This window comes from Planotetraspora silvatica (assembly GCF_016863315.1).
Classification (GTDB): domain Bacteria; phylum Actinomycetota; class Actinomycetes; order Streptosporangiales; family Streptosporangiaceae; genus Planotetraspora; species Planotetraspora silvatica.
Window position 1 is genome coordinate 1 of record NZ_BOOQ01000050.1, and the last position, 56,057, is coordinate 56,057.

A 56,057-nucleotide genomic window follows, 5' to 3' on the forward strand; every position below is an offset into this window, starting at 1 on the left:
TTGTGCCGTGTTGTTTCTGACACCGGAAACGCTACGTTGCTTTCCAAAGTCATGCAACATCGACGTTGCACAGATTCGACATTCATGCAGGTAGCTGCTGGAAAACTGTTGCAACAGCCTTCGCGGTTAACGCAACATCGAGGATCATTGCGTTGCAACGGATGCAGGTGAACGCTATGTTCGAGGCATCAGGAATGCACGGGCGCGGCCTCGGGAGGGTGTTCCAGCACCCTCCCGGGGGTCCGTCCAACTGGACGGCGCCTACTCGCAGAAGACACGCACTCGGGCATCGGGCTGGTCGACCTCCACGGTCATCTCGTCCAGGTGCTCCACGAGCGCCTCGAGCTGTTCGGGCTTGAGCTGCGTCAGGTCGAACGGCACGCCCGACTTGTTCAGTTCGGCGGTGGCCTTGCCCAGTGCCGGCGGCGGGATCAGGGCCGCCAGCCGTACGCCGGCCCGCAGGAGCTGCAGCGGCACCCGCATGTTGACCCGCGTCGGCTCGCCGTCCTCAAGGGCGTCCACCACCACCCGCAGGTACTTCGCCTTGCCCTTCGGCCGGGCGTCGGGACTCGACGCCGCCGGCGGCTGATCCCGCTCGAGCGCGGCGATGAGCTGCTCCGCCTCCTCTGCGGTGATCTTGCCCTCGGCCAGCATGTCGAGGACGTCCTTGCGCTGTTCGTTCATCGGAACCTCTCCTATCTGATGGTTACGAGCACAGCCGTACGGCTCTGCTCGACGTCGACCCGGGTGCCGGGCAACGCGGAGACGATGCGCCAACCGGTGGCGAGTGCCCGCACCACGCTGACGCCGTACACGAGACAGGCCACGGCCGCCGCCAGCACGGCCAGGACCACGATCGGCGAGAACACGAGCACGACGGGGAGTACCGGGACCCAGATCCGGATGGGACGACCGTCCGGGCGCTCGACCCGTACGGTCACCAGCTGCGGCATCATGTCCGACCGTCCAATTCGGACAATGCCTGCTGTGCGGTGATCTCGCCGCGGCGCAACCGATCGATGATGTCGGTCCGCGACGGCGCCGGATCGGTCTCGACGAAGTCGAGCATCTGCGTGATCCGGTTCAGCCGCGATTTGATCGTCGGGTAGCTCACTCCGAAGATCCGCTCCATCTCCTTGATGGAACCGTGGCAGCGCACGAACGCCGTGACGAAGACCTGGTCCTCGACGTTGAGCTGAGCCAGTTGCGGCAGCTCGAACTCGCCCTCGATCGCGACGCCGCCATCTGCCAGGCGCACCCGCTCGACGACGAACGGCCGGCCCCGGGTCAGGTTCGTGAGTTCCTGCCAGTCCATCGCCTGATCTGTCATATATAAAGTTCTACCGCGCGGCGGAGCATCAACTTTCAAGATGTTGATCTTAATTTTCTTAAACCAGCGCTTCCCTGGGCTCCTCGCTGGTCCGCCCGCCCCGCCCTGCCACCCGCCCCGCCCTGCCACCCGTCACGGCCCGCCGCCGAACCGGTCGACCGAGTGCGGCTCGACCCGCGGCATCCCATGCGGAGTTGGGAGGGGTCGTTACCCCGCGATGACACGGTGCCTGGCCGGGGTCGATAGCCTCGAAAGTGAGTCCGTAGGCATGCCCATCCCATCCATGCCGGGCACGTCGAGGGGCTGGTGAACGCGTTCGGTCCGGTCGCCTCGCTGTATCGGGCCGGTCCGCACACGGCATCCGGGAGTTCTGCGACCTCAAGACCGTGTGGGTGGGCTGATCGGTTGCCGGCACCATCCGGCACACCCCGCCAGGCGGGCAAGCTGAGAAGGGATCCCGTGATGACCGCCGACGCCTACGGCCCGATGGTCGCCGAGCCGCTGCTACGCCGCGCTCTCGCCCCGTACGACGAGAACATCGTCATCGCCACCAAGGCGGGGTTCACCCGGCAGGGCCCCGACAAGTGGACGCCTGTCGGCAGGCCGGCCTACTTGCGCCAGGAGTGCGAGATGAGCCTGCGCATCCTCGGAGTCGACCGGATCGCGCTGCTCCAGCTGCACCGCGTGGACCCCGACGTGCCCCTGGAAGACCAGGTCGGCGAGCTGAAAGCGCTGAAGGACGAAGGAAAGGTCGCGCACATCGGTCTGTCGGAGGTGACCGTCGACCAGATCGAGGAGGCCCGCGCCAGCGCCCCGATCGCCTCGGTGCAGAACCGGTACAACCTGGCTGACCGGGCGGCCGAGGACGTGCTCGACTACTGCGAAAGCCACCAGATCGCCTTCATCCCGTGGTTTCCGCTGGCCACCGGCGGCCTGGCGAAATCGGGCGGGCCCCTCGAGGCCATCGCGTCCCGGCTGTCGCCACGCCGTCGCAGCTCGCTCTCGCGTGGCTGCTCCGCCGCTCACCGGTTCTGCTGCCCATCCCGGGCACCTCGTCGGTGGAGCATCTCGAGCAGAACGTGGCCGCCGCGGGCGTCCAGCTGACCGATGACGACGTCGCCGAGCTGACCGCGGCCGTCTGATCCCAGTCGCGGTCGCGGTGACTGTGCTGGTGGGCATGGGGGCGGGGGTCATGAATCGGGTTGCGCCGAGCTCTCGTCGTCTTCAATCGCCACACGCGGCTCCTCGCCGAGAATCTCTCTGATGTTGTCGGCGAGCTCTTCGAAGATCTCCGTACTTCCGACCGCCTTCAACGGAAGCCCAGCGGCCTTGGCCCTTCGCTCTGCTTCCGCCCCCGCTTGGGGGTCGTCCAAGGACGAGGCGGGGAACCGGACCTTGAGTAGCGAGGCGAACCGTACGGGAAGAACCGGCAGGATGGCCTGGATCCTCTGGACAGCGACTCTCTGCTGGGGCATGTGCGCCAGTGCCGAGTATTCGCTCCAGGCGTCCCCTGCCCGCTGAAGCTGCTCGATCAAGAAGTCTCGGCGGTCACGTTCACGCTGCTGGTCGAGCTGTCTCGCAAGGAGCGCGCCGGCGGCGTTGCGCTCATCGGTGAGGCGCCGGTCCGCGTCCGCGCGGTCTTCCTGCCGCTGCCGCTCGCCCTCTGTGCGGTCGCGATTCGCGGTTCTGATCGTGACGATGAGCGCGGCGACGGCGACGAAGGCCGCGACCAGGGAGCCCCAGCCTTGGAGTTGCTCGCTGACACCAGACCAGTCGATGCTCGATGTGCCGGTGAGCATGGGGATGAGGGTCATTCAGGTGTCTCCTCGAGCGCGGCCCAGTAGGAGGCCCAGGCCGGCTGTGTGGGTTGCAGCGGCCGCGGCAGGCCCGTCAGGTTAGTCTCACGTCTCCCGTCTCTGGGGGGAAGCTCGACCGGCTCTAGAAGCGCCGACGGTCAGGCGGCGCTGCGGGGCGGGGTGGCGGTGCCGTACAGGCGCTTGGCGTAGGAGGCGTAGACCCGGGGGCCGACGAACGGCATCGTCAGACGTGCCATGAACGGCGCGAAGCGGAGGACCTCCTTGATGACCTCGGGGTCGCCCTCGTACATCGCCATGCCGAAAGCCAGCGGCAGCTTCTTCTTCGGCACGTCGTTCATCGCCTGGGTGCCGAGTTCCTGCCATTCCGCGGCGGTGATGTACTTCTCTGCCAGCGGCAGGATGTGCCGCTCCTCCAGCGCGGTGTGCTCCACGAGCACCGAGTTGAGCCGTTCGAGGGCGTCGGCGAGCGCGTCACGGTGGGCGACGTCCGCGTCCGCGCGCCACGGGCCGAGTTCCTTCCGGATCTCCTGGTACGCCGCGTCGATGGTCTCGTGGTGCCCCTCCATGAGGTGCACGACGGTGGCGACCTCGTCGGATCCACGATCCAGGAGTTTCGGCCACAGCAGCGCGTCCTCGGCCGCGTGATGGCCGTGGAGGACGCCGGCGATGAGCGCGATGTGGTCGGCGACCAGTTCGGCCCGGCTCACGTCACCTCCGTCGACCGCGCGGACCACGCCGGCAGCTAGACCGAACTCCCTGCGCATCAGAATGTGCGCCATGTACATGTCCCGGATGTCGGCCATGGGCCCTTGCTCGATCGCCATCTTCGTTCCCCGATGATCGCCGGAGCCGTACAGGTCACTGCGATGTACGGCGCCTTTGCTGAACAAACAAGGGTGAAGAATGACAGGGTGACAATATCGGCGTCAAATGAGAGTCCATGCTGGTCAGGCGCATTGTTTCGATTATGTGAAATCTTTTCGGCGGATGTGATGTCGGCCACTCCGTGTCGAATTCTCGATGTCGACGCCGTGAATGTTCTCTGTATGCAAGGCGAAATCACCGGTCAATCGGGTGCGGCAGGATCATTTGAGCGGCCTTCGGGTGCGTACCAGGGTTTGGCGCCATCGGATACGAATCGCAGGCCCACCCCGGCTTCCAGAGTGATGTCCCCGGCGCCCAGGTCGGCAGCCCAGGTATGGGGCTCAACCACTCCGCGCTCCGACAGGCCATGCCAGCGCTGGAAGGCCTGGACCGCCACCCTCGTGGACGGGCCGAACACCCCATCGATCCGCCCCGGAGTCGTGATCCATCGCCCGGCGGCGTACTCGGTGAGTGCCGCCTGCAGGCGCACGACGATCTCGCCCCCTGTGCCTTCCGACAACACCGGCATGGCCCCGCCCGTAGGCAGTTCGGCCCACGTGTCCGGCCCGCAGACGCCATCGGGCGCGAGACCGTGGGCGCCCTGGAACGCACGCAACGCCTGTTCGGTGTCGCGGCCGAACAGGCCGTCAATGTGCTGGGGCACGTGACCCGCGCGACGCAGGGCCCGCTGCAGATGGCGGACCGCCGGCCCTTGGTCACCGAATCGCAATACGGGTTGCGCCGCGGCCGGGGAAGCCACCCTCGGCGCGGACTGGCCGAGTTTCCCTTGCTGGAGCAGATGAAGCATGCGCAGGTTGAGTACGTACACCTCGGTGCTCAGACGATCCAGTCGGTGGCCCAGTGGCGGCACTTCGAGATCGTCTACCGGTACGGTTCCCACGTCACCTACGAACTGATCGAGTCCCCGTCCGACGGCCGCGTAGTGGTCGTACAGCTCTTCCAGTTGCTCACGTAAGTCACCGCCGAAGTACGCCTCGATCAATGCCATTCCGCGATTGAGGTTGTCGTTCCAGTCGAGCAGCACCTCTCGGTAGCCGTCGAGAGCGGCGGCTAGACCATCGTGGTCGCTCCCTTTGACACGACGCCTGGCCGCCCAATGGACCAGTCGCATGCGGTAGAGCCGCTTGTCGAGCAGGGTGCTGATCTCTTCGAAGATCTTGATGGCCTGCTGGCGTTCCTGTTCTTGAAGCTCGACCACCCGCTGATGCTCGCGCTCCTCGCGCTCGACCTCATGCTGATGCGCCCACGTCCTTCTCTGGAAAAGGTAGGTCAGCACGCCACCGGCCACGCTGGTGAGGAAGAATCCCAGCCCGAGCAGAATGCGCTGGTCCGCCATTCATCTCCCCCGGGGCTCGCGCCGCTCCCAAGAATGCTCCGTGATCGAGTCGCGATCAACAGGACGGGCTCCGCCCCCCCAGGCCCTTCACAGTGGCTCCGTTCGCCGCCCGCACGCCGACCCCGTCCGCGAGCGCCCTGATCGACAAGCTCGTGGCCGAGGCCGGCCAGGTGAACCGCCGGTTCAGGCCCGGTTCGTGAGGACGGGACCGCGTGATCGCGCACCCGTGCGCGGTGTCGGTCACGGTGCGGCCCGGTGGGTCATGCGGTGACCGTGTCAACCGGAGATCTGGACAGGCTGTGCGACCGGCTGTGCGCCGGCGGTCTCGCCGCCTCCCCTATCGGCCACCTGGGCGACCAGGAGAGCGAAAAAGGCCAGCGTCGCCATCGCCGTCCGGGCCGTGTGCAGCGTCCACCAGCGCAGGCGGACATCCGACCAGTCGGCCGGCAACTCGTCGACGTTCCAGGAGTTCGCAAGCTGATTGAGGGGATCCAATTTGGTCAAGGTGAGCACGATCGTGGCCACCAGTAGCAGCGAGGCGGCGATGGTGAGCCAGAAGACGAGCCAGCCACGCTGGTAGGACACGACAGCCGTCGTCACGAGCAGCGCGAGGCAGGTGAGCAGTAACACCGGCATCGCACGGCCGTAATCCACATTGAGCGCCTGCCAGTACCGCACGTACGCGGGTCCGGGCAACGAGCGCAGCGATGGAGCCAGCACGGTGAAGACGAGGCCTCCGGCGAAGAGGCCGAGCAGTAACGTCGCCCCCGTTCGAGCGACCTCCAACAACACGAGACGCATGCTCCACCCCCGGCGAACCAAGTGATTGACTAGATGCACAAAATTTCATTTGAATCGATTAAAGTCAATATGACGGCGGTGATCATCCATGGAGCAGAAGCCCAAGCGGCGATATGTCAGTGAGTTACGACGGGAGAACGCGGAGGCGACCCGGCTGCGGATCGCCGAGGCGGCCCGGGCGCTCATGCTGGAACACGGCTATGCCGCCACGACGATGGCCGACGTCGCGCGGGCCGCGGGCGTCGTCGTGCAGACCCTGTATACGTCCTGCCCCGGCGGCAAGCCGAGCTTGGCGAAGCTCGTCTGGGACGTGACCTTGGCCGGTGACGCGCAGGCCATCCCGCAGAGCGCACGGCCACAGGTACAGACGATCATCGCCGAGCCCGACCCCATGCGGAAGCTGGCCGCCTTCGCGGAGATGGCGTTGGCGATTCATCAACGTGTCGGTCCGGTGCATCGCGTGCTGCGCGCCGCCGCAGCGACCGATGCCGGCTTGGCCCGCCTGTTGTCCGACACGGAACAGCAGCGATTGACAGGCAGCCGCGGACCTGCCGAACACCTTGCGGCCGTGGACGCACTGCGCACCGGACTGAGCGTCGAGCGAGCCGCCGATCAGATCTACGCCCTGACCTCGATCGAGTTGTTCGAGCGTCTGATCGAGGTCTGCGGCTGGACCGTGCGCGACTGCCAGGACTGGCTGGCCCGGACTCTGAGCGAGACCCTGCTCGGACCGACCGGCCATGGACGCCGCTGAGCATGAGGAAACGAGCGCTGCAGCCGGTGATCCCCCTCCGCGGCCGCGGCCACCGCATCTCGCCCGCGCGAACCGCGTCGATCCCTGATCGGATGGCGAGCGCCACCCGTCGTCACCGTTATATCGAGATGGGGCCGAGGTCGGCTGCGGTTTCGGCCAGCGCGCGAATGGCGGGGTTGTCGGCGGTGGAGCGCCACGTCAGGGCCCATTGGACGGTAGGGGCGTCATGGATGGGCAGAAAGACGATGCCGGGGGGCTTGTTGTAGCGGGCGGCGATCTCGCCGAGCGGGTGGACGCAGTGTCCCGCGGCGACCAGGGAGAGGATTTCGTGGAAGGTCCGTGCGGTGGGCCCGCGTGGGATCCGGCGGCCGAGTGGTGTGCGTGTGGGGACCATGGACGCGACCCAGTACTCGGGGGCTTGGGGGCCGAGGTCGACGACGTGGTTGTCGGCGAGGTCTTCCAGGGACGCGGTGCCGCGATCGGCGAGCGGGTGGTCTGCCGACACGGCCAGTACGCGGCCTCCGGTGAGCACAATGGGGCCGACCGTGAGGTCGGGTTCGGCAACGGGCAGCCACAGCACGTTCACGTCATGGTCTCCGGTGCGCAGGGCGGTGAACGGGTCGCTGCCGCTGATTTCGCCGAACTGGACGTCGCTGCCGGGGTAGCGGGTGCGGAACGCGTCGAGGAGAGGGCGTAGTTCGTGTCCGGCATGGCCGAAGACGCCCAGCCGTAGGGTCTGGCCCGTGCCGGCTGCTTGGGCGCGGGCGAGTCCTGCCTGGAGGAGGTCGAGGGCCTGCTGGAGGTCTTCGCGGAGGCGTCGGCCGACAGGGGTCAGGGTTACGCGTCGGCTGGTGCGATCGAACAGGGCCACGCCCAGGAGTCGTTCCTGTTTGCTGATGGCTTGGCTGACGCGGGCCTGGGACACGCGAAGCCGTTCGGCGGTGCGGCCGAAGTGCAGTTCCTCGGCCAATGTCAGGAAGATCTCGATGTCGCGTATCTCCACAAATAACCCCTGCATTATAGATCGCCCCACGAAGCTTACATTGTTCCGCCCCTGACCTGCCTGGATGCTGGACACGTCACCCTTCGAACAGGCGGCACACGCCTGATCGGCACATCGATAAGGCGGGGGAAATCAATGCGGGACATGCAGGCCATCGCCGATCGCTTCGAGATCGAGGCACTGCGCGGAGAGCTCACCGACGCGGCGATGATGCGCGATTACGACCGGGTCGTATCGCTGTTCACGCCCGAGGGCGCAATCCGGTGGCCGCACATCGACAAGGAGTTCGTCGGCCGCGAGGAGATCCGCGCGGGGATCGAGTGGGGGCAGGGGCTGTGGGAGTTCTTCGTGCAGCATGTCCACCCCGGCATCATCCAGTTGGACGGCGACATCGCGGCCGGCCGTGCATACATCCAGGAGTTCGGGCGGATGCGTGACGGCAGCTCGCACTTGAACTACGCGGTGTACCACGACCGCTACCAGCGCACCCCCGGCGGCTGGAAGTTCAGCGAACGCGTCTACGAGGTCAGATACCTCGACGCCACCCCGCTGGCGGGCTCGCCGCCCCACACGGCGCCAGAGCCCCATCGGAGCTGAACGATTCCTCCCGCCCTTTCCCTAGGAGCGACCTGCATGACAACCACGCCCATGCGCGGCGAGCTGACCGGCGACTACGTCCTCGACATCGCCCGCACCCGGATCGGCTTCGCCGCCCGGCACACGATCGGCCCCAAGGTGCACGGACATTTCGAGGAGTTCGAGGGCAGCGCGCACCTGGACGGCGACGACCCGTCCCAATCGAGCGTCAAGCTCACGATCCGGGCCGGCAGCTTCCAAACCCACAACCGGCAACGCGACAACCTGCTGCGCGGCAGGTTCCTGAAGACCGCCGACCACCCGACCATCACCTTCACCTCGACCGGGGCACAGCAGGTCGACGAGACCACCTTCAAGCTCACCGGTGACCTGACCATCCGCGGCGTGACCAAGCCGATCACCGTGGCCTTTGAGCAGACCGGTGCCGAGCACGACCCGCGCGGCGACGTCCGGATTCGATTCAAGGGCGGCGCCACGATCAACCGCAAGGACTGGGGCGTGAACTGGACCGCCGCCGCGGGCCTGGTCGGCAAGAAGGTGGCGCTGGAGATCGACGTCGCCGCGATCCGGCAGACCTGACAAGGCCGACCCCCCTCGACGCAAGTGGCCGACGCTGTACGGCTCGTCCGGGAGCACACCGACCGGCTGGATGTGCTGATCAACAACGCCGACGGGCCGACCGGGACCTTCATCGATCGTCTTGGCCCCGTCGCGTGGTGACCCGGCACGGCCGCATGTCAGACCGCTTCCAGCTCGATCATCTTGAAGCTGAGACTCGTCGGGCTGACCGAGACTCGGCGCCATCCCGAGGCGGCGAACAACGCATCGAATTCGGACAGTTCACGCTCTTGTCCCGGCGACATGGCCAGCATGTGCATGTCGGCGAGCGGTTCGACACCCGGGGCTCCGATCTCACCGATCACGTTCTCCACGACCACGGCACGGGCCCCCGGGCGGGCGGAGGCACGGCAGTTGCGCAGGATCCGCACGCACTGCTCGTCCGACCAGTCGTGCAACACCGCCTTCAGCAGGTACAGGTCGGCTGCCGGAACGGTCTGGAAGAAGTCACCGGCGACGGCCTCGAAACGGTCCGCCACACCATCCTTCTCGGCCTCTTGCCGGGCCGAGGCCGCATTGACCGGCAGGTCGAGGTTCAGGCCGCGCAGCGCCGGGTTCTTCTGAAGGAGGGCGCGTACGAGTGCTCCGGTGGCGCCGCCGACGTCCACCGCGACCGAGACGTTCGTGGTGTCGACCGTCGCGGCCACCAGCCGGTTCAGCTGGTCGGTGACGCCCGCCAGCGCGGTCGAGAACAGCGCGGCCTCCTCGGGCCGTCCGGCCAGGTAGGAGAAGAAATCGGAGCCCAGCACCGCCTCGATCTGAGTACCGCCCTTGCGGACGGCCTCAGGCAACCGCTCCCAGGGCCGCCAGTGGGACGGGCCGGCCCAGACCAAGGCCAGTTCCCGCAGCGTGTTCGGCACTCCCGACCGGAGCAGCTCGCTCATCGGCGTCCCGGAGAACCGGCGATCGCCCTCGTAGGCCACCAGGCCGAGCGACGCACACGCTCGCAGGAGCCGGTATGTGGTCCGCGGGTCGCTGGACTCGCGCTCTGCGATCTCTTCCGGGGTCAGTGACTCCGTGGCGAGATGATCAGGTAGGGAAAGGTCGACCGCCGTGCGGACGATCTGGGTCACCCAGAAGCCACTGATCATCTGCATGAGAGTGCCGACGACGGCCGGGGTGTCGGTTTCGCTCGCCGAAGAGCTCACGGTCTCGGGCATAGGTTGATCACGCACCTTCGTTGTGGGGATTCGCGCGCACCGCGCACGTATGAATCCGGCGATGCTCCGCCGGATCAGCTTCTTCGCCTCGTCTTCGGTGACGGTCGCGCCGAGCGCGCCGAACTCGTGGAGATCACCGAAGACCTCGATGCGGATCGACTGGTCAATTCCGCCGATCGAGACCGGCGTGTATCCGCCGGGCACATCGGACGACCGCGGCAGCCTTACCGGCGATTCGCACACTGATCACGAGTGCTGCGCTTCTTGTTCGTCCGCGACCTGAATGATCGTCTTACCGGGCGTGCGGCGATGGCGGGCGAACGCGGAGGCCGTCTCGGAAAGCGGTCGAACGGCGCCGACGATGGGGTTGAGCCGTCCGGCCCGGACGCGCTGGGCGAGGTCGGTCAGCCGGGCGCGGTCGGGTTCGACGACGAAGAAGACGGCTCGCCCGTCCTTGGGCTGCGTGGCAGGCGGCATGGCGATGGTGACGAGGGTGCCGCCCGGGCGCACCAGTTCGGTCGATCGCTCGAGGATGTCGCCGCCGATGACGTCGAACACCACGTCCACCTCGCCGACGTACTGCAAGCCGTCGGCGTCCAGGTCGAGGAAGGTCTGCGCGCCGAGGCCGAGCGCGACATCACGGTCGTCGGCTCGTCCGGTGCCGATCACGCGGGCGCCCACCTCTCGCGCGAGTTGGACGGCGATCGAGCCGACGCCGCCCGCGGCGCCGTGAATGAGGACGGTCTGGCCGGTCGTGAGGCGGGCGTGGTCGAACAGTCCCTGCCATGCGGTCAGTCCGGAAATGGGCAGCGCGGCGGCCACGGTGTGGTCGATGTCGGCCGCGAGGGGGGCGAGGTTGCGAGCCTCCACCGCGGTGTATTCGGCCAGGGATCCGTTGCGGGTCCAGTCGGTCAGTCCGAACACCCGCTGGCCAACGGTGAGGCCGGTGGTTCCGTAGCCGAGCTCGACCACGGCTCCGGACAGCTCGTGTCCAGGGATGCTGGGTGTCCGGTCGCGGCCGGCACGATCGGACCACGTTCCCGGCCAGTCGAGCTCTCCGGGGGTGAAACCCGCGGCGTGTACGCGCACGATGACGTCGTTTTCCGCCGCGTGGGGGTAAGGCATGTCGGTCAGGGTGAGGCCGCCGACACCCGCGCCACGGTCTCGCACGGTGATCGCTCGCATGCTCGACTCCTTTCAAGAACGTTCGTCGGTATGAGGCGGTTGCGGGGGCTCAGCACGGGTCCGCCCGTCAGGAACTCCAACCCCGCGATGACCTCTGGCATGACCTCTGACCTTCCGGGAGGTATGTCGGGCTGTGGACCGTCTGTCCGACTTCCATACTCCCCACCGATCGGCGTACGGCGCTGCCTTCGTCTGGCCAGGAATCACCTATATCCGGACAGGGCGAAATCGCGCGCACGGCCCGCCCACGAGGCTCCCCCGTGATCTCCGGTAACGGTGTGCTACCAATGAACGGTGTCCATGCCTCCTGCGCCGCCGACCAGACGGCGGTCGACGCCGCCGGGGCCGGCCGGTCACCGGGCGGATCCGGCTCCGGAGGGACCGGCGTGGTGAACGCCGCCCCCCATGGCGTCGCGATCCTCGTCTACGACGGAGTGACGTTGCTGGACGTCGCCGGTCCCGCGGAGGTGTTCAAGGAGGCGAACCGGTTCGGTGCCGACTACCGGATCGTGCTGCTGTCACCGACCGGCGCGGACATCACGTCGAATCTCGGGGTCCGGATCGCGGTCGACGGCGCCGTCTCCTCGCAGCCGGCTTTCGACACGTTACTGGTGGCCGGATCCGACCTCTATCCCCGAGCCCGTGTCCCCGGCGACCTGGCGGAGGCCGCGCGGATACCGGCGGCTGTGGCCGGCCGGGTCGCGTCGATCTGCACCGGGGCGTTCGTCCTCGCCGCCGCCGGCCTCCTCGACGGCAAGCGCGCGACCACGCACTGGAAGGTCACGCACGAGCTCGCCGCCCGGTGTCCGACATGCCGCGTCGAGCCCGACGCGATCTACGTTCGCGATGGCACCACGTACACGTCGGCGGGGGTGACGGCCGGCATCGATCTGGCGCTCGCTCTCGCCGAAGAGGACCACGGGCCCGACCTGGCGCGCGACGTCGCCCGCGCCTTGGTGGTTTACATGCAGCGTGCGGGCGGCCAGTCCCAGTTCTCGGCACCGCTGCAAGGACCGCCGCCCCGCTCGCCGGCTCTCCGCAAAATCACCGACTTGGTGACGGCGAACCCCCGCGGGGATCACTCGCTCGGCGAACTCGCGAAACACCTCAACGTGAGCACCCGGCACATCACCCGGCTTTTCCACGACGAGCTGTCCACGACGCCGGCCCGCTACGTGGAAAACATCCGCTTCGACATGGCCAGGGCGCTGCTCGACCAAGGACACACCGCGACGCAGGCCGCGACCCTCGCCGGGTTCCCCAGTTACGAAAGCCTGCGACGGGTTTTCGCCAGAAAGCTGTCGATCAGCCCCGCCGCCTACCAACGCCGGTTCAGCACGGCCCGCCGCGCCAACGCGGGTTAGCCGCCGACCCTTCAGTGGAGACGCTTGACGAGCCGTAGGTGGCCGATGAATCTTTACCGCGCGAGCAGCGGGAGCGCCGGGAAGGTGTGGTCCTCCCACAGCAGCCGCGAAGCCTCTTCCGGGTAGGCGGTGACCATCGACGGCGTGTCGAAGAGCTGTGCGAGGCGGTGGTCGGAGTCGTACGGAGGCCAGCCCGGGTCGCCGTGAGCGGCGAACGCCGTCCACGCCCTGCGGACCTGCGCGGACAGCTCCTCCGCCTCCGGGGAGGGCGGGTCGCCGATCAGCATGGCGGTCTGTCCGCTGCTCAGGTTGCCGAAGACGAGCGGCACGTCCAGGCCGTGGCAGGCGCCGAGGGCGCCGTCCAATCCCGGGGCGGACCAGGTCAGTTCGTAGAGGTGGGCCTGGCCGCCGCCGGCGATCTGCGCGTCGGCGAGGTGGAGGCTCGGCATGCGGAACAACCAGTCCGCGTTGACCAGCTCGTACAGCTCCTCATCGGCCGCGGCCGGGAATGCCTCCCGATACCGGCGTGCACCGTCCGGGCCCGGGGCGAGCACGTGCAGAGCGGTCTCGGTCTGCTCGGGCGTGACCTGGCCGAGCACGCCGTCGATCAGGCTGAACAACCGGTGCTCGTCGCGAGTGTGCCCGACGAGAAGTCCGACGTCCCGGGCTGCGCCCTCAGCCAGCGCCTGCCAAGGGGTCGTCGGCAGGACGTCACCATCGACGACCGGCGCGAACGGGATCGGCCGGTGTGCGATCTGCCCCCAGCGCTCCCGCCACTGGACCATCTTGGCGAAGATCGCGTCGCCGGCGGTGGGCAGCCGGGCCGGGGCCACCGCCGACAGGCCGGACACCGTGGGCCGTACCCCCAGCTCGGCGGCGCAGGCGGCGGCGATGTCGGCGGCCAGCTCGGAGGAGAAGAACGTCCCCGGCACGCTCTGCGCGACCGCCCGGCGGAAGAGCCCGGCGGCGCGCGGCATGGCGAGCAGCGCGGCGACCGATCCGCCGCCCGCCGACTGCCCGAAGACCGTGACCCGGTCCGGATCGCCGCCGAACATCCGGATGTTGTCCCGCACCCACTGCAAGGCCGCGACCTGGTCGAGCAGTCCCCTGTTGGCCGGGGCTCCGCCGATCTGCGCGAAACCCTCAATACCGAGACGGTAGTTGAGGGTCACGACCACGGCTCCGCTTCCGGCCAGGTGCCCGGCGTCGTATTCCGGGAGGCTGGAGTCGCCCATGGCGTAACCGCCGCCGGGGATCCACACCATCACCGGGAGCGCTGCCGGTGGATCCGGTTCCGGTGTCCAGACGTTGATCGTCAACCAGTCGTCGCCGGCGGTGTCCTGCGACATCCCGAGCACGCTGGACTGCGGGGGCGGCGGGCCGTACGCGACCGCCGGGCGCACACCGTCCCAGCTGCGCACCGGCTGCGGCGCGGCGAAACGGAGGGCGCCGACCGGCGGCTCGGCGAACGGGATGCCGCGGAAGACCGCCAGCCCCGCCTCCCGGCCGCCGCGGAGGACGCCGGCCGCCGTGCGGACTTCCGGCTCGGACTCGGACGGCTTGCTGGATCCGGTGACGGCCACGTTGCGGGTTCCTCTCCGTTCCTGCTTCGAGCATCCCAATCCGCGCCATCAGCGGGCAAACCATTTAGGGGGCAGCCCACATGAGCCTGTAACCCGCGCTGAGTTGATCTTGAATGCTTTCCGCAGACGATCCCCGACCCCTGCTGGACATCGGCGCCAGCCGTCCCTTCTTGTCAGGCGGCGGCAGACGGATACCGCGATGCCGCAAGGTCTTCGGCCAGGTCCTCCAACTTGAGGTCGGCGTTCAGCGCGGTGACCACTTCCTGCGTCAGCGGACGAAGGGCATAGACGTGCCGCACCGCATCGAGATCCACGGGGACGTCGTAGTAGTCCTCAGCGAACCGCTGGAACACCTCCGGCGACGGATCGACGAGCAGTGCGAACAGGTGCGTCGATCCATCGGGGTCGCTCTCGCCGTCCGGGTACTCGATCTCGCCTACCCGCCAACGATCCTCGCCGGCCTCACGCCACAAACAGGCGGTCACGACCGGGAATCGCAGGCAGCAGACGGGCCACATCATGAGCAGTCATGACGCCATCCAATCGGACGCCGACGACATCCTCACGATGCTCATCCACACCATCACTGTCAGTCGGCGACTGTGAGGACGATCTTCCCGCTTGTACGGCCGGCCTCACCGATCTCGTGGGCCTTGGCGGCCTGATCCAGCGGGAGGACCGTGTGAATCTCGGGTGTCAGCCGACCGGAGTCCACGAGCGCGGCGATCTCCCGCATCCCTGACTGGTCAGCCTCGACGATCATGAAGGCTGAGCGGAATCCGAGGGCGCGCGCCTGAGCCGACAGTCGTGCCTCGGCCGGAGACGCGAGCGAGACGACGATGCCTCCCTCGCGCAGGGTACGCAGCGAACGCGGGCCGTACTCGCCGCCGATGGTGTCGACCACGATGTCGATGTCGCCGACCGCCGAGGCGAAGTCGGTGCGGGTGTAGTCGATGACCTCGTCGGCGCCGAGGCGCCGTACGAAGTCGTGCTTGGAGCCACTGGCGGTGCCGATGACATGAGCGCCGAGCGCCTTGGCGATCTGTACCGTGACATGGCCGACTCCGCCCGCCGCGGCATGGACCAGCACTCGGTGGCCGGGGCGCACGTGGGCGGTATCGACCAGCGCCTGCCATCCGGTGAGCGCGACCAACGGCAGCGCGGCGGCCTGAACGTGGGACAGTGAGGCCGGCTTGCGGACCAGATGCCGCGACGGGGAGACCACGTATTCGGCATAGGTGCCGGCGGGCCGTGGCTGCAACGGCATGCCGAACACCTCCTCGCCGGGCTCGAACAACGTCACGCCCAGCCCTACCTGCTCGACCACGCCGGAGACATCCCACCCCAGCCGAATCGGCCCGGCATCCCCCGCCAGCCCACCGGTGGCCCTGTGCCAGAAGTCGGTCGGGTTGACCGACGTCGCATGAACCCGGACGAGCACCTCGCCGGGGCCCGGCTCCGGACGTTCCACCTCGACGATCTTCAACACTTCCGGACCGCCGAACGAGTCCTGACCGATCGCGCGCATGCTCATGTTCCTCTGCTCTCGAGGGCCTCCCCCTCGTGGGCTGCCCGCGTACGGCCAGGCTGCCAGCGCCGAGGCATCCCCGACGATTGGCCAGACTGCCAATATTTGCAAGAATCTGGCCATGCATCGCGTCGTCGTCCTGGCGCTCGACGGGGTCTACCCCTTCGAGCTGAGCATTCCCGTACGGATCTTCGGCACCGCTGCCGGCCCCGATCAGGCGCCGCTGTACGAAGTGCTCACCTGCAGCGTCGACGGCGGGCCGGTCAGGACCGGTGCCGACTTCAGCGTCATGGTGGAGAACGACAGCGAGATCATCGCGACGGCGGACACGCTGGTGGTCCCCCCGTTCTCCTGTGGCCCGCAGGAGGACGGAGTCTGGCTTCCCGATGAGGTCGCCGGGATATTCGACCGTCTCCGGCCCGGCGCTCGCATCGTGTCGATCTGCACCGCCTCCTACGTCCTGGCGGCCGCCGGCCTGCTCGACGGGCGACCGGCGACGACGCACTGGAACGAAGCGGAGCGTTTCCAGCGGATGTTCCCCAACGTCAAGGTCAACCCTGACGTGCTGTTCGTGGATGACGGTGAGGTGCTCACCGCGGCCGGCGTCGCGTCCGGAGTCGACCTGTGCCTGTATCTGGTGCGTCGCGACCACGGCAGCGAGGTGGCCAACCGTGTCGCCCGGCTCTGCGTCGTCCCGCCCTGGCGGGACGGCGGCCAAGCGCAGTTCATCGAGCGTCCGGTGCCCGAGCCCTCAGCGGCCACCACCTCCGAGACCCGCGCCTGGGCGCTGGAGCGACTCCATCGGCCCATCGCGCTGACCGAGATGGCCGGGCGCGCGAGGATGAGTGTCCGCACCTTCACCCGGCGCTTCCGCGACGAGGTCGGGACGACTCCCGGCAAATGGCTGATCCAGCAGCGCGTCGAGCGCGCACGTCACCTGCTCGAAACCACGGACCTCCCCGTGGACCGCGTCGCCGAGGAGGCCGGCTTCGGGACCGGCGCGTCCATGCGCAAGCACCTGACCACCATGATCGGCGTGTCCCCCACGGCTTATCGGCACACGTTCCGCGCCGACGCCTCCCTCCGCTGACCGAACACGCACTCGGCGGTGCCGGAGCCCTGAGACCGCTGCTTCCCGCGTACGCCGGACCTTCTTGATCACGCAGAGTCGGCCGCCACACCCGGCGCGAGTCCGCGAGATCAAGCCTCACCCGGCGTTCAGGCCCAGGTCATCCGGGGGCCATCGCCTGCGTGAAGGGTGGAACGCGTCCGCCTCTCTCTCCGAGGCAGGACGTCCCTACCCAACAGACGGAGAAAGTACATGCGCATCCGCGCACTGTTCGCTACCGCCGCCGCGGGCGCGCTCGTCCTCATAGGCGCCACGAGCCCCGCTCTCGCAACCTCCGGTGCGGCAGGCAACGCTCAGACCGAGAAGGCCGCGGTCGTCACGACAACCAACACCGGTTCGCCTCGCGAGCTCATCGGCGCGCTGCACGAGCACAGCGGCTACTCCGACGGATGGCCCGGCTCCCGACCCGCCGACTACTTCGCGTCTGGGCGTGACAAGCACGACCTGAACTTCGTCGGTTCGAGCGAGCACACCTCGAACGTCAACTCCCCGCTCGTCTTCAACGAGGAGTGCCTGGACCCGCGGGTCGCGCCGAGCTGCCAGAACGCCGATCCCGTCAACCCGCTCGACGCGCTGCGCAAGTGGGACGCGACGCTCGAGCAGGCCAAGGCCGCGACCGACCCCGCGAAGGACTTCGTCGGCTTCCGCGGCTTCGAGTGGACCTCGGACCGCATGGGCCACATCAACGTCTACTTCTCGAGCAAGAACTCGATGCCCGAGATCGACGGCGGCACCATCGCGATGGATCGCTTCTACGACTGGCTGACGACCACCGGCAAGGACGGCCTGGCGGTGTTCAACCACCCCGGCGACAAGACGCTGTGCGGCCCGCTGAAGTGTGACGTCCGCAGCGACCTCGGCTTCGGTTGGGAGGACTTCAAGTACTTCCCGAAGGCCGACGACCAGATGGTCGGCATCGAGGTCTTCAACGGCGGCAGCGACTTCGGCTCGGCGCCCGGGCACAACGCCCCGCCCGAGGGCTGGTACGCCCACGCGCTCGACAAGGGCTGGCACGTCGGCGCGATCGGCGCCGAGGACAAGGGGCACGACCGCACGGACGACTGGGGCGGCTCGCAGTACGCCAAGACCGTCGTCGTGGCCAAGGCCAACACCGAGAAGGACATCAAGAGCGCGATGGCCGACCGCCGCTTCTACGCGGTGCTCGACAACGCGCTGCGACTGGACTTCACGGTCGACGGGCACGGCATGGGCGAGCGGATCCACACCAACGGCAAGCGCCCGCTGGCCATCGACGCGCACGTCCGCGGCTCGAGCACGCCGCTGCAGCTGGAGCTTGTCAGCAACGGCGGCCAGGTGGTCGCCAGCGCGACCGGCGACCAGCTCAACGCCTCGCTGAAGGCGGCCGACGACACCTGGTACTTCCTCCGGGTCCGCCGCGACGGGCGTCCGGTCGCGTACTCCAGCCCGATCTGGGTCGACGACCACAAGCAGGCGGGCGCACCGAACGCGCCCAAGGGCGATCTGAACACCAAGGACGGCCGTTGGCTGGCGGGCGACCTGAACGTCCACAGCTGCTTCTCCAGCGACGTCTACTGCGCCGGGACCGACGAGGCGAGCGAGGCCGACCCGTTCCTGGCGGGCGTCGACGTCCGCTCGCGCTTCGCTGAGGCGGACAGCCGCGGGCTCGACTACCTCGCGGTCACCGACGACAACGACGTCCGCTCGGCGAACTCGCGGGACTCCGGCAGCCACGGCGTGCTCGCGATCCCCGGCTACGAGGACCGCGTCAACGGGTCTGCCCACGTGCTCGGCATGGACCGGCTGCTCAACAACGGCGACGGTTCCGCCGCCGCGATCAACGGGCTCGCGAACGAAGTGCGCGCGAAGGGCGGCGTCTTCCAGATCGACCACCCCGGCTCCAAGATCACCAAGTCGTTCACCGGCTGCAACGCTTCGACGCTCACCTGGGGCTACGGGTTCGACGTGCGGCCGGACACGATCGAGGTCTGGAACCCGAGCTCGAGCATCCGCACCGCCGAGGACTACCTCGACTGCTGGCTGCAGCGCGGCGAACGCGTCGCGCTGACCGGCGGCAGCGACGCCAAGACGCAGTACGGGCAACCGCAGGGCGCCGGCTATCCCACCACCTGGGTGCTCGCGCGTAACCACTCGGCGGGTGCCGTGCTCGAGGCGCTGCGCGCCGGCCGTACCAGCGTGTCCGCGCTGCCGCCGTCCGTCGGCGGGCGTCCGCTCGTGATCGAGGCTCAGCGCGGCACGAGCTTCGTGCCCGTCATCGGCGACGACGTCCGCCCGGGCGAGAAGCTGCGTGTGCGCTCGCTCGACTCGCTCACCGACGGCTCGCTGCGCGTCATCGCCAACGGCCAGAAGGTGCTCGACCAGCACCTCACGCGCGACGGGTCGATCGAGTTCACCGCCCCGGCCACGCCGGGCTGGGTGCGTGCCGAGCTGCGCCTCGGCAACGACCTGCTCGAGCAGACCCCGCTGTGCGGAGCGATCAACGTCGGCGTGAACCTGTGTCCGTACGACGCCGCGATGGTCGCCATGACCTCGCCCGTCTACGTGCGCTGATTCCGTCGATCTCGGTCACGATGAAGGCTCCGGTCCGATGGACCGGGGCCTTCGTCCCACGTGGGAGGTCCCGCGAGCGCTCCAGTGCGGCCACAGGAGTTTCTAAGGTGCCTGTCCCTGACAGAGGGTGCTGCGCCCCGCCTGAGATCGGGCGAGGACTGCGTGTCATGCCGTCAACTGAGTCAATTGGCTTAGTCATCCCGATTACGGACGTTCTCCAGATTAGTCATCCGTCTCTATCAGGGGCCCCCTTGGGCACATAGGTTCGAGCCCGTTGGTGATCTTAGCGGGGCCCCGGCTCCCTCCGGCCGGGCCCGGATGCGAAGGAGAAGCACAGGTGAAGACCCGAGTAATCGCCGCCGCCGCGGCAGCGGCCGCCGCCTCGGTCGTCGTTCTGACGGCTCTGCCCGCGAGTGCGTCCTCGCTCGATGGCAAGGACCCCTACAGCACCGGATGTAACAGCAGCGCGTACTCCGTCAGGAGCGCATCCATCAAGAACCAGATCGGCGACTCGCTGGGCTCCGTCTACCTCTACTGGTCGCCCACCTGCAAGACCAACTGGACGGAGGTCAGGGTTTCCACCTCCGGCCACGGCTCGGTCAACGTCTACACCGACGACGGAAGGTCGGCACTGTTCAGCTACAGCGCCGGCAACGGCGGTCACCACTGGGGCAACATGCTGTACGCCCCTGGCGTCTGCGCCTGGGGTACCGGCACGGTGGTCGCCGGCACCGGCACCGTCAACCACGGCAGCGGCACGACGGCTGACGCCTGCGGCTGACCGCCCAGCGCCCCGGCTTCCGGTACGCGGACGGACATCGCTACAGCCGCCTAACGGTCCCGCCGGCCGAGGGCGCAAAGGCTGGAACACCGCGTTGGGCGGCTGTGGCGTGGCCCCGCCGCTGGGACACCTACGAGCTGGGTGAACCTTGGGGAACTCCATTCGGGGGCGGCCCTACCACGGACGTAAGGTAGCCCAGGATGTAGCGCTTCGGCCCTGCACGCGGCCCCGCCGACGACGTATGAGCGGGCGGCGACACCCGGACCACCGTCCGAGCCTTCAGACCAGACCGTATCCCCCGTCGATGTAGAGGACCTGCCCGGTGACGTACCCGGACTCCTCGGCGGCGAAGAAGGCGACGGCGTTGGCGATGTCGGCGGGGACGCCGCCACGGCGGACCGGAGCGGCGGCGGCGACCGTACGGCGCATGTCGTCGATCGTGGTGCCGATGCGCATGGCAGTGGCGGCGGTCATGGTGGTTTCGATGAAGCCCGGGGCGATGGCGTTGGCAGTGATGCCGAAGGGGCCCAGCTCGATGGCCAGCGTCTTGGTGAACCCTTGCACGCCGGCCTTGGCGGCGGCGTAGTTGGCCTGGCCGCGGTTGCCGAGAGCGGACGCCGACGACATGCACACGATCCGGCCGTATTTCGCCTCCACCATGTGCCGTTGCGCGAGTTGGCTGGCGATGAAGGCACCGCGCAGGTGCACGTCCATCACGGTCGACCAGTCGTCGTCGGTCATCCTGAAGAGCAGGTTGTCGCGGATGACACCGGCGTTGTTGACGAGGATGTGCAGCCCGCCGAACACATCCACGGTTCCGTCGATCGCGGCCCGCATGTCCTGGCGGCTGCTGACGTCGGCGGAGAAGGCCGCCGCCGCGCCTCCGGAGGCTGCGATCTCCGCGGCGACGGCCTTCGCGTTGTCGCCGTCGCGATCGATCACGGCGACGCTCGCACCGAGCGCCGCGAGATGGCGGGAGACCTCGGCGCCGATCCCCTGGCCGCCGCCGGTCACGACGGCGACCTTCTGAGCGAAGTCGGGCATGAAGCTTTTCCTTCCTAGGAAGAGAGAATGAGCAGGGCTCAGCCTGCGACGGTGTCCCGGTATCGGTCGCGGAGCAGGCGCTTGTAGAGCTTGCCGGTGGGGAGCCGGGGCAGGTCGTCGACGAAGTCCACCGACCGGGGACATTTGTAGTGAGCGATCCGGTCCCGGCAGTAAGCGATGAGCTCGGCGGCGAGGCCGGGGCCGGCCGCCGCGGAATCGACGAGCTGGACCACGGCCTTGACCTCCTCGCCGAGGTCGGGATTGGGAACGCCGATGACGGCGACGTCCGCCACCGCCGGGTGGGCCGCGAGGAGGTTCTCGGTCTCTTGAGGGTAGATGTTGACCCCTCCAGAGATGATCATGTGGCTCTTGCGGTCGGTCAGGTAGAGGTAGCCGCCGGTGTCGAGGTGCCCGATGTCGCCGATCGTGGAGGCGACGCCGCGGTCGTCCGCGATCCGGTTCTCCGCGGTCTTGGCCGGGTCGTCGAAGTACACGAAATTGGTCGCGCCACGGAACCACACGGTTCCGTCCACGCCAGGCGGAACGGGACGGTTGTCGTCGTCGAGGATCTCAACATCACCGATGATCGCCTTGCCGACCGTTCCGGGATGCGCCAGCCACTGCTCCGAGTCGCACCACGTGAAGCCGTTTCCTTCGGTGGCACCGTAATACTCGAGAACGATCGGGCCGAGCCACTCGATCATCGCCTGCTTGACCGGGACGGGGCACGGTGCGGCTCCGTGCACGATCCGCTCCAGCGACGACAGGTCGTAGCGGTCACGCACCTCCCGGGGCAACCGCAACAGTCGGATGAACATGGTCGGCACCATCTGGCAGTGCGTGATGCGGTGTCTCTCGACCAGCGCGCACCACTGCTCGGCGTCGAACCGCTCCATGACGATGACCGTGCTCCCCAGGCGCAGCGCGCCCGAGACACTCCCCTGCGGCGCGGAATGGTACAGCGGTGCCGGGTTCAGGTACGTCATGCCTTCGCGGAAGCCCAGGAGGTCGCGGACCCAGTCGAGGACCTCGTCGGCGTCACCCGGCCGCAGATCCTGGAGCGGCCGGCAGATTCCCTTCGGGCGTCCGGTGGTCCCGGAGGAGTAGAGCATGACGTTGCCCCGCTGCTCGTCGGCCACGGGCACCCCCGGGTGACGCTCGACTGCGGCCGTGAAGGACTCCCACCGCTCATCCGGTTCTTCGAGCCCGACCATGAGGAACCGTTCCACCGCCGGGCAGCTTTCCGCCGCCTTCGTGGCGACGTCACGAAGCGTCACGGTGCTGACGAATACCCGCGCTCTGCAGTTGCCGACGATGTAGGCCACCTCGTCGCCCGTGAGGTGCGTGTTGATCAGCGTGTAGTACAACCCGGTGCGCTCAGCCGCGGACTCGACCACGAGTAGTTCGAGGCGGTTCTCCGCCATCACCGCGATGTGGTCGCCGCGCCGCAGGCCCTGGTTCCGCAGCAGGTGGCCCACCTGGTTGGCCGCGTACTCGAGCTGCGCGAACGTGAGGGACCGGCCCGAGTCCGCCATGACGATCGCAGGCTTGTCCGGGTGGGTGACGGCGTGACTGCCCGGGTACATCCGGTGCTCCTCGCAATGAGTGGGGACGTGAGGATGCGTTCAGGCGACGTCGAACAGCCCGGCGGCGCCCATGCCTCCGCCGATGCACATCGTGATCACCACGTGGCGGGCTCCACGCCGGCGGCCTTCCAGCAGCGCGTGGCCGACGAGCCGGGCGCCCGTCATGCCGTAGGGGTGGCCGATCGAGATGCCGCCACCGTTCACGTTGAACTTGTCCGGGTCGATGCCGAGTTCGTCGCGGCAGTACACGGCCTGGGACGCGAACGCCTCGTTGAGCTCCCACAGGTCGATGTCGTCGATTCCCAGCCCGTGTGCCTTGAGCAGCTTGGGGATGGCGAAGACGGGCCCGATGCCCATCTCGTCCGGCGCGCACCCCGCCACTGCGATTCCGCGGTAGACCCCGAGCGGTTCCAGCCCGCGCCGCTCGGCCTCCCGGCGTTCCATGAGGACGGACGCGGAGGCGCCGTCGGACAGCTGCGAGGAGTTTCCCGCGGTGACGCTGGCTCGTGCCGTCACCTGCCCGTCGGGCAGGACGGTACGCAGGCCCGCCAGCGCTTCCATCGTCGTGGCCGGGCGGTTGCCTTCGTCCCTGCTCAGGGTGACGACCTCATAGCGGATCTCGCCGCTTTCGGCGTCCACGATCTTCTTCCGGCTCGGCAGCGGGACGATCTCGTCGTCGAACCGGCCCGCCTCCTGGGCCGCCGCCGTCCGCTGCTGGGAGCTGAGCGCGAACGCGTCCTGCCGCTCGCGGCTCACGCCGTAGCGCTCGGCGACGATCTCCGCCGTCTGCAGCATCGGCATGTACAGGCTCGGCATGTGCTCGACGAGCCACGGGTCGGTCGCCCGGTAGCCGTTGAGGTGCTCGTTCTCCACGACCGAGACCGACTCGACGCCGCCCCCGACGGTGATCTGCATGTCGTCGGCAAGGATCTGCTTGGCGGCGACGGCGATCGCCATCAGGCCTGACGAGCACTGCCGGTCGATCGTCATCCCGGCCACGGACTCGGGCAGCCCGGCGCGCAGCAGGCCCTGCCGCGCCACATTCGCGCCAGACGATCCCTGCTGCACCGCGCAGCCGAGGATCACGTCGTCGACCTCGGCACCGTCGATCCCGGCCCGCCGTACGGCGGCGGCGATGGCGTGCCCGGCGAGTTCCTGGGCCTGGGTGTCGTTGAACGCGCCCCGCCTCGCCCTGCCGATCGGCGTTCGTGCGGTGGAGACGATGACGGCTTCTCGCATGCTGGGCTCCCAACGGCCGCGTCGCGAAGGCGCGGGTATCGGCGATGCGTGGAATGTCGGATCCGGCTACGCGAGTCGACAGTAGCTAAAGATGAACTTGAGCTCAAGTTCTGATAGGAAGTGGAGCAACGACCACGGCCCCACGCCGGCGTGGGGCCGAGAGACAGGGGCTTTCGATGGATGCTCCCGTGCGTCCGCGCACACTCGCCGACCTTCAGCACCTGATCGGAAACCAGCTCGGGCCGACCTCGTGGACCGACGTCACGCAGAAGGCGATCGACACCTTCGCCGAGGTCACCGGCGACTCCCAGTGGATCCACGTGGACCCAGCGCGTGCGGCGTCCGGGCCGTTCGGGACGACCGTCGCGCACGGGCTCTACACCTTGTCGCTCCTGCCGATGTTCTCGGCGCGGCTCATGCGCTTCGACGGATTCGCCCACAGCCTGAACTACGGCTACGACCGGATCCGCTTCCCCGCCCCGGTCCCCGTCGGCTCCCGGCTGCGGATGACCCTCACGGTCGCCGCCGCCGAACGGGCGGCACGCGGGGGGATCCAGATCCGTACGAGCCAGACGGTGGAATGCGACACCGCCGACAAGCCCGTACTCGTCGCCGAAAGCATCGCCCTGGTATTCGAAGCGAGCGCATGAGCTCCCGACCAACGATCCAGCGAGGTACGGATGACTGACGACGAGGCGATCGCGACGGACCTGACCCTCCGCGTGAAACGGCTGCTCGATGACGTCGACCTGGCCGGCGTAAGCCGCGAGGACTTCCTCGGTGCCCGGTTCGACGCGGGCCTGGCATGGGTGCACTTCCCGCCGGGCTCCGGCGGTCTGGGGTTGCCCGCCAGGTTCCAGGAGTTCGTCGACTCCCGGCTGCGGGCCGCCGGAGCGCCGGAGCACCTGCCCGGCCGCAACGGCATCGGCCGTGGGATGGCCGCCCCCACCATCGCGGCCTTCGGCACCGAGGAGCAGAAGGCGCGCCTGCTGCGTCCCCTGTGGACCGGCGAACACGAGTACTGCCAGCTGTTCAGCGAGCCCGGCGCCGGGTCCGACCTGGCGGCGGTCGGCGCCCGCGCGGTGCGCGACGGCGACACCTGGGTGGTCAACGGCCAGAAGGTCTGGACGTCGAGTGCGCACACCGCCCAGCGCGCGATCCTGGTCGCGCGGACCGACGCCGACGTCCCGAAACACCGCGGCCTGACGTACTTCGTCTGCGACATGGCCGATCCCGGCGTCGAGGTCCGGCCGCTGCGTCAGATCACGGGTGAGGCCGAGTTCAACGAGGTGTTCCTGACCGACGTCCGGATCCCCGACGCCGACCGCCTCGGCGAGGTCGGCGAAGGATGGCGGGTCGCCACACTCACCCTGAACAACGAACGGGTGGCCATCGGCGGCGGCGTCCCCCGCGAACAGGGCATGATCGGCAAGGCGGCCCAGGCGTGGCGCGAGCGGCCGGAGTCGCGCAACCCCGCGATGCACGACGAGCTGATGCGCCACTGGGTCGAGGCCGAGGTCGCCCGCCTGTCAGCCGCTCGCATGCGGCAGCGTCTCGCGGCCGGCCAGCCCGGCCCCGAGGGTTCGGCGATGAAGCTGACCTTCGCCCGTCTCGCTCAGGCGATCTCCGGTTTCGAGCTTGAGCTCCTCGGCGAGGACGGCCTGCGCTACGACGACTGGACAGCGCGCCGGCCCGAGAGCGTGGAGTACACAGGACGCGGAGCGGGCTACCGCTACCTGCGGGCGAAGGGCAATTCGATCGAGGGCGGGACATCGGAGATCCTCCGCAACGTCATCGCCGAGCGTGTGCTCGGCCTGCCCGCGGAACACCGGACCGACAAGGACATCCCGTGGAAGGACGTGCCCCGATGACCGACGCCGACCTGCTGTACGGCGACGTCGAAGAAGAGCTTCGCGCGAGCGTACGCCGGCTGCTCGCACAGCGTGTCTCCACATCGGCGGTGGCCGCGGCCTACGACGAGCCCGCCGACTTCTCCGCCCTGTGGCAGGGCCTGGCCCGCGACCTCGGCGTCGCCGCCCTGCTGATCCCCGAAGAGCTCGGCGGCGCGGGCGCCACCGCCCGCGAGGCCGCCGTGGTCGCCGAGGAGATCGGCCGTACGGTGGCACCCGTCCCCTTCCTCACCAGCTCTGTGATCGCCACGGTCGCCCTGCTCGAGAGCGGAGATCACGAGACACTCGCCGCCCTGGCCGGCGGCGAGGCGACCGCGGCGCTCGCGCTGGGGCTGGGCGCGGCCGCGCCGCCCGTGTCGGCCACGGTGAAGGCGACGCCGACCGGCCTGTCCGGCCACGTCGCGAACGTCGCCGATGCGGGCACCGCGACCGTCCTGGTCGTGCCCGCGGAGGGCGCCGACGGGATCGAGCTGCACACGGTCAGCGTGCCCGGGCCCGGGACGACCGTGACGCCGGTCCCCTCGCTCGACATGACCAGGCCCGTCTCAGACGTCGTGTTCGACGACGCACCCTCGCGCAGGGTCGACCGAGGGGACCCGCGAGGCGCGATCGGCGAGGCCCTGCGGGCGGGCGCCGTGATCCTCGCTTCCGAGCAGTTCGGCGTCGCGAGCTGGTGTTTCGAGACGACGCTCGACTACGTCAAGCAGCGCTACCAGTTCGGCCGCGCGATCGGGTCGTTCCAGGCGGTCAAACACCGGCTAGCCGACCTGTGGGTGGAGGTGGGGCAGGCCGGCGCCGCGGCGCGCTACGCCGCCGACACCCACGCCCGCCGGGATCCCGACGTCGCGGTCGCGGCGGCCGTCGCGAAGTCCTACTGCGGCACCGTGGCCGTGCACGCCGCCGAGGAATGCGTGCAGCTGCACGGTGGCATCGGGATGACCTGGGAACACCCCGCACACCTCTACCTCAAACGCGCCAAAGCCGACCAGCTCGCGCTCGGCACGCCGTACGAGGTGCGGGGCGCGCTGGCCGCCCTGGTCGGGCTGCCGCGCACGTGAGCGGCCGAAGCCGGCCACGTGTCGCGTGGCCGGCTTCAGCGCCCCTGGAAGACCGGGGTCTGCTTGGCGGCGAAGGCCGCGACCGCGGCGGCATGGTCGTCCGTCTCCGCACATCGCACGATCTCGTTCACCTCGAGATCCATGCAGGTCAGCAGGTCTCCGCCGACCGCGCGCAGCACGTTGCCCTTGATGGCCGACAGCGCGACCGCCGGCCCTGCCGCGAGCGTGCGGCCCCAGTCGAGCGCCGCCTTCAGCGCCTCGCCTGGCGGCACGACCCGGTTGACCAGCCCGGCCTCCGATGCCTGCGCCGCCGTCATCCGTGGTGAGAACAGCAGCAGCTCCAGCGCCTTCGCGGTGCCGAGCATCCTCGTCAGGAACCACGTCGCGCCGTAGTCGCCGCTCAGCCCGACGCGGGCGAACGCCGTCACGAAGACGGCGGCCTCCGAGGCGATCCGCAGATCGCATGCCAGCGCGAGGCCGAGCCCGGCTCCCGCCGCCGCACCGTCCACGCACGCGATCGTCGGTTTCGCCATCGCGTGCAACCGGCCGGCGGTCGCGCGCTGCAGCCTCCGCTGATGCTCGATCTTCTCCTGCGGGGGCGGCCCGCCCGCGCCCTCCTCGGCGAACGCCTTGACGTCACCGCCCGCGCAGAACGCGCCGCCGGCGCCGGTGAGGACGACGCAGCGCACCTCACGATCGGTTTCGCACGCCGCCAGCGCCGCGGCCAGCGCTTCCAGCATGGAGTCGCTCAGGGCGTTACGGCGTTCCGGCCGGTTCAAGGTCAGGGTCGCGACACCCTGGTCGATCTCGGCGAGCAGCTCGCCGGTGCCTGTCTCAAGGACGCGATGCGCCATTTCACTCCTTCGCAGCGGGTGAGCCGTCGACGGCTTCAGGCGGGATGGTGAGCCCGAGAGCGGCGCCCCACAGCATGGACAGCGTGCGCACCGACTGGTCGAAGTCCACCGGTTTCGTCACCGCCGGGTTCCCGACGAACAGCGAGTACGCGGTCCTGCTCACCATCGAGGTGAGCGCGATCGCCGTCGAGTAAGGGTCGAGCCCCTCGGGCAGGACGCCGAGGCGTCCGACGGCGAGGATGTGCGCCTCGGTCCGGGCAAGGTAGGCCTTCGACCGTTCGGTGAGCATCTCCTGCACGCCGGGGTCGAACGTCGCCACCTGTTCGATCACCCCCATCAGCGCGGCGTTCTCGCGGTATCTGACCAGGTACCTCCTGGTGGAGCGGACGATTCCGCGTGCGACCTGATCGGTGTCGCGGTATTCGATCTCGCGTGTCGTCGGGGCCGTCTTCGACAGCACGCTCGAGGCGACGACGCGGAACAGCTCCTCCTTCGTCGCGAAATGCGTATAGAAGGTGCCGTGCGCGACCCGGGCCTCGCTCGCGATGTCGGTGATCCGCGCGTTCAGGAACCCGTCCCGTTCGAACACGCGGCGCCCGGCCTCGACGAGCGCGTCGTAGGTGCGCTGGCCTCGTGGCGTCCGCCGTACCGTCGTCACCGCGTCGGCTCCGCGGAGGCGGGCACCCGGACGGCCGCCGCGAACTCGCCGTCCGCGGCGGCGTCACCCGGCGGGCCGCTTCCGCCGCGGCGCACGGCACGGATCGCCTTTTCGACGACCCCGGCCAGACCACCGGGCAGGAAGAGCACGAAGAGGATGAAGACGACGCCGAGCAGCAGCTGCGGCTGTGCCAGCGGAATGCGGATGGCGTCCGGCAGTGCGGCGACGCCCGCGGACGAGGTGATGGCGGGCAACCGTTGCTGAAGCAACGTGTACACGACCGCCCCGAGCAGAGCGCCCCACACGCGGCCGCGGCCGCCGAGAATCAGCATGATCACCAGTCCGATGGAGAAGCTCAGTGACGTTTCCCCGGGGTCGGCCGCGCCGAGCAGGATGGCGTACACGACCCCGGCCACACCGGCGAGCGTCGAGGCGATGAGGGCGACCACCAGCTTGTACGTGTACGTGGTGAACCCCATCACTTCGGCGCGCAGCTCATTCTCCCGGATCGCGCGCCACACATGCCCGATCCGCGTCGTCGTCAGCCATCGGGCGAGCACGAACGTGAGCACCAGGAGCCCGAGCGCCAGCCAGTAGACGTGCTTGGTGTTCACGATGCCGACCAGGCCTGCGGGGAGCTTTTCGAACGGGATGGTCACCCCGTCGACGCCGCCGCTGCCCAGATAGTTCTGGCCGATGGCGATGGCCATCAGCTGCGCGGCCGCGAGCGTCACCATGGAGTAGGCGATCAGGCTGGCGCGTAGCGCGACCGCGTTCACGATCACAGCCGCCACGACGGTGATCCCGACGGCCACCGCCGCCGCCGTCCAGAACCCCGCGGAGGTGAAGGCCAGCAGCATCACGAAACCGTAGGACCCCAGGGCGAAGAACATGCCGTGGCCGAAGGAGACCAGGCCGGTGTAGCCCATCAGCAGGTCGTAGGTGATCGCGAGCGCGGCGATCACATATGCGGTCCCGAGAACCTGCAGGCTGCCGATGCTGCCGACCGTGTCGGGCAGAACGCCCAGGCCCGGCACCGCCAGGTACGGCGCGCAGGCCAGCAGGGCCACACCGCCCGCCAGCACGAGCGGGATCACAAGCTTTCTCACCGTCACACCCCGTTCAAATTAGCCGGATCTTCTTCCCGCCGACGCCCTCGGGCCGCAGGAGCAGCATCGCGCCCATGAGGATGAAGGAGAGGATCTCGCCCAGGCCCGGATTGACGTAGAAGTTCGCGAACTGCTGCAGCAGCCCCACGGCCAGCGCCGCGATCGCCGCCCCGCGCAGCGAGCCGAGGCCGCCGACCACGAGCACGATGAAGGCGTACAGGAGGTACGTGTCGCCGATCGTGGTGTTGACGGCGTTCGCGTACAGAGCCGCGAGCACACCCCCCAGTCCGGCCACCGCCCCGCCGACCGTGAAGATCAGCGTGAACGAGCGCCGGACGTCGATGCCGAGCGCGCGCACCATCTCGCGGTTCTCGACGCCCGCGCGCACCACCAGCCCGTGCCGGGTGTGCTTCAGGAACGCCTCCAGCGCGATCAGCAGCAGGACCGCGACGCCGATGAGCACGAAGTCGCCGCGCGCGATGTGCGCACCGAAGATGTCGGTGGTCGTCCTGGTGAACCACGGCGGGGTCGGCACCGCCCGGCTGTCCGGCCCCCAGATCCCGTTCAGCAGCGCGACCAGTGAGAACCCGAGCCCCGCCGTGACGAGCAACTGGTCGAGGTGGTCTCGCTGGTAGAGCGCGCGGAGCAGGACCCGCTCGGTGAGAAAGGCCAGCGCTCCGCCGACCACGACCCCGACGAGCAGCGCGAGCAGGAGGGTCCCGATCGACGGCCCCGCGGCGAGGCTCGAATGCCGGAGGATGAACCAGCCCGCGTACGCGCATGCCGTCAGGTAGGCACCGTGCGCGAAGGTCAGCACCCGCATCAGCCCGAAGATCAGTGCGAGGCCGGACCCGAGCAGGAAGTAGACCGCGCCGACGGACAGGCCAGTGAAGATCATCAGGATCACGTTGCTCATGAGCCGGCCCCCGATACGGCGGATTCGACGCTGAGGTAGGCGCGTACGGTCTCGTCGTCCTCGGCCAACCGCGTGGCGGGGCCGTTGAGGACGATCGTGCCGTCGACCATCACGGCGATATGGTCGGCCAGCCGGCGCGCGACCGCGAGGTTCTGCTCCACCATCAGCACCGTGGTCTGCCCCGCCGTGCGCTCCAGCACTTCGACGACCTCACGCACCACCACCGGGGCGAGCCCCTTGGTCGGCTCGTCGATCAGCAGCAGGTCGTTGTCGTTCAGCAGGCCTCGGGCGAGCGACAACATCTGCTGCTGGCCGCCCGACAACGTGCCCGCCAGGTGTTTCGCGCGGTTCTTCAGCTCGGGGAAGAGTTCGTACACCAGGTCGTAGCGGGGACGCCCGCCCCGCCGTTCCGCGAGGCGGAGGTTCTCCCCCACGGTGAGGCCGTGGAACACGTCGCGGTCCTCGGGGACGTAGCCGATCCCCCGCCGCACGATGTCGTGCGTCTCCTCCCGGCCGATCTCGGATCCGGCGAACACGATGTGGCCGGTGCGGCGGACGAGCCCGAGGACCGCCCGCATCGTGGTGGTCTTGCCGACCCCGTTGCGGCCGAGCAGCACCGTCACCCGGTGCCGCGGCACCGTCAGGGAGACCCCTTGCAGGATGTGGGATTCGCCGAGGTAGGCGTGGACGTCGTCCAGTTCGAGCAGGGGATCGTGGTCCGGGTTCACAGCGGCTCCCCCAAGTAGGCGTCGCGGACCGTGGCGTCGGCGACGACGTTCTCCGGCGTGTCGAAGGCGAGCAGGGCGCCGTGGTGCATCACGGCGACCCGGTGCGCGAGCTCCAGAACGACGTCGATGTGGTGCTCGACCATCACAACGGTGGCGTCGGTGTCGCGCTGCACGTCGCGGATCAGCTCCATCAGCGACGGCAGGTCCTCGCTGTTCACCCCGGCCATCGGCTCGTCGAGCAACACGATCGTCGAACCGCTCGCGAGCATGATCGCCAGCTCCAGCTTCCGCCGGTCTCCGTGCGAGAGCGACCCGGCCGGCCTGTTCCGGGCTCCGTCCAGACCCACCCGCGCGAGGTGTTCGCGAATCGGGGCGAGCGCGGCGGCCGACCGGCCCGGCGCGCGCCAGAGTCCGCCGAACCGCTGGCCCTTCGCCTGAGCGGCCAGCCGTACGTTCTCCAGGACTGTGAGGCCGAGGAAGAGGTAGGAGGTCTGGAAAGTACGGCCGAGCCCGCGCCGGGCCCGGCGCGCGGGACTCGCCGTCGTCACATCCCGGCCGTGCAACGCGACCCGCCCCTGTGTGGGACGCATGGTCCCGCTGACGACGTTCAGAAGGCTGGTCTTGCCGGCCCCGTTGGGCCCGATCACCGCGACGAGCTCACCGGTGGCGACGCCGAGCGTGACGTCGCGCAGGATCTGAGCCCCGTCGATGACGAGGCTCAGATCCTCGACCGCGAGGGCCGCCGACTCCGTGTCGGTCACGTCACTGCCTCTTGATGGGGTCGGTGACGGGGGTCTCCATCTCCTTGGCCGGGTAGGCCTTCACGAGCACCGGGGTCCACGAGCCGTCCGCACCCTGGGTGAGCCGCACGGCGAACTGCGGGGTCAGCTCGGCGTGATCGGCGGCGCGCATGGTGACCTCGCCCTGGGGGCTCGTCCACGTGTAGTCGTCCAGCGACGAGGCCATCTTCTTCACGTCGGTGCCGCCTGCCTGGACCGCATGGACGATCATCGCCGCCGCGTTCCAGCCCGTCGGGTCGTCGTACTCCATCTGGTGCTTGTGCTGCGCCGACCAGGAGATGAGGAACTTCTCCTGGTCGTTGCCCGAGAAGCCCGGGTAGTAGTACAGGCTGAACAGCGCGTTCTCCACGCCCTTCGGGCCGAGAGCCTGGCCGATCGCGGCGTAGGTCTCCCGCGTGATCAGGTAGCCGACGAACTGGCTGGTGTCGAAGACCCCCTGGGCGCGCAGCGCGGCGAAGAGCTGATCGGTGCCCGCGCCGACCCACGAACTGTAGATGTAGTCGGGGTTCTCGGCCTTGATCTGGGCCGCCACCGCGGTGAAGTTCGTCGTGGTCGTCGGCAGCAGGTGCTCGGTGGACTTGATGCCCAGCGGATCTATCTGGGCCTTCAGCGACGTGTAGGTGTCCTGCCCGTACGCGTAGTCCTGCCCGACGTAGGCGAGCCTTTTCGACGACAGATCGCCTTCGCCGAGCAGCTTCGGGAAGATCTTCGAGCCGTTCTTGTTCGCGTTGCCGAACACCAGCGGGCTCATGCCGGTGAGCTGATAGCTCGCCGAGCCTCCGGGCAGATAGATGACGTTGTTCTGCACCGCCTGCTGGGCGACCGGGATGGCGATCGAGGAATCCGTGATGCCGGTGAGGAACGTGGCCCCCGACGCGATCATGCTCTTGGCCTTGGCGATGCCCACCGCCGGCTTCCCCGTGTCGTCGGCGTAGGTGACTTCGATCTTGCGTCCGTTGACCGTGTTCGTGCCCTTGGTGAGGTAGTTGAGCCCGGCTTCGAGCCCGTTGCGGAAGTCGGCCGCCTGCACGGCGTACGTGCCGGTGATCGACGAGATGACGCCGACCTTGACGCTGTCGGAGCCTCCCTGTGCGGAACCCGAGGTCGAACATGCCGCCATGGCGAGCCCCAACGGGACCATGAGCAGCGCCGCGCGAAGACGTGCGCCGGTGACGCGCATAGACACTCCTGAGTTTCTGGTGACCAGCCGTCCAACTCCGCCGCGACGCGGTGCAGACGGAAATGCGGGGACAGACCGGGACTGTGAGGCGCGTCTCTGTCTATTTGACTATGAGGTCGGTGTCAAGTTACAAATCCTTAACGCAGGCAGCCCATCCTGCTGCGCATGCCGTATCACCTGTGCAGTCGGCATTTCCGCCGCTCATTACACATCCGCCCGGCTCGGGATACTTGACGCCGACCTCAATCTCAGCTTGAGTGTGACCCACGCAACACTCACGCCCTCATCCCCAGCTCAGCGAGCCCTTGGCGAGCCGATTCCGGCTGGGCCGGGCCCCTGCGGGCCACGCATTCGGCCATGCGCACACCGCGAATCCCGATCGTCACAAGCGAGACCGTTTGGGAGACGGCAATGAAGACAACGATCATCCCCCTCCACCCGCGGGCGAGCGCCTGGCGCCGCCTGGCGGCCGTCGTCTTCGGTGTGGCTCTGGGCGCCGCGCTGATCACGGCTCCCGCCGGGGCCGCGTCCACAAGCACGCCGAGCGCCCTGTACGTCGCGCTCGGCGACTCCTACACCTCGGGTTACGGCCTGCCGACACAACTGACCAGCCCGGCGATCATCGCGGGCTGCGGCCAGTCATCGAGCAACTACCCGAAACTCGTGGCGGCGCACTACGGCATCGCGGTCGACGATCGCAGCTGCGCCGGTGCCACCACGGCGGCGTTCACCAACTGGCAGGGCGCGAACCCGCCCCAGACCAGCGCCCTCGGCCCGAACACCGTGCTGGTCACCATCGGCATGGGCGGCAACGACGTCGGCTCCTCGACCATCACCACGTCGTGCCTGCAGGCCGGCGCGGCCAACCACAGCTGCCAGACACCCCAGCTGAACAACCTGATCAACACCAGCCTGGCCAATCTGGCCGCCCACCTCCCCGGCGACATCGCGCACATCAAGTCGCTCGCCCCCAACGCGACCATCGTCTACGTCAGCTATCTGACCGGCCTGCCCAGCCAGTCCACGTGGACCGCGACGGGATGCTCGTCCAACCTGCCGTACTACTCCGGCGACATCACCTGGTTGAACAACTTCGGCCAGCGACTCAACAACACCCTCAGGACGGCCGCGCAGTCTCAGGGCGCGATCTTCGTCGACGCGCTGAACATGAGCGCGGGCCACGATCCCTGCCGGCCCGTCGGAACCCGCTGGAACGAGGGAATCCATCCCGCCGCACCGGCGACCGCGACCTTCCACCCGAACCTCGCGGGCCACTCCGCGTACGCCTCGATGATCATCAGCGCTCTCGGCGGCTGACGTCCCGTCGGGTCCGGCCCACGGTCGGCGGCCGGACCCGGCTTTCTGTCCGTGCTTCTGCCCGTGCTTCAGTCCGTGCTTCAGTCCTGCCAGTCCGAACGCTTCTGTCCGACGCTCCTGTCCGACCTCGGCGATGCCGCACCGGCTGCAGGCCGGCGCAGCATCTCGGCCTCTCGGCCCAGGCCGGCCTCCCGGGTGCGACTCTTTTCGTGGCGCGAGATCCCCGGTTCAGCCGGGGGTGCGCTTGGAGCGGCCGCTTCGCGGCGTACCCCGGGCGGGCTTCGCCGCAGGTCCCGCGGCGGACTCCTCCGCCTCTTCGCCGGTCTTGATCTTCAATGCGTTCACCCAGAGTCGCGTGAGCATCGAGACGAGCTCCTCGAACGGGATGTCGTCACCGAGGACGTAGGTGCCGTAGGCCATCCGGCCCACCATCGCGTCGACGGCCTTGGCCGCGAGCAGCGGGTCGAGATCGGGGTCGGCCAGGCCGCGTTCCTGCAGTTCCCTGATGCTGCGGGCGTTGCGCCGAGCGAAGGCCTCTCCGCGTTTGCGGCGCAGCTCGCGCAGGTTCTCGTCGCACGTGGCCGCCTGCTCAAGCGCGCGCATGAGCCGGGCGTTGCGGCGATACCACGTCAGGTAGGCGCGGTTCCCTGCCTCGATCTCCGCGATCGGGCCGCTGCCGTGGGTCGCCGCGCGGACGTGCGGGTGCAGCGCGGAGTCCTGGACCTGCTCGAGGACCGCCGCGAAGATCTCCTCCTTGCTGGTGAAGTACACGTAGAAGGAGCCGACCGAGACGTTGGCCTCGCTGCTGATGTCACTCAGACGGGCGTCGAGGTACCCGTCGTGCTCGAAGACGCGACGGGCCGCCGCTATGAGCCGCTCTCGTGTCCGCTGACCCCGTGCGGTGGCGGGCAGCGTTCGCTGCCCCGCGATGTCGGGCTCGGCGACTTCGGGCGGGGAATCTGTTGAGGTTGCACGGGATCGCGAAGGCATGTCATCGACAGCCTAGCTGAGGATCGCGTCAGTGCGAACAAGGCCGCTCCACAAGCCACGAACCACGCTTTACCAGCTCGGCGTGGTTCCGGATGGCCGGAAATCGAGCCACAGGCAAAGTTGACGTTGACCTCAATTTCAGATAGAACCACGGGGTCGGCGCCCGATCCAGCGGCGGTCTCGACCCACAGTGAAAGGTTGGTGGTGACGTGCCGTACACGGAGATCGATCGGCAGCGCGACGACATGGGTGTCGTGACGATCACGATGAACCGCCCGCACAAGCTCAACGCGTACACCACGACGATGTGCGAAGAGTTGTCCGCCGCCATCGACGACTTCGCCCGCACCGACGCCGACCGCGTCCTGGTCCTGACCGGCGCCGGGCGCGGGTTCTGCTCAGGCGGCGACCTCTCCGGTCACTTCGAGGCGCTGAAGGCCACGACACGTCAGCTCGGGCACGCCGCCGTGATGCGGGAGGGAATGCACCCGGTCTCCCGCCGTCTGTTCGCCCTGGACAAGCCCACGATCGCGATGGTCAACGGCCCGGCCATCGCCGGCGGCCTCACTCTCGCGCTGCTGTGCGACATCCGCGTCGCCGCCGACACCGCCGTCCTCGGCGACACCAGCGGCGCGGCCGGAGCGCTCCCGGACGAGGGAGGCGCGTGGCTGTTCCCCCGCGCCATGGGCTACGACCAGGCGTTCAAGATGGTCGCCCTCAGCGAGAAGTACGACGCCGCCACGGCTCTGCGCCTCGGCCTGGTCACCGAGGTCGTCCCCGCCGCCGAGTTGCGTGAGCACACGATGGGCCTCGCGCGCGACCTCGCGTCGCGGGCCGCCGTCACCCTCCGCATCGCCAAACGGATCATGCGGCGAGGCCTCGAGTCCACGTTCGAGGCGTCGCTCGGCGACGCCGAGATGGCGGTCGTGATGAACAACGACACCGAGGACGCACGCGAAGGCGTCGCCGCCTTCCTCGAGCGCCGCAAGCCCACCTTCGAAGGCGCGTGAAACGGCATGACCGAAACCCCCCGCACGGTTCCCGGCCGTTCGGCCCCGCTGGCCGGCCGTACCGCGCTGGTCACCGGCGGATCCCGCGGCATCGGCCTGGGCATCTCCCGCCTGTTCGCCGAACTCGGGGCCAACGTGCTCATCGTCTCCCGCCGCGAACCCTCCCTCCTCGAGGCGGTCCGCTCCATCACGGAGACCGGTGTGGACCCCGGCGCCGTGCTCCATCGCGTCGGCAAGGCGGACTCGGAGGACGACGCGCACGCGAGCGTGGCGCTCGCGGTCGAACGGTTCGGCGGCCTCGACATCCTGGTCAACAACGCCGCGACGAACCCCTATTTCGGTCCCCTCGTCGGGATCAGCCGCAGCCAGGCCGACAAGACCGTCGCGGTCAACCTCTGGGGACCGCTCATGTGGGTCCAGGCCGCCTGGGAGCAGCACATGCGCGAGCACGGCGGCGCGGTGCTCAACATCTCCTCCACCAGCGGGATCGACGTGGACGTCGACCTCGGCTGGTACGGCGTCACCAAGGCCGGGCTGATCCACCTCACCAGGCTTCTCGCGATGGAACTGGCTCCGGCGGTCCGCGTCAACGCCATCTGCCCTGGCCTGGTCAAGACCGACATGTCCCGCGCGTTGTGGGAGAACGGCGAAGACGGGGTCGCCGCGACGATGCCGCTGGCCCGGCTCGGAAGTCCCCGGGACATCGCCGAGGCCGCGGCCTACCTCTGCTCTGACGCCGCCTCCTGGGTGACCGGGCAGACGCTGGCGGTCGACGGCGGTTATCTCGTACGGCCGTCGGCATGACCGAGCTCCCGGGTCTCGACCTCAGGAGGTTGGAGGTCTGGCTGGACCGGAATCGGCCGGGCCTGCGCCAGGGCGAGCTCAGCGGGCGGCTGCTGACCGGCGGGAAGTCCAACCTCACCTACCGGCTCACCGACGGCGTCCACGCATGGGCGCTGCGCCGCCCGCCGCTCGGCCACGTTCTGCCGACCGCCCACGACATGGCCCGGGAATTCCGCGTGATCAGCGCCCTGCGCGGGACGGGCATCCCGGTCGCCGGCGCCGTCGTGCTCGGTGAGGACCCCGAGGTCGCGACAGCGCCGTTCTACCTGATGGACTTCGTCGACGGCCGCGTCCTGAGCTCCGCCGACGACACCCTCGCGCTGTCCCCGCAGGAAGCCGTCAGGACCGGTGAGCTGCTGGTCGACACCCTCGCCGCCCTTCACGTGCTCGACCCCGAGTCGGTCGGCCTGGCGGATTTCGGTCGCCCGGCAGGGTTCCTCGAACGGCAACTGAAGCGCTGGCACCAGCAGTGGCGCTCTTCCGAGACGCGCCCGCTCGACCTGCTTCAGGCCACAGTGGACAGGCTCTCCACGGCGGTCCCCGACGGAGCGCGACCGGCGATCGTGCACGGCGACTTCCGGTTGGCGAACACGATCTTCACGTCGGCCCTCGACCGGATCGCCGCCGTCATCGACTGGGAGATGGCCACGGTCGGCGATCCGCTCACGGACCTGGGCGTGCTCATGGTCTACCAATCGCTCGCCGCGGACGGCGATTTCGGCCTCGCCCCGCTGCGGCCCGTTGCAGGCCACCTCACCGCCGCTCAAATGGCCGAACGCTACCGGACACGGTCGTCCCGTGACCTCGGGCGGCTGAACTGGTACATCGGGTTCGGTTTCTTCAAGTTGGCAGTCATCTCCGAGACCATCCGCCATCGCCATCTCGCCGGCAAGACGGTGGGAGCGGGCTTCGATCGCCCCGGCGACGACGTCCCCGCGATGCTCGAGGCGGCCCTGCAAGCCCTCTCCGACGATTAGGGAGACATCATGGACTTCGCGCACAGTGAGCGATCTCTTCAACTGCAGGAGGACCTGCGGCGATTTCTCGACGAACACGTTTACCCCGCCGAGCCGGTCTACGAGGAGCAGGCGGCCGCCAACCGCGCGGCCGGCACCACCTTCCGCACTCCCGCCGTGCTCGCCGGACTCAAGGTGGAAGCGCGCAAACGCGGGCTGTGGAACCTGTTCCTGCCCGACGAGCGGCACGGCGCCGGGTTGAGCGTCCTCGACTACGCACCCGTCGCCGAACTCAGCGGCCGGTCGCACCTGATCGCGCCCGAGGTCATGAACTGCGCGGCACCCGACACCGGCAACATGGAACTGCTCGCCATGTTCGCCACCGAGGCTCAGTCCGCGCAGTGGCTGACCCCACTACTCGAGGGCGAGATCCGCTCCTGCTTCTCGATGACAGAACCGGCCGTGGCCTCCTCCGACGCCGCCAACATCGCCACCACCATCACGCTCGACGGCGACGAATACGTCGTCAACGGCCGCAAGTGGTGGTCGACCGGAGCGCTTCGCGAGGAGTGCAAGGTCGCCATCGTGATGGGCGTCAGCGACCCGGACGCCGCCAAGTACTCGCGCCACTCGATGATCCTGGTGCCCCTGGACACCCCCGGGGTCACAGTCGAGCGCTCCACCAGCGTCTTCGGCTACGACGACGGCCCCCACGGCGGGCACGGCATCATCGACTACGACAACGTCCGGGTGCCGCGCGAGAACCTGCTCGGTCCCCAGGGCGGCGGCTTCATGATGGCGCAGGCCCGCCTCGGACCCGGCCGGATCCACCACTGCATGAGGTCCCTCGGAATGGCGGAGCGAGCGCTCGAACTGATGTGTGACCGCGCCGCCTCACGGACGGCCTTCGGCCGGCCGATCGCCTCTCATGGCGTCGTCCAGGAGTGGATCGCCGAGTCACGGCTGGCCATCGACCAAGCCCGGCTGATGGTTCTCAAGGCCGCGTGGCTCATCGACACCGTCGGCGCCGGCGAGGCCCGCACCGAGATCTCAGCGATCAAGGTGGCCGCGCCTCGCGCGGCGAGCTACGTGCTCGACCGCGCCATCCAGGTGCACGGCGGCGCGGGCGTCTCCGCGGAGACCCCGCTCGCCGGAGCATGGGCCCAGCTCAGGACACTGCATCTGGCCGACGGGCCGGACGAGGTGCACCTCAGGTCGATCGCCCGTCAGGAACTGCGCCGAAGGGGCGCCGCGTGACCCCGGCGGGTGCGATCATCGTCGTCACCGGCGGCGGCAGCGGCATCGGCGCCGCCCTCGCGGCCCGCTTCGCCGCCGAGGGCGCCGAAGCGGTGATCGTCGCCGACATCGACGCCGGAGCCGCCCGGTCGGTCGCCGGACGGATCGGGGCCCTCCCCGAACCCCTCGACGTCGCCGACCCCGCCGCCGTGACAGACCTGGTCGAGCGGACGGTGACGCGGTTCGGACGCGTCGACCTGTTCTGCGCCAACGCCGGAATCTCCACCGAGGTCGGCCTCGACGCACCCGACGAGACGTGGAGACGGGCATTCGACGTCAACGTCATGGCCCACGTGTACGCGGCACGAGCCGTCGTGCCGCACATGCTCGCTCGTGGCCGCGGCCACTTCCTGGCCACGGCCTCGGCGGCCGGGCTGCTCACGGCTCCCGCCGACGCGCCCTACTCGGTGACCAAGCACGCCGCCGTCGGATTCGCCGAGTGGCTCGCGATCGCCTACGGCGACCGTGGCATCGACGTCAGCGTGCTGTGCCCGATGGGCGTGGCCACCCCCATGCTGATGAGACCTCTGGAGGCGGGCGTCGCCTCCGCCAGGGCCGTTGCGGCGTCCGGGGAGATTCTCAGCCCGGAGTCCGTCGCCGATGCCGTGATCAAGGGTCTCGCCGCCGGCGACTTCCTCATCCTCCCGCACCCGGAGGTCGGCACGTTCTGGGCGAAGAAGGCCGCACGCCCGGACCGCTGGCTGACGGCCATGCGCGGGCTCGGCGGCGAGCCCTCCTGACGAATCGGACATCAAGGAGCACACATCATGGGCAAACTCGATGGCAGGGTCGCCGTCGTCACCGGAGGTTCTTCCGGCATCGGCGCGGGCGCCGCCCGCCACCTGCGAGACGAGGGAGCCCAGGTGTGCATCACCGACGTCAACGCCCCTGACGACGGTGGCGGCCTGATGTTCCTCGATCACGACGTGTCCTCGGCTGACGCGTGGCGGCGGGTGCACGACCGGGTCGTGGCCGAGTTCGGCAGAGTAGACGTCCTGGTGAACAACGCGGGGATCTTCCTGCCCGGCATGATCGCCGACATCTCGCTAGAGGTGTGGAATCGGACCCTCGCCGTCAACCAGACCGGAATCCTGCTCGGTATGCAGACGTTCGCGGACGTTCTGGAGGAGTCCGGCCGCGGTTCCATCGTCAACATGTCGTCGTACGCGGGAATGCAAGGGCATGGAACCTCCGTCGGCTACCAGGCGGCGAAGTGGGCCGTCCGCGGCATGACCCGCTTCGCCGCACGTGAGTTCGCCCCTCGCGGGATCCGCGTCAACGCCGTCGTGCCGGGATTCGTCGACACGCCCATGATGGCGGCCGGAGGGAAAGAGCTTCGGGACACCGTCGTGCGCCGCACTCCGCTCGGCCGCCTGGGCGACGTCACCGACATCGCGTATGCGATCAGCTATCTGTCCGGTGACGAGAGCGCCTTCGTCACCGGAACCGAGATCGTCGTGGACGGCGGGATGCTCGCGTAGGGGCTCGATCGACCGCGGTCATGCGGCTCATCCGGTTTCCCCGGACGGCAAATGGCCGACGAGCCCGCGGGCAGGTTGCCTGCGGGCTCGTCCCACGTCAGGGGATCAGGAGATGTTCGAGGTGCTTGCGCAGTCGGCGAAGGTGTTGGTTCCAGTGCCGCCTGCACAGGAGTCCGACGGGCCGAAGCCGCCGTTGAGGTAGTCGTTCCCGGCCATCCCGACAAGGGTGTCCTTGCCGTCGCCCCCCCACAGTTCGTCGTTTCCGTCCATGGCGAGAAGCAGGTCGTCACCGGCCATGCTGACCAGTTTCTCGCCGTTTTCACGGCCGCTCAGCGTGTCGTCGTAGGCCGTGCCGTAGATCCATTCGAAGTCGTTGAAGACTCGATCACCCTCGCCCGGCATGCCGTTCGGGGTCACCCGGCTGAGGCTCACATCGACCCCGGCGGTCGCGTCAAGGTACAGCAGCGCATCGGTGCCGACGCCCCCGTTCATGCTGTCGGCACCCACGCTCCCCAGGACCACGTCGTTGCCCTCGTTGCCCTCGATCCGATCATCACCCGCGCCGCCGTAGAGGGCGTCGTCGCCGGGACCACCGTCGATGACGTCGTCACCACCCAGCCCGCAGATCACGTCGTTCCCGCCGGCGCCGTAAACGGTGTCCGGCCCAGGAGACCCGTACAGGACGTCGTCGAACGGCGAACCGTAGAGCGGCTCGGAACCGGAACTGGAGCCGGTGACGAAATCACCCGCACAGTCCTGCGCCTGGTCACGCAGAACGACGCCCCAGCGGTTCGCTTCGGTCTCACCGTTCGTCAGCAGGTAACGGCCATCGCGGGACAGCACCGAGCCTGTGACGGGCGCCGTAACCGATGACGCCCGGCCGTCCATACCGGTCAGCACGCGACGCGCACCTGTCGCCAGGTTCCAGAAGACCAGAACCGGACTGGGGCTGCCGCCCCATTGCGAGTAGAGCACGTAGCGGCCGTTCGCGCTGATGGTGGCACCGGTGGCGGCGCCGGTGTCGGGTAAGCCCGCGCCGGCTCCCCGGGTGACCGTCCCGCTCACCAGATCCAGAACGTAGACATCCGGGAAGGTGTCGGTGTCCTCGGGGATCAGGGCATCCTGGGTGACGAGCGTCATCTTGCCGCTGTTGCTGATGCCGCCGATCGGGTTCTGTTCCCAGCCGAACAGGCTGGCCACTCGGGTATACGTTCCGGTCACCTGATCGTGGACCGACACCCAACTCTTCGAACCGTCCAGCCAGGTGAACACGATGAACCGGCCCCCGGGGCTGACCGCCGAGCCGTAGGCGACCGACGGGGCGCCGTTCACGGGGGCAAGAGGATCTTTCAGCAACCGGGTGACCCCCGTCACCAGATCGCGTACGTACCAGTTCAGGGTCCCCGCTCCCGGAACCTGAGGGAGCCGCGACTTGAATACGACCGTGCGCCCCCCGTCGAAGGACAATTCGCCTATCCAGCTTTGCTTCTGGCCGTCCGGCACATCCAGCCGGGTTTCAACGCCCGTGGTCAGGTCCCTCACGTACAGCTGGGAGCAACTGCCGCCGCATTCGGTGAGGTAGACCGCCCTGCTGCCATCTTCGTTCAGGTAAGCGCGGCTTGTGGGGAGGGAGATGGACTGCCCGGTTCTCCGGTTCAGAACGACGCTGTGCGTCTCATTCGGTTGGTAGGACGTGGAAGCGTAAACGATCGTGTTGCCATCGGCGCTGATGGCGGATGCGACGAAGTCGCCTGTGTACGGCGCGGAGTCGCCGTAGGTCCCGGAAAAACCTGCCACCGTCGCCGCCGGAAGCGGCGGACTCGGCACAGTCGCCGTGCTGAAACCGCCGGCGGCGTCCGCATGGGCCGGGGACAGCGGGGACACCAATGTGGTGGACAGTGCGGCGGCCAGGACGACCAGCGGCAGTAAGGCCCTGCCCTTATGGACGAAGACACGCCTCATATGAACTCCTCGTACGTGATTGGACGTCGGAAACGGGCGGATGGATTCTCCCGCGGGCTCTCTCCATGGCCGGGCCGTGCATTCGTTGCACCGGGCACCCTGTCGGCCTGGCGACGGTCCGGTCATTTGTGCGGCCCGACGTGACAGGGCACTGGTATGTCCAAGGGACGCGCACGAACGCGAATTGACAGGCCCAAGCGTGTGCGGATCACATTGCCGAGTAACGAACCCGGTATGAATGCGAGGCCACGGATGAGCCATATCAAAGCCCAAACCTGAATCCTTCGTGAATTCGGCCATATGGGCGCTTGACCAACGCGCAGTTTCTAAATTTCATCCGAAAAATCTATGCGTGGCCATTCTGGAAGTTCGACGACGACGTCGGGCTGTCAGGGTCCCGGCTCCGCCGACAATGGCGACGGTCGCGCCCGCCGGCTCCGGATGTCAGCGCAGCTCGGCCGACACATGCGTCGATCGGGACATCGGCAACGCGCTGATCGTGCGCCGAGCCGTTCACACCGGGACAGACCCTGACCCTGGTGCCCTCCATCACCTGACCGGCGCCTCCAGCACCGGGCTCGCAGCCACCCGGTTGCGGGGGCCGGTCATGTTCGGCGAATGTGGTCGAGCACGACCGGCCACAGCGGCTCGATCGGTAGAGTTGGGTCGCCTCATGCGCCCCACCCGAAAGGCCAAGATCACCCGTGGCTGATTCGTTCGTACATCTGCATGTTCACACTGAGTACTCGATGCTGGATGGCGCGGCGAAGATCGGCAAATTGGCTACGCGAGCAGCTGAACTGGGGATGCCGGCGATCGCGATGAGCGACCACGGCAACCTGTTCGGCGCCTACGAGTTCCAGCAGAAGATGACCGCTGCCGGGGTGAAGCCGATCATCGGGATCGAAGGCTACGTCAGCCCCGAATCCCGCTTCTACAAGCACGCGGTGTTCTGGGGGGAACCCCATCAGCGCAAGTCCGACGAGCGGACCGGGCTGGGCGGCGACGTGTCGGCCAGCGGCACCTACCTGCACAAGACGATGTGGGCGGTCAACGCCCAAGGGCTGCGCAACCTGTTCCGGATCTCTTCGCTGGCCTCGCTCGAGGGCCACATGAAGAAGTATCCGCGCATGGACGACGAACTTTTCGAGCAGTACCACGAAGGGATCGTCGCCACCACCGGCTGCCCCTCCGGTGCGGTCCAGACAAGGCTCCGGCTCGGCCAGTACGACAAGGCTCTGGAGCATGCCGCCAAGTACCAGGAGATCTTCGGGCGCGACAATTACTTCCTGGAGATCATGGATCACGGCGGGATCCCGATCGAGACGGGGGTCCGCAGCGACCTTCTGCGCATCGGTGAGACGCTGGGCATACCGCCATTGGTCACCAACGACTCCCACTACGTCACCGAAGACCAGTCCACCGCCCACGACGCGTTGCTCTGCGTCGGCACCAACTCCCAGATCAACGACCCGAGCCGGTTCCGGTTCTCCGGCAACGGCTACTACGTGCGCTCCGCCGAGGAGATGTGGGCGCTCGACCCGAACTCCGAAACGTGGGCACAGGGCTGCAAGAACACCCTGCTGATCGCTGAGCGTGTCGAGTCCTACGACGAGGTGTTCGCCCACCGTGACCTCGCCGCCAAGTTCCCGGTCCCCGAAGGGGAGACCGAGATGAGCTGGCTTCGCAAGGAGGCACAGCGTGGCGCGGTCCGCCGTTACGGCGACCCGGTGCCGGCGGAAGTGCTGGAACGGATCGAGTACGAGCTCGGCGTCATCGAGAACATGGGGTTCCCCGGCTACTTCCTCGTCGTCGCCGACATCTGCAAATACGCGCGCGACAACGGAATCTGGATCGGCCCGGGCCGAGGATCGGCCACGGGCTCCATGGTGGCCTACGTCACCGGCATCACCGAACTCGACCCCATCGAGCATTCCCTGCTGTTCGAGCGGTTCCTGAATCCCGAGCGCATCTCCATGCCCGACGTCGACCTCGACTTCGACGAGCGTCGTCGCGGCGACATGATCCGCTACGTCACCGAACGGTACGGCGAGGACAACGTCTCGCTGATCATCACCTACATGACGATCAAGTCGAAGGCGGCGGTCAAGGACGCCGCTCGCGTCCTCGGCTACCCCTTCATGGTCGGCGAAAAGATCACCAAGGCGTTCCCTCCCGCCGTCATGGGCAAGGAGATCCCGCTCACCGGCATCTTCGACGACAAACACCCTCGCTACCCCGAGGCGACCGAGCTCCGGAAGCTGTACGAGGACGACCAGGACGTCAAGCAGGTCATCGACACCGCTCTCGGCCTGGAAGGACTGACCCGCGGCACCGGCGTGCACGCCGCGGGCGTCATCTTGTCCTCCCAGCCTCTGATCGACGTGATGCCGATCTTCATGCGGGCCGACGACGGCGCCCGCATCACCGGCTTCGACGGGCCCAGCAGCGAGAACATGGGCGCGCTGAAGATGGACTTCCTCGGCCTGCGCAACCTGACCGTCATCGGCGACGCCGTCCACAACGTGAAGGCCAACCGCGGCATCGACCTGGACATGCTCTCCCTGTCGCTGGACGACAAGAACACCTACGAGTTGCTGGCACGCGGTGACACGCTCGGGGTGTTTCAGCTCGACAGCTCGATGATGCGCGACCTCACCAAGCTGATCGCCCCAGCCCGGTTCGAGGACATCTCATCGGTCCTGGCGCTGGGCCGCCCCGGTCCCATGGGAGCCAACGCCCACACCAACTACGCGCTTCGCAAGGCCGGGCAACAGGAGATCAAGCCGATCCACCCCTCGCTCACGGAGGCACTCGAGCCGATCCTCGGCACGACCTACCACCTGGTGGTCTACCAAGAGCAGGTCATGGCCATCGCCCAGCAACTGGCCGGGTACACCCTCGGCGGCGCCGACATCCTGCGCAGAGCGATGGGCAAGAAGAAGAAGGAGGAGATGGACAAGCAATGGGCCACCTTCTCCTCCGGAATGGTCGGCAAGGGATACACCGAAGAAGCCGCCAAAGCCGTCTGGGACGTCCTGGAACCGTTCAGCTCCTACGGATTCAACAAGTCCCACACCGCCGGTTACGGGCTCGTCTCCTACTGGACCGCCTACCTCAAGGCCAACTACCAGGCCGAGTACATGGCCGCCCTGCTCACCTCGGTCGGCACCAACAAGGATCGGATGGCGCTCTACCTCGCTGAATGCCGTCGCATGAAACTGAAAGTCCTGCCGCCGGACGTCAACGAATCCGGCCTGCGTTTCAGCGCTGTCGGTGAGGACGTGCGGTTCGGGCTCGGCGCCGTCCAGAACGTCGGCGAGAACGCCATCAACGGCATCATCTCCGCCCGAACCGCAAAGGGCGCCTTCACCGATTTCAATGATTTCCTGACGAAGGTCCCCCAGGTCGTCTGCAACAAACGCACCATCGAATCGCTGATCAAAGCCGGTGCGTTCGACGAACTCGGCCACTCCCGAATGGGTCTGGTTCAGATCCATGACCAGGCGGTGGACTCGGTCATCGACGTCAAACGGAAAGAGGCCCTCGGCCAGGACTCGCTGTTCGGCGCCTTCGATGACGACGGCGGTGAAAACGGCAGCGTCTTTCACGTCATGATTCCCGATGGCGAGTGGGACAAGAAGACCAAGCTGGCCTTCGAGCGGGAGATGCTCGGCCTCTACGTATCCGATCACCCGCTCAATGGAGCGGAACGCGTTCTGGAGCGCAATCGCGATCTGACCATCGCCCAGATCCTCGACGGTCAGGCGGGCTTCGGCAACGTGCGCATCGCCGGCATCATTTCCGGCGTCGACAAGAAGGTCACCAAGAAGGGCGACGTGTGGGCGATCCTCAAGATCGAAGACCACGACGCGTCCATCGAGGTGCCCTGCTTCCCCCAGACCTACCAGTTGTACGGGACCAACCTCGCGCCCGACCTGGTCGTCTCCGTTACGGGCCGGATCCGCTCACGCGGCGACGGTGAGGAGGCGACGGTGTCGTTCAACGCCATGGACATCTCGTTCCTGGACATCTCCGGAATCCAGGCGGACGGGCGTGAACCTGTGGTCATCGCTCTTCGCGAGGAACGCGTGACCGAAGATCTTGTCAGTGAACTCAAAAGGATCTTGACGGTACATCCCGGTGATACGCCGGTCCGTATCCGTGTGGAACGCCTCAACCGCAGGATCAGCCTCGTCGAACTCCCCGACTATGCGGTCAACATCAGCAACGGAGCATTCGCGGGGGACATCAAAGTCCTTCTCGGCGCAGGCGCGCTGGTCGGACCATGACAGGGCGATACGACCTCGCACTCAAAGGCGCGGAGCCGAACTGTCACGCAGGATGAGGCACACCGGGCGGTGACCGGCTGGTCGAGCCGGTACGTCTCCGACGTCGCCGTTCAGGTGACAGCTCGCTTCGCGGCCGTCCATGTGTTGCACGCACCCGGCTCGCCGGAACGGTAACCCTTCTCCAACCAACGCAACTGGGTGGACAACTTGCCATGGATCGTGACCCATGCCGATCCGAGTACACGGCCCACGTACAGCGACCGATACCGCTGCCACGACGGCGTATCGCTCCGCATGCCGCTGATGGCCACTCCGGCGAAGCACGAGGCCTGGAGTGCCGCCTGCCTGCTCACAAGGTCCTTGTCCCGCTGCGTGGCGAATTGGTGGCGCCGCAGTAATAGCCGTCGGCACCTCTCGGAGGCACCGCCCCACACTCGGGATCATTCATCTGGCGCTGGATGAACTTCCGTTCGGGTGGCGTATAGGCGATTCTCGTGGCTTTGAATTCGCGGCTCCAGAGGTCGTCCAGGCAGGTGGAGACCGACGCCATGTACTTCTGCATCGCCGGCCGACTGCCCGGTGTGATCGCCGGGAGCCTGCAGTCGGCCTTGGCCCGCGGGGCCGCGTAGAGCGGGCTCTTGGTCGCGGCGGGGGGACCTGTGAGCAGCGTGACGAGGTCCGGTTCCGCTGCGGCCTCCGGCGACGGCGATGAGGTCGCTGTCGACGCGGAAGGCCGCGAGGCGGAGTGGGACGCACGGTCGGCGGGTCCCGACGCGGTGCTGGGAGAGCAGGCCGTCAGCAGGGCACAGCTCACGAGTACAAGCGGGGAGAGGCGGAGCATATGGCGCAATTTACTGTGTACGCACTCAAACCAGTGCGATCAGGACCTCGCGTGATCAACGGGATGATCCATCGCACTCACCACGCCCCACGGCGCCGGCCCCCGCTCAACCATGCGCTCCGCCTTCCCGTCGCCATGCCGCGGCGGCATCCCCGGCTCAGGCCCTCGCGCCGCCGTCGACTCGCAGGACGGTACCGGTCACGTAGGAGGAGCGGTCACTGAGGAGCCAGGCGGCGGCCTGGGCGATTTCGTCGGGGTCGGCCGCGCGGCGCAGCGGGGTGTGCTCATTGAGCCGCTCGACGAGACCGGGCGAATCCGCCTCCCACGCACGGATCATCTCGGTCAGCGTGGTGCCGGGGGCGATCGCGTTGACGCGGATGCCTTCCGGGCCGTAGGTGATGGCAGCCGACTCGGTGAGGCTGTTGACCGCCCGCTTCATCGCACCGTAGGCGGGCAGCTCGGGATTGCCCATCAGGCTGCCGACGCTGGAGTTGTTGACGATGGCCCCCGTGCCGACGGTGGCCCGGATGGCGGCGACCTCGGCGACCATGGCCAGCCACGGGCCCCGGAGGTTCACGGCGTAGACGTGGTCGAAGTCGGCCTCCCGCACCTGGTCCATCGGGCCGGGCGGCACGATCGTCGCGCCGTTGTTGAAGGCGACGTCGAGCCGGCCGTACAGGTCCACGGCCCGGTCGACGGCGGCGCGCACGCTGGTCGCGTCGGCGAGATCGCACACTGCGTAGTCCGCGATGCCGCCCGCTGCCCGGACCTCTGCAGTGACCGCCTTCAGCTGGGCCTCCGTGCGGGCCGCGAGCAGCACCCGGGCGCCCTCCCGGGCGAACAGCCGGGCCGCGGCGGCGCCGATGCCGCGCCCGGCACCGGTGACGAAGGCGACCTTGCCGGCCAGCAGGCCCAGGGCGGCGGGGGTGGATGTTTCGGTGGTGGGTGTGTTGTCCATGGCAGCGAGCCTGCCGACAGTCCGCGGAGCGGATCCAGGCACCGGTGGTACCTGGATCGGCTCGGCGGCCACCTGCGCATACTGGGGGTGTGGACAGACGAGAATTGGCGGCCTTCCTGCGCAGCAGGCGCGAGCGGATCACCCCCGCCGACGTGGGGCTGCCTTCCGGTCCGCGCCGCCGCACCCCGGGGCTGCGCCGCGAGGAGGCGGCGCAGCTGGCGTTCATCTCGACCGAGTACTACACGCGGCTGGAGCAGGCCCGCGGCCCGCGCCCGTCGCGGGAGGTGCTGGCCGGGCTGGCCCGGGCCCTGCGCCTGTCGGACGCCGAGCGCGACCACCTCCACCACCTCGCCGGAGCACCGCCGGGTCCCCCGCCCGGGCCCTCGCGCGAGGTACGGCAGAGCATCCTTGACCTGCTGTACCGGTTGCCGCAGGCCGCCGCGATCGTGACGTCCGCGACGCACGAGGTGATCGCCTGGAATGATCTGGCGGCCGCCCTCATGGAGGACTTCTCCGCCCTGTCGCGGCGCGACCGCAATCTTGTGCGCCGTGTCTTCCTCGGCCCGCACCCGCAGGGGCGGCGGTTGTACGGGGTGTCGGACGCGGACGGTTTCGCCCGCAGCGCGGCCCAGGACCTACACGCCGCCGCCGCCCGTTACCCCGACGATCCCGAGGTGGCCGAGCTGGTGAGTGAACTCCTCGCCGGCAGCGAGGAGTTCGCCCGCCTGTGGGCCTCCCACGACGTGAGCGCCGAACTCACCCTGTGCAAGACCTTCCAGCATCCCCTGGTCGGCCCGGTCACCGTCAACTGCGACGTCCTCGACATCACCGACCGGGACCAGCGGGTCGTGATCTACACCGCCGCGCCCGGCTCACCGTCCGAGGAGGCGCTGCGGCTGCTGTCGGTCGTCGGCACGCAGCGCATGGACGTGCCCGGCTGAGCGACAGGGCTCGCTCATGGCACCTGCCGCCGCGGTTTCCGGTCGGCGGCGATGACCGACATGACGTGCGCGTCGACCCACTCGCCATCCATCAGCAGCGCCTGTCGACGGGTGCCCTCGTGCCGGAACCCGGCCTTCTCATACACACGTCGCGCACGAGGGTTGAAGTCGAACACCTCGAGCTCGACCCGGTTGAGCCCGACCACCTCGAAGGCGTAGTCGAGGACCAGGCGGGTGGCCTCGGTCCCATAGCCCCTTCCTCGGGCGGCAAGCCAGATCCGGTAGTTGCACCACCGGTTCGCCGAGTCGAGATCGTTGAGGACCGCCTCGCCGATGATCCGGCAGGTGCTGCGCTCGAGCACCACCCACACCATCCGGTCGCGCGCTGTGGACCAGGCCTGGTAGATCCGCTCGAGCTCGTCGGCTTCGTAGGCGGGGGCGGGTGCGGTTCTGCTGTTGACACTGCCGGTGAGGACCGCCACTTCGGGGTCGTCCAACTCCACGTTGAGAATGAGTGCGTCGCCGGCGCGTACCGGGCGGAGGTCGACGAGGTCTCCGTGGAGCGTCGGCTTGTGGGAGAAGTCGAGCTGGTCCGTCACTTCCGTGCCTCGAAGAGAGACTGGAGATCGGTGTGCAGGTGGTCGAGTGCGCTGCGGTACAGCTGGGGCCCCACGGAGACCCGGGCCACACCGATTGCGCGGAGCTCGTCCAGCGACCCGCCTTTCAGCGGAAGACCAGCGTTCACCGGCGCGCCGACCTCGGCGACGACGGCCCGGAGGTCGTCCGGCCCGGCTCCGGGAGGGAACACACAATCGGCGCCGGCCGACCAGTACGCCTCAGCCCTGCTGATCGCATCGGCACGCTTCTGCTCCTCGGCCAGAGGCGAGGTGGGGAAGAAAGAGTCGATCCGGGCATTGATGACCAGCGGCACCCCGATACGGTCGGCGGCTGCGCGCATCCGCGCGATGTAGGTGGCGCGGACATCGACGTCGATCAGGCCGCCGTTGGCGTGATCACTGTCCTCGATGTTGCAGCCGACGGCTCCGATCCCATTCAGCAGTTCGACCAGCTCCTCCGGCGCCATCCGGTAGCCGGCCTCGGCATCGACGGTGACCGGCACGTCGACAGAGGCTGCGATGCGTCGGGCGACGAACATCATCTCCTTGCTCGGGGCGCCCTCACCGTCGTCGTAGCCCAGAGCGGCGGCGATCGCGTTGCTCGCGGTCGCGACCACCGGGAAGCCCGCGTCGACGACGGCGCGGGCGCTGCCCACGTCCCAGGCATTGGGCAGCACCAGCGGAGCGCCCGGGATGTGCAGGGAACGAAGCAGCTTGGCCTTGTCGGCCTGATCAGACATGGCGGCCTCAGTCGACAAGTGCGCCGGCGGACAGATTGGCGATTGTCCCGGTCATGGCTCCAGCTCGATCCGAAGCCAGGAACGCGGCCGTCTCTGCGATTTCAGAGAGCGTAGGCAGCCTCTTGAGAAGCGTCCCCTGGACCATCCCCCCGCCTTCGAGCATTTCCTGGACCGACTGCCCGGCCGCTGCCGCGGTTTGCTTGAAGAGGTCCGTGGTGTAGGAGCCCGCCGCCGGCGCGTCGACGACGGCGTGTGGACGGATGCAGATCACCCGGATGTTGCCGGGTGCCAGCTCCGCGGCCAGAACCCGCGAGAAGGCCTCCTTGCCGGCCGCGCTCACGCTGTGCCCCAAGATGCCGCCCACAGCCAGTTTGGAACCCGGCTCGGACAAAGTCAGGATGACGCCAGGACGCTCGCGACCCATGTGCCGTGCCACAGCCTTGCTGGTGATGAACAACGTCCGCAGAAAGCCATCAATCGGCCGCATGAACTCCTCCAGCGAGAGGTCCGCCAGCAAAGTCCCCTGGTCGTGCATGACACTCACGGCGTTGAGGGCGATGTCGATGCCGCCGGTCTTCGCCGCGATCGCATCGGCGTGCTCTTCGACCGCCTGTTGATCGAGAACGTCAACCTGTGCGGTCTCGACCGTTCCGCCCGTGGCGGCGATATCACGCGCCACGGCGTCGAGCTTCGCCTGCGTCCGCCCGGCGATGAAGACCCTCGCACCTTCCCGGGCGAATACCCGTGCGATTGCGCCGCCGATCGCGCCCCCGCCTCCATAGATCACAGCGTTCTTGTCGCCAAGCAGCAACCCGCTCATATGTGTCCTCCAAAGGTGATTGATTCGTCCGAATGATTCGTCGTCGACGGCGACGCTCATCGCGCCACCACGGAAGTGGCGTAGCCCTGCAGTCGGGGCAGGAACATGTCCCAGCCGCGTTCGTGGTCGTGGAAGGCATCCTCGAGCACAGCGGCTTCCCAGCCCTTCTCTCGCCAGCCGCTCTCAGTCAGGCGCACAATCGTGCCGTCACCGCAGGGCTCGAGCTCGAAGGTGACCAGGAGAGAGTTGTCTGCACCGGGCAGCCGACCATCGGGAGCGATCCAGCGGAACGCGAACCTGCGGGGCGGATCCACGTCGACCACCGTGATCGGTTCGACCCCCGCGTGGTCGCCCCACACCAGTTCGCCGACCGCGCCTGGCGCGGGCTCAAACGACGCGTCGTCGGACCACCACATCTTGATGTGCTCAGGACGACTCACCACATCGAACACGATCTCCGGTGCCGCGTCGACGCGGATCTCGCGCTCCAACTTTCCGAACTCCACCACAGCCCCCCAATAAGCAACCATCGGTTGCGTGTGACTCTAACGGTCACACCGGCGACCCGCAACCTCATGTTGCGTAATGACCGTGAGTCGACCCGAGGGGACGCTTGACCAGGCGACGGCGGCCTTGGGTGCGGGAGTGACGGCCGTGCCGAGGTACGGATCGCTCATGCACGACTGCGTTGGAGCAAGTCATCCATCGATGGCACTCGGACGGCGATCCATCACGCGGTCTCGCCGTAGCGTGGGGCCTAGCGTGTGTCGTCCGTCGTGGTCGGGCAGCTTTCTCATTCGTCGCGTGCCCGACCACGCCCGGCTTCGGTCAGTCGTGTACGTGGCCGACGGCGTCGAAGACGGCGGCGGCCACCGCCTCGGGCTGAGACGCCCCGACGGCGTGGGAGGCACCCGCGAGCTCACGAGTTCCCCGCGAGCCGGCGCGTTCGGCCATGAACCTCAGCGCCGCGGCCGGAATGTTGAGATCGCGATCACCATGAACGAACCACGACGGCTTGGCACGCCAACCCGGCTCGCCCACCGTCAGCCCATCAGTCAGCGCCCGCTCGGTCACGCCCCCATAGGAATGGCCGACCAGAACAACTGGCCGGCCCAGCCCGGCGATCACGTCACGCACGTAGGCCGCGTCACCCTCCACACTCCGCAACGGGTTCGCCACCGCGACCGCCGACAGCCCACGGCCGTGCAAACGCTGGATGACACGATTCCAACTCGCCGACTCAGCGAACGCACCATGGACCAGGACGACAACGGGCTGTTCGGTAATGGTCATGAATTCACCTTTCCAGAGGTCAGAGCAGTCTTAAGTACCTCGATGGCCTGCGCGATCGCGGCGCCTGCCGCCGCGGTCGAGCGGACGGGATTGAGCATCATGAAGTCATGCAGCGTGCCGTTGTAGTGGACGCTGATGGTAGGCACCCCCGCCGCGATCAGCTTGCGGGCGTAAGCCTCACCCTCGTCGCGCAACACGTCGTTCTCGTCCACAACGACGAACGCCGGCGGCAGGTCTTCGAGATCGGCAAGGGTGGCGCGTAGCGGTGAGGCGGTGATCTCGGCACGCTGGGCGGGGTCAATGGTGTAGGCGTCCCAGAACCAGGCCATGGCGTTTGCGGTCAGGTAGGGGCCGTCGGCGAACTCGCGGTAGCTGTCGGTGTTCTGTGCGGCGTCGGTGACCGGGTAGTACAGCGACTAATGCACGAAGGTCACGTCGCCTCGCCGCTTGGCCAGGATGGTCAGCGCGGCGGTCATGTTGCCGCCGACCGAGTCGCCGGCCACCGCCAGCCGGGAGGCGTCCAGCCCTTCCTTCGCGCCGTGCCGCGTGATCCATTGCGCGGTGGCGTACGCCTGCTCGATCGCCACCGGGTAACGGGCCTCGGGCGAACGGTCATACTCCACGAACACCACTGCGGCCTGGGCGCCGACGGCCAGCTCGCGCACCAGCCGGTCGTGCGTGCCGGCGTTCCCCAGCACCCATCCGCCCCCATGGACGTAAAGGACGACGGGCAGCGTCCCGGCCGCTCCGGCGGGCTTGACGATGCGCACCCGCACGTCGCCGACCTCGGCCGCAACCGTGATCCACTTCTCCGCGACGTCGAGCTTGTCGATCGGTGCGGCCTGCAGGTCGTCCAGGACCTTGCGGGCGCCGTCGGTGCCAAGCTCGTACAGGAAGGGCGGCTTCGACGTCGCCTTCGCCAGCTCCTGGGCGGACGGCTCAAGGATGTGTCTGCTCATGATGTGCCTTCTCTGCTCGTGATTCTTGATGGTCGGCCAGTGCGCCCCGGCCCGGTACTGCTCGCGCGAGTCGAGCTCCCGGCGGATCCCGCGTTCACGCCGTGGGGGAACACCGCCGGACACGACGTACGGGCGTTCCGGAGCACGACGATCCGCCACCGGTCGCCGACGCTCTACCGGCGCAGGTCGGGGGCGACGTATTCGAAGGTCGGCCCGGCCGCGGTGCCGTCCTCGTCCGGCATCCGCATCAGGGCCTGGGCTTGGGCCTTGAGCGCGTACATGGTGCCGGTGGCGACGGCGAGCAGCTTCGGGCTGCCGTTGAACGCCTGTTCCAGCAGGTGAAGGAGGCCGCAGTAAGTGTGGTTGAACTCTTCCTGAGCCGTGCGGATCGCACTGCCCACGGCATGATCGGCCAGCCTCGGGTTGCGTCTCATCGGACGGACGCCGGCGAGATCCACGCAGATCGCCTCGCCGGTGGGGCCGGACTGAGGCGTGTCGCCGCGCCGGTACCGCCGGCCCACCTTGAGCTCCTGGAACCGGTAGAAGTGCCCCACCTCATCCCGATCAGGATGGAAGACGTCCTGGTCGCCGTCCCAGACCTCGCCGCGGGCCGTACCCTCGCCCTGCTCGACGATCTCCTCCAACGCCGCCAGCGCCGACGCCAGATCCGTGACCGCGATCAACCGCCCCGCGGTGTGCCGGAAGTGACCGGCGTCCACCTGGCGAACCGGATCACCGCTGAAGACCTCCCGCTCCCCGAGCCGGTCGCACAGATGGCGTAATCCCTGTTCGATCGCGTCGTAGAACTGCCCGATCGTCTCGTAGTCCTCGCCCTCCGCCGCAGCACCAGGCGGCGCCGGCCGCTCGATCCGCAAGAACATCTCCAGCGCTTCCCCGCCGAAGGGAAGCAGCGACAACTCCAAAGACCGATCGCCATGCGGCAGCCGCCGCGGATGCGACGGCAACATCCCCGGCATGTCCAGCCGCGGGCGGCCCCCGACGGCGTTCAACAGGTTCGCCGCCAACGTCAGATGCAACATCTCCTCGACGAAGACGCCGCCCACCACATCCACGGCTTCCGGATTCCGCTCCGGGTCCAGCGAATACAACGCACATAAGTAAGGCGGCAACGTCGCATGTTCCAACTCGATCGCCCACTGCAGATGCTCACGAAGGCCGTCGAGCGTGTCGATCCGCACCGACGAACCCGGAACGGCCGACCCTTGCTGCTCTATGTG

General features: G+C 68.3%; 53 protein-coding genes and 2 pseudogenes (1 of these 55 running past the window's edge). 22 read left to right on the forward strand and 33 right to left on the reverse strand.

The window, feature by feature from the left end; all coding sequences use genetic code 11:
* Nucleotides 1–261 precede the first annotated feature (261 nt).
* Genes Psi02_RS32785 through Psi02_RS32795 form a run of 3 tightly spaced genes read right to left on the reverse strand, consistent with a single transcriptional unit; the run spans nt 262 to nt 1,369 of the window.
* On the reverse strand, nt 262–684 hold the full coding sequence (locus tag Psi02_RS32785; protein ID WP_203979718.1) for an SHOCT-like domain-containing protein: 423 nt from the start codon (nt 682–684) through the stop codon (nt 262–264).
* An 11-nt stretch (nt 685–695) separates the two neighbouring features.
* A complete protein-coding gene (locus Psi02_RS32790; protein WP_203979719.1) occupies nt 696–956 on the reverse strand; it encodes a hypothetical protein in 261 nt (86 codons plus the stop codon).
* Complete coding sequence (locus Psi02_RS32795) at nt 953–1,369, reverse strand: DUF2089 domain-containing protein (RefSeq protein ID WP_203979720.1); 417 nt, start codon at nt 1,367–1,369, stop codon at nt 953–955. The genes Psi02_RS32790 and Psi02_RS32795 overlap by 4 nt, the downstream gene beginning before the upstream one ends.
* Before the next feature lie 447 nt (nt 1,370–1,816).
* On the opposite strand from Psi02_RS32795, the pseudogene Psi02_RS41005 reads away from it, so the two are divergent.
* Together Psi02_RS41005 and Psi02_RS41010 are read left to right on the forward strand one after the other, a co-directional pair.
* A pseudogene (locus Psi02_RS41005) lies at nt 1,817–2,230 on the forward strand (aldo/keto reductase); the annotation flags it as partial.
* 8 nt (nt 2,231–2,238) lie between these two features.
* A complete protein-coding gene (locus tag Psi02_RS41010; RefSeq protein ID WP_308442291.1) occupies nt 2,239–2,472 on the forward strand; it encodes an aldo/keto reductase in 234 nt (77 codons plus the stop codon).
* Nucleotides 2,473–2,520: 48 nt separating this feature from the next.
* Here the strand turns inward: Psi02_RS41010 and Psi02_RS32805 are convergent, their stop codons facing one another.
* The 4 genes from Psi02_RS32805 to Psi02_RS32820 form a co-directional block, all read right to left on the reverse strand.
* Nucleotides 2,521–3,144, reverse strand: a complete 624-nt coding sequence (locus Psi02_RS32805) for a hypothetical protein (protein WP_203979721.1) — start codon at nt 3,142–3,144, stop codon at nt 2,521–2,523.
* 140 nt (nt 3,145–3,284) lie between these two features.
* Nucleotides 3,285–3,971: a hemerythrin domain-containing protein gene (locus Psi02_RS32810; RefSeq protein WP_203979722.1), complete on the reverse strand. Its 687-nt coding sequence runs from the start codon at nt 3,969–3,971 to the stop codon at nt 3,285–3,287.
* 242 nt (nt 3,972–4,213) lie between these two features.
* Nucleotides 4,214–5,368 (reverse strand): peptidoglycan-binding domain-containing protein, encoded by a 1,155-nt coding sequence (locus tag Psi02_RS32815; RefSeq protein WP_203979723.1) that lies wholly within the window; start codon nt 5,366–5,368, stop codon nt 4,214–4,216.
* Between the two features lie 276 nt (nt 5,369–5,644).
* Nucleotides 5,645–6,169 (reverse strand): anthrone oxygenase family protein, encoded by a 525-nt coding sequence (locus Psi02_RS32820; protein ID WP_203979724.1) that lies wholly within the window; start codon nt 6,167–6,169, stop codon nt 5,645–5,647.
* Nucleotides 6,170–6,257: 88 nt separating this feature from the next.
* Between Psi02_RS32820 and Psi02_RS32825 the strand changes: the two genes are divergently transcribed.
* Nucleotides 6,258–6,923, forward strand: coding sequence for a TetR/AcrR family transcriptional regulator (locus Psi02_RS32825; RefSeq protein ID WP_203979725.1), 666 nt, complete (start codon nt 6,258–6,260; stop codon nt 6,921–6,923).
* 118 nt (nt 6,924–7,041) lie between these two features.
* On the opposite strand, the gene Psi02_RS32830 is transcribed toward Psi02_RS32825, so the two are convergent.
* Complete coding sequence (locus Psi02_RS32830) at nt 7,042–7,926, reverse strand: LysR family transcriptional regulator (protein WP_203979726.1); 885 nt, start codon at nt 7,924–7,926, stop codon at nt 7,042–7,044.
* Nucleotides 7,927–8,061: 135 nt separating this feature from the next.
* Between Psi02_RS32830 and Psi02_RS32835 the strand changes: the two genes are divergently transcribed.
* Both Psi02_RS32835 and Psi02_RS32840 read left to right on the forward strand, forming a co-directional pair.
* Nucleotides 8,062–8,523: a nuclear transport factor 2 family protein gene (locus Psi02_RS32835; RefSeq protein WP_203979727.1), complete on the forward strand. Its 462-nt coding sequence runs from the start codon at nt 8,062–8,064 to the stop codon at nt 8,521–8,523.
* 36 nt (nt 8,524–8,559) lie between these two features.
* Complete coding sequence (locus Psi02_RS32840; protein WP_203979728.1) at nt 8,560–9,102, forward strand: YceI family protein; 543 nt, start codon at nt 8,560–8,562, stop codon at nt 9,100–9,102.
* 158 nt (nt 9,103–9,260) lie between these two features.
* Here the strand turns inward: Psi02_RS32840 and Psi02_RS32845 are convergent, their stop codons facing one another.
* Entirely contained in the window at nt 9,261–10,505 is a 1,245-nt protein-coding gene (locus tag Psi02_RS32845) for a methyltransferase (protein ID WP_203979729.1), read from the reverse strand.
* A gap of 42 nt (nt 10,506–10,547) precedes the next feature.
* Nucleotides 10,548–11,486, reverse strand: coding sequence for an NADP-dependent oxidoreductase (locus Psi02_RS32850; protein WP_203979730.1), 939 nt, complete (start codon nt 11,484–11,486; stop codon nt 10,548–10,550).
* 287 nt (nt 11,487–11,773) lie between these two features.
* Here Psi02_RS32850 and Psi02_RS32855 point away from each other — a divergent pair, with 287 nt between their 5' ends.
* Entirely contained in the window at nt 11,774–12,850 is a 1,077-nt protein-coding gene (locus tag Psi02_RS32855) for a GlxA family transcriptional regulator (protein ID WP_203979731.1), read from the forward strand.
* 53 nt (nt 12,851–12,903) lie between these two features.
* Here the strand turns inward: Psi02_RS32855 and Psi02_RS32860 are convergent, their stop codons facing one another.
* The 3 genes from Psi02_RS32860 to Psi02_RS32870 all read right to left on the reverse strand — a co-directional run bounded on the left by Psi02_RS32860 (nt 12,904) and on the right by Psi02_RS32870 (nt 15,961).
* Nucleotides 12,904–14,433 carry a carboxylesterase/lipase family protein gene (locus Psi02_RS32860; protein ID WP_203979732.1) on the reverse strand — a complete coding sequence of 510 codons (1,530 nt, stop codon included), beginning with the start codon at nt 14,431–14,433 and terminating at the stop codon, nt 12,904–12,906.
* A 173-nt stretch (nt 14,434–14,606) separates the two neighbouring features.
* Nucleotides 14,607–14,918, reverse strand: a complete 312-nt coding sequence (locus Psi02_RS32865) for a hypothetical protein (protein WP_239095365.1) — start codon at nt 14,916–14,918, stop codon at nt 14,607–14,609.
* A gap of 104 nt (nt 14,919–15,022) precedes the next feature.
* A complete protein-coding gene (locus Psi02_RS32870) occupies nt 15,023–15,961 on the reverse strand; it encodes an NADP-dependent oxidoreductase (protein ID WP_203979733.1) in 939 nt (312 codons plus the stop codon).
* 121 nt (nt 15,962–16,082) lie between these two features.
* Here Psi02_RS32870 and Psi02_RS32875 point away from each other — a divergent pair, with 121 nt between their 5' ends.
* The 3 genes from Psi02_RS32875 to Psi02_RS32885 all read left to right on the forward strand — a co-directional run bounded on the left by Psi02_RS32875 (nt 16,083) and on the right by Psi02_RS32885 (nt 20,421).
* Nucleotides 16,083–17,051, forward strand: a complete 969-nt coding sequence (locus tag Psi02_RS32875; RefSeq protein ID WP_203979734.1) for a GlxA family transcriptional regulator — start codon at nt 16,083–16,085, stop codon at nt 17,049–17,051.
* Between the two features lie 231 nt (nt 17,052–17,282).
* Complete coding sequence (locus Psi02_RS32880; RefSeq protein ID WP_203979735.1) at nt 17,283–19,640, forward strand: CehA/McbA family metallohydrolase; 2,358 nt, start codon at nt 17,283–17,285, stop codon at nt 19,638–19,640.
* A 337-nt stretch (nt 19,641–19,977) separates the two neighbouring features.
* Nucleotides 19,978–20,421 carry a DUF2690 domain-containing protein gene (locus Psi02_RS32885; protein WP_203979736.1) on the forward strand — a complete coding sequence of 148 codons (444 nt, stop codon included), beginning with the start codon at nt 19,978–19,980 and terminating at the stop codon, nt 20,419–20,421.
* A 279-nt stretch (nt 20,422–20,700) separates the two neighbouring features.
* Here Psi02_RS32885 and fabG read toward each other — a convergent pair whose 3' ends face one another.
* Genes fabG through Psi02_RS32900 form a run of 3 tightly spaced genes read right to left on the reverse strand, consistent with a single transcriptional unit; the run spans nt 20,701 to nt 24,290 of the window.
* Nucleotides 20,701–21,465, reverse strand: a complete 765-nt coding sequence (gene fabG / locus Psi02_RS32890; RefSeq protein ID WP_203979737.1) for a 3-oxoacyl-ACP reductase FabG — start codon at nt 21,463–21,465, stop codon at nt 20,701–20,703.
* Nucleotides 21,466–21,503: 38 nt separating this feature from the next.
* On the reverse strand, nt 21,504–23,051 hold the full coding sequence (locus Psi02_RS32895; protein WP_203979738.1) for an AMP-binding protein: 1,548 nt from the start codon (nt 23,049–23,051) through the stop codon (nt 21,504–21,506).
* A 39-nt stretch (nt 23,052–23,090) separates the two neighbouring features.
* Nucleotides 23,091–24,290, reverse strand: coding sequence for an acetyl-CoA C-acyltransferase (locus tag Psi02_RS32900; protein WP_203979739.1), 1,200 nt, complete (start codon nt 24,288–24,290; stop codon nt 23,091–23,093).
* 176 nt (nt 24,291–24,466) lie between these two features.
* Here Psi02_RS32900 and Psi02_RS32905 point away from each other — a divergent pair, with 176 nt between their 5' ends.
* Genes Psi02_RS32905 through Psi02_RS32915 form a run of 3 tightly spaced genes read left to right on the forward strand, consistent with a single transcriptional unit; the run spans nt 24,467 to nt 27,258 of the window.
* On the forward strand, nt 24,467–24,940 hold the full coding sequence (locus tag Psi02_RS32905; RefSeq protein WP_203979740.1) for a MaoC family dehydratase: 474 nt from the start codon (nt 24,467–24,469) through the stop codon (nt 24,938–24,940).
* A gap of 30 nt (nt 24,941–24,970) precedes the next feature.
* Nucleotides 24,971–26,161, forward strand: coding sequence for an acyl-CoA dehydrogenase family protein (locus tag Psi02_RS32910; protein ID WP_203979741.1), 1,191 nt, complete (start codon nt 24,971–24,973; stop codon nt 26,159–26,161).
* On the forward strand, nt 26,158–27,258 hold the full coding sequence (locus tag Psi02_RS32915; protein ID WP_203979742.1) for an acyl-CoA dehydrogenase family protein: 1,101 nt from the start codon (nt 26,158–26,160) through the stop codon (nt 27,256–27,258). Before Psi02_RS32910 ends, Psi02_RS32915 begins: the two co-directional genes overlap by 4 nt.
* Nucleotides 27,259–27,293: 35 nt before the next feature.
* Here the strand turns inward: Psi02_RS32915 and Psi02_RS32920 are convergent, their stop codons facing one another.
* Genes Psi02_RS32920 through Psi02_RS32950 form a run of 7 tightly spaced genes read right to left on the reverse strand, consistent with a single transcriptional unit; the run spans nt 27,294 to nt 33,503 of the window.
* Complete coding sequence (locus Psi02_RS32920) at nt 27,294–28,112, reverse strand: enoyl-CoA hydratase-related protein (RefSeq protein ID WP_203979743.1); 819 nt, start codon at nt 28,110–28,112, stop codon at nt 27,294–27,296.
* 1 nt (nt 28,113) lies between these two features.
* Nucleotides 28,114–28,770 (reverse strand): TetR/AcrR family transcriptional regulator, encoded by a 657-nt coding sequence (locus Psi02_RS32925; protein WP_203979744.1) that lies wholly within the window; start codon nt 28,768–28,770, stop codon nt 28,114–28,116.
* Nucleotides 28,767–29,879 (reverse strand): branched-chain amino acid ABC transporter permease, encoded by a 1,113-nt coding sequence (locus Psi02_RS32930; protein WP_203979745.1) that lies wholly within the window; start codon nt 29,877–29,879, stop codon nt 28,767–28,769. The genes Psi02_RS32925 and Psi02_RS32930 overlap by 4 nt, the downstream gene beginning before the upstream one ends.
* 13 nt (nt 29,880–29,892) lie before the next feature.
* Nucleotides 29,893–30,795: a branched-chain amino acid ABC transporter permease gene (locus tag Psi02_RS32935; RefSeq protein ID WP_203979746.1), complete on the reverse strand. Its 903-nt coding sequence runs from the start codon at nt 30,793–30,795 to the stop codon at nt 29,893–29,895.
* Nucleotides 30,792–31,523, reverse strand: coding sequence for an ABC transporter ATP-binding protein (locus tag Psi02_RS32940; protein ID WP_203979747.1), 732 nt, complete (start codon nt 31,521–31,523; stop codon nt 30,792–30,794). The genes Psi02_RS32935 and Psi02_RS32940 overlap by 4 nt, the downstream gene beginning before the upstream one ends.
* Nucleotides 31,520–32,284 (reverse strand): ABC transporter ATP-binding protein, encoded by a 765-nt coding sequence (locus tag Psi02_RS32945; protein ID WP_203979748.1) that lies wholly within the window; start codon nt 32,282–32,284, stop codon nt 31,520–31,522. Before Psi02_RS32945 ends, Psi02_RS32940 begins: the two co-directional genes overlap by 4 nt.
* Nucleotide 32,285: 1 nt before the next feature.
* Complete coding sequence (locus Psi02_RS32950) at nt 32,286–33,503, reverse strand: ABC transporter substrate-binding protein (RefSeq protein ID WP_203979749.1); 1,218 nt, start codon at nt 33,501–33,503, stop codon at nt 32,286–32,288.
* A 411-nt stretch (nt 33,504–33,914) separates the two neighbouring features.
* On the opposite strand from Psi02_RS32950, the gene Psi02_RS32955 reads away from it, so the two are divergent.
* Entirely contained in the window at nt 33,915–34,820 is a 906-nt protein-coding gene (locus Psi02_RS32955) for an SGNH/GDSL hydrolase family protein (RefSeq protein ID WP_203979750.1), read from the forward strand.
* A gap of 228 nt (nt 34,821–35,048) precedes the next feature.
* On the opposite strand, the gene Psi02_RS32960 is transcribed toward Psi02_RS32955, so the two are convergent.
* Nucleotides 35,049–35,810, reverse strand: coding sequence for a TetR/AcrR family transcriptional regulator (locus Psi02_RS32960; RefSeq protein WP_203979751.1), 762 nt, complete (start codon nt 35,808–35,810; stop codon nt 35,049–35,051).
* A gap of 209 nt (nt 35,811–36,019) precedes the next feature.
* Here Psi02_RS32960 and Psi02_RS32965 point away from each other — a divergent pair, with 209 nt between their 5' ends.
* From Psi02_RS32965 to Psi02_RS32990, 6 genes are read left to right on the forward strand one after another with little or no spacing between them, the layout of a single operon-like run.
* The gene (locus Psi02_RS32965; protein ID WP_203979752.1) at nt 36,020–36,820 is read left to right on the forward strand and encodes an enoyl-CoA hydratase/isomerase family protein; all 801 of its coding nucleotides are present in this window, start codon (nt 36,020–36,022) and stop codon (nt 36,818–36,820) included.
* A gap of 6 nt (nt 36,821–36,826) precedes the next feature.
* Entirely contained in the window at nt 36,827–37,624 is a 798-nt protein-coding gene (locus tag Psi02_RS32970; protein WP_203979753.1) for an SDR family oxidoreductase, read from the forward strand.
* Entirely contained in the window at nt 37,621–38,640 is a 1,020-nt protein-coding gene (locus tag Psi02_RS32975; protein ID WP_203979754.1) for a phosphotransferase family protein, read from the forward strand. Before Psi02_RS32970 ends, Psi02_RS32975 begins: the two co-directional genes overlap by 4 nt.
* A gap of 9 nt (nt 38,641–38,649) precedes the next feature.
* The gene (locus tag Psi02_RS32980) at nt 38,650–39,876 is read left to right on the forward strand and encodes an acyl-CoA dehydrogenase family protein (RefSeq protein WP_203979755.1); all 1,227 of its coding nucleotides are present in this window, start codon (nt 38,650–38,652) and stop codon (nt 39,874–39,876) included.
* Nucleotides 39,873–40,655: an SDR family oxidoreductase gene (locus tag Psi02_RS32985; protein ID WP_239095366.1), complete on the forward strand. Its 783-nt coding sequence runs from the start codon at nt 39,873–39,875 to the stop codon at nt 40,653–40,655. The genes Psi02_RS32980 and Psi02_RS32985 overlap by 4 nt, the downstream gene beginning before the upstream one ends.
* A 27-nt stretch (nt 40,656–40,682) precedes the next feature.
* Nucleotides 40,683–41,396, forward strand: a complete 714-nt coding sequence (locus Psi02_RS32990) for an SDR family NAD(P)-dependent oxidoreductase (RefSeq protein ID WP_203979757.1) — start codon at nt 40,683–40,685, stop codon at nt 41,394–41,396.
* Between the two features lie 105 nt (nt 41,397–41,501).
* On the opposite strand, the gene Psi02_RS32995 is transcribed toward Psi02_RS32990, so the two are convergent.
* On the reverse strand, nt 41,502–43,658 hold the full coding sequence (locus tag Psi02_RS32995) for a calcium-binding protein (RefSeq protein WP_203979758.1): 2,157 nt from the start codon (nt 43,656–43,658) through the stop codon (nt 41,502–41,504).
* A gap of 404 nt (nt 43,659–44,062) precedes the next feature.
* On the opposite strand from Psi02_RS32995, the gene dnaE reads away from it, so the two are divergent.
* Both dnaE and Psi02_RS40885 read left to right on the forward strand, forming a co-directional pair.
* Entirely contained in the window at nt 44,063–47,650 is a 3,588-nt protein-coding gene (gene dnaE / locus Psi02_RS33000) for a DNA polymerase III subunit alpha (protein WP_203979759.1), read from the forward strand.
* Nucleotides 47,651–48,144: 494 nt separating this feature from the next.
* Entirely contained in the window at nt 48,145–48,279 is a 135-nt protein-coding gene (locus tag Psi02_RS40885) for a hypothetical protein (protein WP_275415316.1), read from the forward strand.
* 369 nt (nt 48,280–48,648) lie between these two features.
* Here Psi02_RS40885 and Psi02_RS33005 read toward each other — a convergent pair whose 3' ends face one another.
* A complete protein-coding gene (locus Psi02_RS33005; RefSeq protein WP_203979760.1) occupies nt 48,649–49,449 on the reverse strand; it encodes an SDR family NAD(P)-dependent oxidoreductase in 801 nt (266 codons plus the stop codon).
* Between the two features lie 89 nt (nt 49,450–49,538).
* Between Psi02_RS33005 and Psi02_RS33010 the strand changes: the two genes are divergently transcribed.
* Nucleotides 49,539–50,390 (forward strand): helix-turn-helix transcriptional regulator, encoded by an 852-nt coding sequence (locus Psi02_RS33010; RefSeq protein ID WP_203979761.1) that lies wholly within the window; start codon nt 49,539–49,541, stop codon nt 50,388–50,390.
* A 14-nt stretch (nt 50,391–50,404) separates the two neighbouring features.
* On the opposite strand, the gene Psi02_RS33015 is transcribed toward Psi02_RS33010, so the two are convergent.
* The 7 genes and pseudogenes from Psi02_RS33015 to Psi02_RS33045 all read right to left on the reverse strand — a co-directional run.
* Nucleotides 50,405–50,989 (reverse strand): GNAT family N-acetyltransferase, encoded by a 585-nt coding sequence (locus Psi02_RS33015; RefSeq protein ID WP_203979762.1) that lies wholly within the window; start codon nt 50,987–50,989, stop codon nt 50,405–50,407.
* Entirely contained in the window at nt 50,986–51,747 is a 762-nt protein-coding gene (locus Psi02_RS33020) for an isocitrate lyase/PEP mutase family protein (RefSeq protein WP_203979763.1), read from the reverse strand. Before Psi02_RS33020 ends, Psi02_RS33015 begins: the two co-directional genes overlap by 4 nt.
* Nucleotides 51,748–51,754: 7 nt before the next feature.
* Nucleotides 51,755–52,567 (reverse strand): SDR family NAD(P)-dependent oxidoreductase, encoded by an 813-nt coding sequence (locus tag Psi02_RS33025; protein WP_203979764.1) that lies wholly within the window; start codon nt 52,565–52,567, stop codon nt 51,755–51,757.
* A gap of 56 nt (nt 52,568–52,623) precedes the next feature.
* Entirely contained in the window at nt 52,624–53,073 is a 450-nt protein-coding gene (locus tag Psi02_RS33030) for an SRPBCC family protein (RefSeq protein ID WP_203979765.1), read from the reverse strand.
* Nucleotides 53,074–53,395: 322 nt separating this feature from the next.
* A complete protein-coding gene (locus Psi02_RS33035) occupies nt 53,396–53,860 on the reverse strand; it encodes an alpha/beta fold hydrolase (protein ID WP_203979766.1) in 465 nt (154 codons plus the stop codon).
* A pseudogene (locus Psi02_RS33040) lies at nt 53,857–54,819 on the reverse strand (alpha/beta hydrolase). The gene Psi02_RS33035 and the pseudogene Psi02_RS33040 overlap by 4 nt, the downstream one beginning before the upstream one ends.
* A gap of 173 nt (nt 54,820–54,992) precedes the next feature.
* Nucleotides 54,993–56,057, reverse strand: the 3' portion of a protein-coding gene (locus Psi02_RS33045; protein WP_203979767.1) for a ferritin-like domain-containing protein. The gene runs 6 nt beyond the window's last position; the window shows 1,065 of its 1,071 coding nt (coding positions 7–1,071); the start codon falls outside the window, past its right edge — the gene reads right to left on this strand; its stop codon occupies nt 54,993–54,995.

What these genes read in the sequence shown, in the direction of transcription:
- Psi02_RS32785 (WP_203979718.1), bottom strand. Translation starts at nt 684, where the DNA reads ATGAACGAACAGCGCAAGGACGTCCTCGACATGCTGGCCGAGGGCAAG.
- Psi02_RS32790 (WP_203979719.1), bottom strand. Translation starts at nt 956, where the DNA reads ATGATGCCGCAGCTGGTGACCGTACGGGTCGAGCGCCCGGACGGTCGT.
- Psi02_RS32805 (WP_203979721.1), bottom strand. Translation starts at nt 3,144, where the DNA reads ATGACCCTCATCCCCATGCTCACCGGCACATCGAGCATCGACTGGTCT.
- Psi02_RS32810 (WP_203979722.1), bottom strand. Translation starts at nt 3,971, where the DNA reads ATGGCGATCGAGCAAGGGCCCATGGCCGACATCCGGGACATGTACATG.
- Psi02_RS32815 (WP_203979723.1), bottom strand. Translation starts at nt 5,368, where the DNA reads ATGGCGGACCAGCGCATTCTGCTCGGGCTGGGATTCTTCCTCACCAGC.
- Psi02_RS32820 (WP_203979724.1), bottom strand. Translation starts at nt 6,169, where the DNA reads ATGCGTCTCGTGTTGTTGGAGGTCGCTCGAACGGGGGCGACGTTACTG.
- Psi02_RS32825 (WP_203979725.1), top strand. Translation starts at nt 6,258, where the DNA reads ATGGAGCAGAAGCCCAAGCGGCGATATGTCAGTGAGTTACGACGGGAG.
- Psi02_RS32835 (WP_203979727.1), top strand. Translation starts at nt 8,062, where the DNA reads ATGCGGGACATGCAGGCCATCGCCGATCGCTTCGAGATCGAGGCACTG.
- Psi02_RS32840 (WP_203979728.1), top strand. Translation starts at nt 8,560, where the DNA reads ATGACAACCACGCCCATGCGCGGCGAGCTGACCGGCGACTACGTCCTC.
- Psi02_RS32850 (WP_203979730.1), bottom strand. Translation starts at nt 11,486, where the DNA reads ATGCGAGCGATCACCGTGCGAGACCGTGGCGCGGGTGTCGGCGGCCTC.
- Psi02_RS32855 (WP_203979731.1), top strand. Translation starts at nt 11,774, where the DNA reads ATGAACGGTGTCCATGCCTCCTGCGCCGCCGACCAGACGGCGGTCGAC.
- Psi02_RS32870 (WP_203979733.1), bottom strand. Translation starts at nt 15,961, where the DNA reads ATGCGCGCGATCGGTCAGGACTCGTTCGGCGGTCCGGAAGTGTTGAAG.
- Psi02_RS32875 (WP_203979734.1), top strand. Translation starts at nt 16,083, where the DNA reads ATGCATCGCGTCGTCGTCCTGGCGCTCGACGGGGTCTACCCCTTCGAG.
- Psi02_RS32880 (WP_203979735.1), top strand. Translation starts at nt 17,283, where the DNA reads ATGCGCATCCGCGCACTGTTCGCTACCGCCGCCGCGGGCGCGCTCGTC.
- fabG (WP_203979737.1), bottom strand. Translation starts at nt 21,465, where the DNA reads ATGCCCGACTTCGCTCAGAAGGTCGCCGTCGTGACCGGCGGCGGCCAG.
- Psi02_RS32895 (WP_203979738.1), bottom strand. Translation starts at nt 23,051, where the DNA reads ATGTACCCGGGCAGTCACGCCGTCACCCACCCGGACAAGCCTGCGATC.
- Psi02_RS32900 (WP_203979739.1), bottom strand. Translation starts at nt 24,290, where the DNA reads ATGCGAGAAGCCGTCATCGTCTCCACCGCACGAACGCCGATCGGCAGG.
- Psi02_RS32905 (WP_203979740.1), top strand. Translation starts at nt 24,467, where the DNA reads ATGGATGCTCCCGTGCGTCCGCGCACACTCGCCGACCTTCAGCACCTG.
- Psi02_RS32910 (WP_203979741.1), top strand. Translation starts at nt 24,971, where the DNA reads ATGACTGACGACGAGGCGATCGCGACGGACCTGACCCTCCGCGTGAAA.
- Psi02_RS32915 (WP_203979742.1), top strand. Translation starts at nt 26,158, where the DNA reads ATGACCGACGCCGACCTGCTGTACGGCGACGTCGAAGAAGAGCTTCGC.
- Psi02_RS32920 (WP_203979743.1), bottom strand. Translation starts at nt 28,112, where the DNA reads ATGGCGCATCGCGTCCTTGAGACAGGCACCGGCGAGCTGCTCGCCGAG.
- Psi02_RS32935 (WP_203979746.1), bottom strand. Translation starts at nt 30,795, where the DNA reads ATGAGCAACGTGATCCTGATGATCTTCACTGGCCTGTCCGTCGGCGCG.
- Psi02_RS32950 (WP_203979749.1), bottom strand. Translation starts at nt 33,503, where the DNA reads ATGCGCGTCACCGGCGCACGTCTTCGCGCGGCGCTGCTCATGGTCCCG.
- Psi02_RS32955 (WP_203979750.1), top strand. Translation starts at nt 33,915, where the DNA reads ATGAAGACAACGATCATCCCCCTCCACCCGCGGGCGAGCGCCTGGCGC.
- Psi02_RS32960 (WP_203979751.1), bottom strand. Translation starts at nt 35,810, where the DNA reads ATGCCTTCGCGATCCCGTGCAACCTCAACAGATTCCCCGCCCGAAGTC.
- Psi02_RS32970 (WP_203979753.1), top strand. Translation starts at nt 36,827, where the DNA reads ATGACCGAAACCCCCCGCACGGTTCCCGGCCGTTCGGCCCCGCTGGCC.
- Psi02_RS32975 (WP_203979754.1), top strand. Translation starts at nt 37,621, where the DNA reads ATGACCGAGCTCCCGGGTCTCGACCTCAGGAGGTTGGAGGTCTGGCTG.
- Psi02_RS32980 (WP_203979755.1), top strand. Translation starts at nt 38,650, where the DNA reads ATGGACTTCGCGCACAGTGAGCGATCTCTTCAACTGCAGGAGGACCTG.
- Psi02_RS32990 (WP_203979757.1), top strand. Translation starts at nt 40,683, where the DNA reads ATGGGCAAACTCGATGGCAGGGTCGCCGTCGTCACCGGAGGTTCTTCC.
- Psi02_RS32995 (WP_203979758.1), bottom strand. Translation starts at nt 43,658, where the DNA reads ATGGCCGAATTCACGAAGGATTCAGGTTTGGGCTTTGATATGGCTCAT.
- Psi02_RS33005 (WP_203979760.1), bottom strand. Translation starts at nt 49,449, where the DNA reads ATGGACAACACACCCACCACCGAAACATCCACCCCCGCCGCCCTGGGC.
- Psi02_RS33020 (WP_203979763.1), bottom strand. Translation starts at nt 51,747, where the DNA reads ATGTCTGATCAGGCCGACAAGGCCAAGCTGCTTCGTTCCCTGCACATC.
- Psi02_RS33025 (WP_203979764.1), bottom strand. Translation starts at nt 52,567, where the DNA reads ATGAGCGGGTTGCTGCTTGGCGACAAGAACGCTGTGATCTATGGAGGC.
- Psi02_RS33035 (WP_203979766.1), bottom strand. Translation starts at nt 53,860, where the DNA reads ATGACCATTACCGAACAGCCCGTTGTCGTCCTGGTCCATGGTGCGTTC.